This window comes from Prevotella sp. P5-108, assembly GCF_002251385.1.
Lineage (GTDB): Bacteria > Bacteroidota > Bacteroidia > Bacteroidales > Bacteroidaceae > Prevotella.
The window spans coordinates 115343-164185 of record NZ_NPJJ01000038.1 but is presented as its reverse complement, the minus strand read 5'-3'; the positions used below and the strand labels follow the sequence as shown (position 1 = coordinate 164185).

General features: G+C 51.5%; 36 protein-coding genes, 2 tRNA genes, 1 other RNA gene and 1 pseudogene (1 of these 40 running past the window's edge). 8 read left to right on the top strand and 32 right to left on the bottom strand.

The window, feature by feature from the left end:
- Positions 1-82 precede the first annotated feature (82 nt).
- The 13 genes and pseudogenes from CIK95_RS07970 to CIK95_RS07900 form a co-directional block, all read right to left on the bottom strand.
- Positions 83-1108: a polysaccharide pyruvyl transferase family protein gene (locus CIK95_RS07970; RefSeq protein WP_094466726.1), complete on the bottom strand. Its 1026-nt coding sequence runs from the start codon at positions 1106-1108 to the stop codon at positions 83-85.
- On the bottom strand, positions 1108-1659 hold the full coding sequence (locus tag CIK95_RS07965; RefSeq protein WP_094466725.1) for a DapH/DapD/GlmU-related protein: 552 nt from the start codon (positions 1657-1659) through the stop codon (positions 1108-1110). Before CIK95_RS07965 ends, CIK95_RS07970 begins: the two co-directional genes overlap by 1 nt.
- 1 nt (position 1660) lies before the next feature.
- Entirely contained in the window at positions 1661-2632 is a 972-nt protein-coding gene (locus tag CIK95_RS07960) for an FAD-binding protein (protein WP_094466724.1), read from the bottom strand.
- Positions 2626-4152: a lipopolysaccharide biosynthesis protein gene (locus CIK95_RS07955; protein ID WP_173849867.1), complete on the bottom strand. Its 1527-nt coding sequence runs from the start codon at positions 4150-4152 to the stop codon at positions 2626-2628. Before CIK95_RS07955 ends, CIK95_RS07960 begins: the two co-directional genes overlap by 7 nt.
- Before the next feature lie 267 nt (positions 4153-4419).
- Positions 4420-5424 (bottom strand): hypothetical protein, encoded by a 1005-nt coding sequence (locus tag CIK95_RS07950; protein ID WP_094466723.1) that lies wholly within the window; start codon positions 5422-5424, stop codon positions 4420-4422.
- A 1094-nt stretch (positions 5425-6518) separates the two neighbouring features.
- Entirely contained in the window at positions 6519-7385 is an 867-nt protein-coding gene (locus CIK95_RS07940) for an AraC family transcriptional regulator (RefSeq protein ID WP_094466721.1), read from the bottom strand.
- A 135-nt stretch (positions 7386-7520) separates the two neighbouring features.
- Positions 7521-9218, bottom strand: coding sequence for an MFS transporter (locus tag CIK95_RS07935; RefSeq protein ID WP_094466720.1), 1698 nt, complete (start codon positions 9216-9218; stop codon positions 7521-7523).
- On the bottom strand, positions 9215-10339 hold the full coding sequence (locus tag CIK95_RS07930) for an HlyD family secretion protein (RefSeq protein WP_094466719.1): 1125 nt from the start codon (positions 10337-10339) through the stop codon (positions 9215-9217). The genes CIK95_RS07935 and CIK95_RS07930 overlap by 4 nt, the downstream gene beginning before the upstream one ends.
- Before the next feature lie 27 nt (positions 10340-10366).
- Positions 10367-11689 (bottom strand): TolC family protein, encoded by a 1323-nt coding sequence (locus CIK95_RS07925; RefSeq protein ID WP_094388765.1) that lies wholly within the window; start codon positions 11687-11689, stop codon positions 10367-10369.
- 137 nt (positions 11690-11826) lie between these two features.
- Complete coding sequence (locus CIK95_RS07920) at positions 11827-14091, bottom strand: tetratricopeptide repeat protein (RefSeq protein ID WP_158215113.1); 2265 nt, start codon at positions 14089-14091, stop codon at positions 11827-11829.
- A 408-nt stretch (positions 14092-14499) separates the two neighbouring features.
- Positions 14500-14910 (bottom strand): annotated as a pseudogene (locus CIK95_RS13645) (murein L,D-transpeptidase catalytic domain-containing protein); the annotation flags it as partial.
- Between the two features lie 429 nt (positions 14911-15339).
- Complete coding sequence (locus tag CIK95_RS07905) at positions 15340-16659, bottom strand: hypothetical protein (RefSeq protein ID WP_144007777.1); 1320 nt, start codon at positions 16657-16659, stop codon at positions 15340-15342.
- Between the two features lie 237 nt (positions 16660-16896).
- A tRNA-Ser gene (locus tag CIK95_RS07900) sits at positions 16897-16981 on the bottom strand.
- A gap of 151 nt (positions 16982-17132) precedes the next feature.
- Between CIK95_RS07900 and CIK95_RS07895 the strand changes: the two genes are divergently transcribed.
- From CIK95_RS07895 to CIK95_RS07885, 3 genes are all read left to right on the top strand, one after another.
- On the top strand, positions 17133-19706 hold the full coding sequence (locus tag CIK95_RS07895) for an endonuclease MutS2 (RefSeq protein ID WP_094388007.1): 2574 nt from the start codon (positions 17133-17135) through the stop codon (positions 19704-19706).
- A 128-nt stretch (positions 19707-19834) separates the two neighbouring features.
- An RNA gene (ffs, locus tag CIK95_RS07890) (signal recognition particle sRNA small type) lies at positions 19835-19933 on the top strand.
- Between the two features lies 1 nt (position 19934).
- Positions 19935-20008: transfer RNA gene (locus tag CIK95_RS07885), tRNA-Thr, on the top strand.
- A gap of 131 nt (positions 20009-20139) precedes the next feature.
- Here CIK95_RS07885 and CIK95_RS07880 read toward each other — a convergent pair.
- The 14 genes from CIK95_RS07880 to CIK95_RS07815 all read right to left on the bottom strand — a co-directional run bounded on the left by CIK95_RS07880 (position 20140) and on the right by CIK95_RS07815 (position 36777).
- On the bottom strand, positions 20140-20640 hold the full coding sequence (locus CIK95_RS07880; protein ID WP_094388008.1) for a very short patch repair endonuclease: 501 nt from the start codon (positions 20638-20640) through the stop codon (positions 20140-20142).
- 64 nt (positions 20641-20704) lie between these two features.
- Entirely contained in the window at positions 20705-21118 is a 414-nt protein-coding gene (locus CIK95_RS07875) for a (deoxy)nucleoside triphosphate pyrophosphohydrolase (RefSeq protein WP_094466729.1), read from the bottom strand.
- A gap of 8 nt (positions 21119-21126) precedes the next feature.
- Positions 21127-24294, bottom strand: coding sequence for a DUF3427 domain-containing protein (locus CIK95_RS07870; protein WP_158215111.1), 3168 nt, complete (start codon positions 24292-24294; stop codon positions 21127-21129).
- A 425-nt stretch (positions 24295-24719) separates the two neighbouring features.
- A complete protein-coding gene (locus tag CIK95_RS07865) occupies positions 24720-25022 on the bottom strand; it encodes a hypothetical protein (RefSeq protein ID WP_094466714.1) in 303 nt (100 codons plus the stop codon).
- Positions 25006-25932: a LysR family transcriptional regulator gene (locus CIK95_RS07860; RefSeq protein ID WP_094466713.1), complete on the bottom strand. Its 927-nt coding sequence runs from the start codon at positions 25930-25932 to the stop codon at positions 25006-25008. The genes CIK95_RS07865 and CIK95_RS07860 overlap by 17 nt, the downstream gene beginning before the upstream one ends.
- 4 nt (positions 25933-25936) lie before the next feature.
- Positions 25937-28399 (bottom strand): FAD-dependent oxidoreductase, encoded by a 2463-nt coding sequence (locus tag CIK95_RS07855; RefSeq protein WP_094466712.1) that lies wholly within the window; start codon positions 28397-28399, stop codon positions 25937-25939.
- 27 nt (positions 28400-28426) lie between these two features.
- Complete coding sequence (trxA, locus tag CIK95_RS07850) at positions 28427-28723, bottom strand: thioredoxin (protein ID WP_022311533.1); 297 nt, start codon at positions 28721-28723, stop codon at positions 28427-28429.
- 273 nt (positions 28724-28996) lie between these two features.
- Positions 28997-30043, bottom strand: a complete 1047-nt coding sequence (locus tag CIK95_RS07845) for a 4Fe-4S binding protein (RefSeq protein WP_094466711.1) — start codon at positions 30041-30043, stop codon at positions 28997-28999.
- A 66-nt stretch (positions 30044-30109) separates the two neighbouring features.
- Positions 30110-30607: a hypothetical protein gene (locus tag CIK95_RS07840; RefSeq protein ID WP_094422817.1), complete on the bottom strand. Its 498-nt coding sequence runs from the start codon at positions 30605-30607 to the stop codon at positions 30110-30112.
- Positions 30608-30644: 37 nt separating this feature from the next.
- A complete protein-coding gene (locus CIK95_RS07835) occupies positions 30645-32669 on the bottom strand; it encodes a YgiQ family radical SAM protein (protein WP_094466710.1) in 2025 nt (674 codons plus the stop codon).
- Positions 32670-32680: 11 nt separating this feature from the next.
- The gene (locus CIK95_RS07830; RefSeq protein WP_094466709.1) at positions 32681-33001 is read right to left on the bottom strand and encodes a hypothetical protein; all 321 of its coding nucleotides are present in this window, start codon (positions 32999-33001) and stop codon (positions 32681-32683) included.
- Between the two features lie 26 nt (positions 33002-33027).
- Positions 33028-35913 carry a fibronectin type III domain-containing protein gene (locus CIK95_RS07825; RefSeq protein WP_094466708.1) on the bottom strand — a complete coding sequence of 962 codons (2886 nt, stop codon included), beginning with the start codon at positions 35911-35913 and terminating at the stop codon, positions 33028-33030.
- A gap of 26 nt (positions 35914-35939) precedes the next feature.
- The gene (locus CIK95_RS07820; RefSeq protein ID WP_022311539.1) at positions 35940-36497 is read right to left on the bottom strand and encodes a 1-acyl-sn-glycerol-3-phosphate acyltransferase; all 558 of its coding nucleotides are present in this window, start codon (positions 36495-36497) and stop codon (positions 35940-35942) included.
- A gap of 7 nt (positions 36498-36504) precedes the next feature.
- Positions 36505-36777 (bottom strand): hypothetical protein, encoded by a 273-nt coding sequence (locus tag CIK95_RS07815; RefSeq protein WP_022311540.1) that lies wholly within the window; start codon positions 36775-36777, stop codon positions 36505-36507.
- Positions 36778-37066: 289 nt separating this feature from the next.
- Here CIK95_RS07815 and CIK95_RS07810 point away from each other — a divergent pair, with 289 nt between their 5' ends.
- Both CIK95_RS07810 and CIK95_RS07805 read left to right on the top strand, forming a co-directional pair.
- The gene (locus CIK95_RS07810; RefSeq protein ID WP_094385144.1) at positions 37067-38713 is read left to right on the top strand and encodes a diphosphate--fructose-6-phosphate 1-phosphotransferase; all 1647 of its coding nucleotides are present in this window, start codon (positions 37067-37069) and stop codon (positions 38711-38713) included.
- A gap of 77 nt (positions 38714-38790) precedes the next feature.
- Entirely contained in the window at positions 38791-39663 is an 873-nt protein-coding gene (locus CIK95_RS07805; RefSeq protein WP_094466707.1) for a glycoside hydrolase family 25 protein, read from the top strand.
- A gap of 483 nt (positions 39664-40146) precedes the next feature.
- Here CIK95_RS07805 and prmA read toward each other — a convergent pair whose 3' ends face one another.
- The gene (gene prmA / locus CIK95_RS07800; RefSeq protein ID WP_094466706.1) at positions 40147-41004 is read right to left on the bottom strand and encodes a 50S ribosomal protein L11 methyltransferase; all 858 of its coding nucleotides are present in this window, start codon (positions 41002-41004) and stop codon (positions 40147-40149) included.
- Positions 41005-41166: 162 nt separating this feature from the next.
- On the opposite strand from prmA, the gene CIK95_RS07795 reads away from it, so the two are divergent.
- The 3 genes from CIK95_RS07795 to CIK95_RS07785 all read left to right on the top strand — a co-directional run bounded on the left by CIK95_RS07795 (position 41167) and on the right by CIK95_RS07785 (position 45420).
- Entirely contained in the window at positions 41167-42078 is a 912-nt protein-coding gene (locus CIK95_RS07795; RefSeq protein WP_094466705.1) for a hypothetical protein, read from the top strand.
- A gap of 47 nt (positions 42079-42125) precedes the next feature.
- On the top strand, positions 42126-43682 hold the full coding sequence (locus tag CIK95_RS07790) for an OmpP1/FadL family transporter (RefSeq protein WP_094466704.1): 1557 nt from the start codon (positions 42126-42128) through the stop codon (positions 43680-43682).
- A 241-nt stretch (positions 43683-43923) separates the two neighbouring features.
- Positions 43924-45420 carry a glycoside hydrolase family 10 protein gene (locus CIK95_RS07785; RefSeq protein ID WP_094466703.1) on the top strand — a complete coding sequence of 499 codons (1497 nt, stop codon included), beginning with the start codon at positions 43924-43926 and terminating at the stop codon, positions 45418-45420.
- A 98-nt stretch (positions 45421-45518) separates the two neighbouring features.
- On the opposite strand, the gene CIK95_RS07780 is transcribed toward CIK95_RS07785, so the two are convergent.
- The 4 genes in view from CIK95_RS07780 to trpA are tightly spaced (at most 21 nt apart) and all read right to left on the bottom strand, a layout consistent with a single transcriptional unit that may run on beyond the window.
- Entirely contained in the window at positions 45519-46118 is a 600-nt protein-coding gene (locus CIK95_RS07780) for an aminodeoxychorismate/anthranilate synthase component II (protein WP_022311548.1), read from the bottom strand.
- Positions 46115-47554 carry an anthranilate synthase component I family protein gene (locus tag CIK95_RS07775; RefSeq protein ID WP_094466702.1) on the bottom strand — a complete coding sequence of 480 codons (1440 nt, stop codon included), beginning with the start codon at positions 47552-47554 and terminating at the stop codon, positions 46115-46117. Before CIK95_RS07775 ends, CIK95_RS07780 begins: the two co-directional genes overlap by 4 nt.
- A 21-nt stretch (positions 47555-47575) precedes the next feature.
- Positions 47576-48778, bottom strand: coding sequence for a tryptophan synthase subunit beta (trpB, locus tag CIK95_RS07770; RefSeq protein WP_094466701.1), 1203 nt, complete (start codon positions 48776-48778; stop codon positions 47576-47578).
- On the bottom strand, positions 48775-48843 hold the final stretch of the coding sequence (trpA, locus tag CIK95_RS07765) for a tryptophan synthase subunit alpha (protein WP_094466700.1). It continues 708 nt past the right edge of the window; 69 of the gene's 777 nt are visible here — the last part of the coding sequence; its start codon lies beyond the right edge, outside the window — the gene reads right to left on this strand; it ends in the stop codon at positions 48775-48777. Before trpA ends, trpB begins: the two co-directional genes overlap by 4 nt.

Below are 48843 nucleotides of genomic sequence, written 5' to 3'. Positions count from 1 at the left end.
CAAAAAGCCGGGCTACCGACTACTATTAATATTATGTTAGATAAAAAGGATATCGCTATTTGATTTTTATGTAGCGGCCATATTATTTGATATTTTTATCAATATACAACTGATACCTTCTTCTTTCTGATTCCAATATCTTATTTACCATTGAATAATCAATATGCTTCAACAGTTCAAACTTGCGATTTTCAAAATCAGAAAATGATTTAACAAATCTATTTTCTAATTTTACCAACCGCAATAAAGAACTTAGTCTTGTAAACTTTTTTTCATCAGCACAAAGTACAATGAACTGTTTGTTAAACAACAGACTTAAAGCTAATCCATGAAATGAATCTGTTATTACAAAATCAGAATTTGCGATATTCGAAAGCCAATCAATAGGACCGTTCCTAAAGTAACTATTAAGCCTATTATTTTTATACACTGGTATATGAAGTTGCGACACACAACCTTCAACAATTGCTTTACTCTCAAGTGTATTCTTAAACAAAAAAGTAAATAGTTGATGTTTTGGATTTCTGTTTGGTAGAAGTTTATCAAAAGAACCATAACCAATGGTTGGATCTGGCAATTGAATGCTACTTATATTAAATATGTCATGGAGTAATTCAACTCCACTATCTTCACGTACAGAAACTGCAACGAATTTGTTTAGCTCATTCTTAACCTCATTTGTTAGTGTTTCTTCTTGATTCCATTCCGTTTTACCGAAACTTGATGATAAAGATATTCTTTTTATTCCATTAGGAACAAAATGAAGAAAATAATCTAAATAGAAGGGAGCTGTTATATCCTTGTTCCAAACTTGATCACTACCAACAGCATAATAATCAGCAGATGGAAGTTTATTATATAGTATTTCGTATGATTTGCTTGTTAAATTCGAAAAATATTTTTTCTTAAACAAATAAAATTGAAATTCCCTAAACAAGTCTACCCACTTTCGTAAACGTTTGTATGTTTTTTTTGTAGAAGGGTGAATAAGATTGATTACGTGAACCTCATGACCAGATTCTTCCAATAATTTACATGTGGCATAAGTTTGCATTATCGCACCATAACACTTGCCCCAATGAATTGTTAATAAGTTTATTTTTGCCATTATCTTTGATTTTCTAATAAACGTTCATGTTCTTTTATTTCTTCTTCGGAGAACACAGGTTTTATAAATTTTGCAGGTACACCTCCTATTACAGAATAAGGAGAACATGATTTTGTAACCACAGCACCTGCTGCCACTATTGACCCTCTACCTATTGTAACACCTTTTAAGATTGTAACATTACATCCTATCCACACATTGGATTCTATAATTACATCTTGATCGTATTCTGACTTTTTTTCACCAGCTGTTACAGTATCAATGTAACGTCCAACAATAGGCATGTGGTCACCTGTTATAATCGTTAGATTAGGACCTATTATAACATGTTCTTTAATTATCAACTTTGCAGCTGTAGAATATATAGTTGCTCCAGGTCCTATACTAACATTATCTGAGAAAACGAAATTTTCAACTCCCCTAATTACGTAAGGCCAAGCAATACCACTTTTACCCCCCCCGAATCTTTTATTAAGAGAGGAAACAGATTTTTTAACGTACGACTTAAACAATATCTCGTACAGTTTACCTATAATATTATATATTATCATACTATCGAACTATTTGTATCTCTATTTTATTGGTCCTATAAACTTTTTCCATAAATAATAAATATCTATCGAAGACTTTATCAGCGTTTTCATCCAACCACATGAATACAATCGGATTCTTGTCAGAAACGTATGGCTCAACATCTTTAAAACCAGAAATAGCAAATAACTGACGTTTGAGAATTAATCTTCTTTTTATTTTATCTATACCAAATAACTTCATTGCTACATTTAAAAAAGTTTGATGAACCCGATACAATATCGGCATAGAACCTAATGACCAACAACGATTAACAGTACAACCGAGGTTCTTTGAATGTCCTTCAAGAAGAACAGCCCTTTCTTTATCATTTTTCTTAGCTGTTTCTATAAGTTCTGCAACATTTGAAAAATCTGCTTTGAGAGTTGCAGACAAAATAATGCCTTTTATTCTTTTCTCCTTAAAAATAGAAGTGCGGAATTGAAACTCAAAATCATTTGGATACATAGTGATTATTTCTCCGTCAGAAGTGAGAACTGTAGCACTTAACAATAATTCTGATATACTATTATCCTTGCAAGAACTATTATTGCATATTGCTGCACCAATAGTACCAGGAAGTCCAGTTAAATATTCAAAACCTTTTACCCCTTGAGCAACCATAGCTTTTGCTAATTTTATTACTCCAGCACCCGCCTCACAATATATCCGGTCACCCTTTAGCTCAAACTTATTACAACGAAGAGTAGAAACTACTACTGGGATATTTGCAGTATTGAGAATGTATAGATTAGAAGTATGACCAATCAAAAGAAATTCATGATGCCCTTGATAAAGGAACTTAACTACATCTGCAAGTTGGTTTGAATCAGACGGAATTATGAATAAACTTGCGACCCCTCCTCTATGTATCCATGTTCTTTTCTTTAAATCTACATCACGTTCGTATTTTATTTGATGTTGATCAAGATATTCTATAATAGTATTTACCATTTTATTTTTTTATTTATAATATTTTTCACATATATTTTTTCATGTTTATTCAACATTGCAAGATAAGCGACAATCAGAGATATTACTACACTTACCATCCCAACAATTATCAAGCGAATGAAACTTTGTTCTATTACCGATTGTAAAACTATTGGTATTATTGGCACAATAACAGTAAAAATCACACAAGGAATAATCACAGAAGAGATATATTCTGTAAAACTATATGGAAATACCTTTTTCAAAAAGATATTGCACACTATTTGATTTAATATTGTCATTGCCAAACTTACTATATATACAGAATTTGGATTATATCCTATTTTTAAGAAAACCCAAGATATTGGAAGAATAAGACAAACAATAAAACTAGTTGCAATTTGATAATTTTTCATTTTTCCTGTAGCATGAACAACTTGAGAAACAGGTGTATTCAACGAACTAACTACCATGTTAACAAGAACTAATATTGTAAAAGACTTTGTGTAGTCTGGTACTATATCTCCCAACCACAAGTGTAAGATATAATCAAGTTCGAGAATAATAGGTATAGACATCATTGCCAACATCACAAAAGAAACTTTTGACAAACTATAAAACAATCCTCTAACTCGAGCATAATCGCCATAAGAATACGATTGAACTATCTGTGGACGGAAAGCAATAACTATATTACCTTGAAATCCCTGTATTGCAGACATTATCATCCCAGAGATACCTCTTGCAGCATTGACAACAGGACCAAAAAATGCATTCAACAACATATTTAGACCTTGACCCTTCAACATGTAAGCAAAAGAACCAAAAACATTCCAACCAGAAAAGGAAAGCATTGGACGAAATAGCTCTCTATTATATTGCATTTTGAAATTAAGTTCTTTGAAATTCTTCTTGCAATAGCCATAATTTAAAAAGAAGCCAACAATCGTTACAACAAACAGTAAAGCACCATAAAGAATGAGTTTGTCTCCATTATATACAAATAATAAATAAGCAATACCTAATTTTGCTATTACGTCAAAAATACTAATGTATGCATAAAAATCCATCCTCTCAAATGCCATAATTGCTGCATTATAAGGTATTTGCATAACTATTAACAGCATAGAGGCCACTGAGAGCTGAAAAACCCACATTGCAGCTGTGAATCGCTCTGAAGGTATTATCATCTTGTTATACATATACCATACTCCTAAAGTTTCCAACAACAACAATAGAATTAGTGCTAATAGAAATTGTATTTGCCATGCTGTATTATAAACATTAGCTATATTGCCATCTTTCTTTCCAAGGGTAAAATTATAAAACCGTTGCACTCCATTTGACATAGATGTATTAAGAAATGCGAACATAGACACAAATCCTGCTACAACATTATTGATTCCGTAATCAACAACCCCAAGTGCGTTCAGTACAACTCTTGTAGTGAAAAGCGAAACTATCAACACTAAAAACATTCGGAAGTATAGAAATACAGTATTCTTTGCTATACGTTTATTATTTGAATGGTTATCTATCATAAAAGACCTAATACTTTATATTATACTAAATAAGTGGTATCGTAGTTTACGCCGTGAATACATTACTTATTACAGAATAAAATTGAATATAGATTTCTAGGAATGTAATATTAACAAATAGTAATTATACAATAATTGACATTTACACATCCAGGAGTTGGTCATATTATTAGAAATGCATAATGTGTCAAAATGTATATAGTTGCTTAATAATAGTTCAAGTCTGATTCTGTCAAACAGTTGATTACACATAATTACGCCCACACCTTAATCAAACACATAGCCATAGTTGGTGCGTAGCTCTTCGTACTCGGCTTCATAGCGCTGGCGCTGGTCTTCATCCTTGAAGGTGGAGGCGATACGGGCTATCTCCTGCATAACCGTGCGGCCAGCGTCGATGATGGGCTGGAGGTCGTCTTTGACGTAGTCGAGGAAGGGGGCGTAGTAGTAGCCAATCTCTTCAATCATGAAATAGAAGGTGGAAAAGGCGTCCTTGATGTCAAGGCGCTTGCTGAGCACGTCGGCATGGGTCTGACGGAGGAGCATCTTAATGTTCTCGGTCTGTGCTGCCACCTCTTGGGCGGTCTTCACCTGATGGAAGAAGGTGTCGATAAAGGCATGACGCTCATGGAGATTGCGTTTATAGAAGGTGGCACGGTTCTTGGCGTCACCGTTTTTATCGACTTCCTCAAAGCGCTCAGCGTGGACATTGGAGATGGCCACAGCCATGCCGCCGACATCCATCACCAGTCTGCGGTCGCGGGCAATGCGGATGACATAGCCCTCAAGGCCGGCATAGTCGCCAGAGACAATGCGCAGCAGGGTGCGGTTCTGGGCGTAATAGACAAAAGGACGGAGGAGGAAGCGCAGCCTGTCGGGCTCGGTCTCAGAGACACGCATGAAGGGCTCCATCTGGTTACAGGGGATGGTAGCCACGCGGCCAGTGCTGCAGTTCTTGCACAGCTTGTGCAGGGGCAGATGTTCGTCGAGATAGGCCTGGAGCTGGTGGGGAGAACCCTGGAGGAAAATCAGTCCGCTCACCGAGGGCGCCTCAACCTGACGCATACCGCCATGGTTGCTGCGACGGGGCAGATATTTGATAGTCTTGTGAACGAAATGAGGGATGCCGTCTTGCTGGAGCTGCTGTTCGATGGATTTGACCTTGCGGTTGTGAACAAAGAGGTAGCTCCACGACGTGCAAGTCGTGTCTGTCGCATCTTTCTTGCGACGCGAGCCAACGGTTGCTGGTTTCGATTCGGCGCATTTCTTCATTGCTGGGCCAGATGGTTTTTCTGGCTCAGAAAGGTGGATGCCCTCTGGAAACGCGTTGCTTTCAAGTGGTTGAAGGCGCTTGGTTTCGTCGGCTGTAGATGGAGAACTCGTGCAATCCTGCTTCATAAACTCTCTTCTACTTTATGTCTGCTTGGATGGTCATCATCACCTGGGATGAAAGGGCCAAATCTGCTAAGACATTGTGCATAAAATCATTCTGTAGATATATCGCCAGTGGAGATAAAGTTGGCTAATCGTCTTAAGTCTGCGGAACTTACCCGCACAGCATACTCACCTCTTTAGCGGCGTTGTATCTTTGTCTTCTTAGCTGGTCTTCTTATGGTAAGACCTGTCATTGTGTACAAAGTTACGGCTTTTATTGCATTTTTTATCATTTTCTTTAGAAAATTTTTGATTAATCTCATTTTATCTGCGCAAATGTTTAGCAAAAACCAAGTTAACCTTTAATCTCCGCATTGAGAATCATAATCTTACTCCAGAGTGTGGGTCTTACCATAAGAAGACCCACTATCAGCAAAAGCCGGCATCTGCTGGTTTTCTTCGTTTATACTCACATGTTTTTCTTTCAGCGACAGACGGATGCAGATGTCCGCCCTCTCCCTCACGACCATAGATACCACGACGCAAATACACCCCTCGCACATAACATCCCTGTCCTTCGGCCTGTCAAACGTCTCCCCTACTCTGCTGACCATCTTTACGGTGCTGGAGGGTACCTCGGCAATGCTGGAGGGTACCTCCACGCAGCTGCTGACCACCTTTGGCGACACGCGTCGAACGAAACGGAAGCACGTATCGGACGAAACGGGAGCGCGCGCCATACGAAGCGGAAGCACGTAACGGCCGTCACGCGCCAGCAAATGCAGTCTATAAGTCCATAAACTGGACTGCAAACAGGATCAAGATTATCATTAAGCGAATAAAGCGGCTATATAAAAAAGGTATAGCCGACACTGGTCGCCACCAGTAAGGATATAAAAATACGAAAACCCATGGCTACTTCTGAAGGCTTTGCCTTGGCACTGACAGCGGCGATGACTGTCGGAAAACAAGGTTCCCATTTTCTCGATATATCAGCCTCCCTTCTGCCGATAGTTGATGGGCGACATGCCCACCTGCTTCTTGAAGAAAGTGCCGAAGGCTGAGGCGTTGGGGAAGTTGAGAATGTCGGCGATTTCCTTGATGCTCTTGTCGGTGGTGGTTATCAGCGAAACCGCCTTCTTGGTGATCGCCTTGAACACGAGCTGCTGCACGGTATAGCCCGACACTGACTTGACGAGCATGGTAAGGTATTTGGGCGACAGACAGAGCCTATCGGCATAGTATCTTACTCCCCTCTCCTCGGCATAATGGCTGTCGATGAGCTGCATGAGGCGCATATAGGTCTCGAGCTTGCGACTGGGCTCGTTGTCGCCGTCGGTAGAAAGGGCGCGGAAGATGCTGCACAGCCTGTAGGTAAGCGAGAGCAGCAGCAGGCGACGCTCGTTGAGGGCAAACACGTTGGCATCGCCATTGCCCGCTGCCAGAAGTTGGGAGTAGTGGGTCAGCTCGTCTTCATGTCCGGTGTGCATCACGCGGCAAGCCTTGGGGTTGACAAACTCCATGAACTTCATACCCACCACCGTGTTGCCGAGAATGTCGCGGATAGAGTCGACGCGATAGAGGATGATGACCACGGAGCAGTCGGTACTGTGGCGGGTCACGGTGAAGCTGACGCCGTGGGAGAGGAAGGCCGTCTCGCCCGTAGCCACCTGGTACTCCACCCCTTCGCAAGTGAAGGAGAAGCTGCCCGAAGTACATACGATAATGCCCACATCGGTCACGTGGAAGCGGTCGAAGAAGGCTTGGGGGAAGGAAGTGATATTGCCACAGGAGCAACAGATGTCTTCATTGTTGGCCATCTGCTGTTCGAGGAGCGTGATGTTGTTGTCGTTCTGCATAGGTGTACGATTGTCGGCGACGAAGATAGCAAAAATATCCAACACGACAAAAGAGAAAGCAACATTTGTAACAAATCGCGCTACAAATATTGCTTTCACCGTGTCTTATGTATTGAAGCCAGAGTGGCTGACTGTCTAATAATTGACAAACCACTCACGCGTATCCTTGGATATGTCGCGCTTGGGCCAAGGCACCACGAGCATCAGTCCGGCAAAGATGATACAGGCATAGATGGTCCAACCCGATATCTCCTTGATGGCGGAGATGGTGGCCTGCACCTGCACCTTGCCCTTGGTAGAAATGGCTGCCATGTGTTGTGCCTCGGTTTCGCTCTTGCCCTGATACTGCATTCCGCGGGCTGTCTGGTCGTAGGTCATGGCTGTGGCTGCATCGGTGCGGTCGTAGTCATGGGCATAGCGGGTAATGTAATACTGCTGGCGATACTGAAAGAGGTTCTGGTAGAGAGCCGAACCTATGCCAGGGGCTATCACCATACGCACGGTGAGCATGATGCACACCCAGGTGGACAGCAGTTTGTAGGGCATGCGCTGGTTGGCGTAGACGGCAATGAGCGAATAGAGCAGCATCATACCCGTGGCACGGATGACGACGGGCCACTTCATGCGCTCGAGCATGCCGTCGGTCTGCACCTCAAAGTACATGAACAGCGAGGCTGCCCCAATCAGTATGAAGCCGAGGGCGAAGAACCACTTGAAGTGCACGCCCTTGTTGTTGAGCAGCAGGATAGAGACGAGGCCGATGAAATAGCCCAACAAAACCCAGTTGCCGAGGGCTGCCACCTGTATCTGGTCGGTCTTCATGCCCACGCCCACAAAGATGTTGACCAGCATGGAGCTGGAGTTGCATATCATCAGTGCGATGAAAAGCAGTATGCCGCCCTGGATGCTGCGCGAGCGAAACGCCTTGAGCATGAAGTACGGCGAGCGCCGCGTCTTCTCGAGATAGACAAAGAGCAGGGTCGACACCACGCAAATCACCGTGGCCCAGCAGATGGAGGCGTCGTCGTACCAGTCGTAGACCTTGCCATATACCATAATATATATAAAGGAGCAGCACATCAGACAGAACACCACCACATTGCCGAACTTGGAAAACGACAAGGGCGACCGCTTGGTGGGATAAGGGTTGTAGGGCATGCACACCAGAGTGATGAGCAACGCCACGAGGATGGAGCCCAACATGGCATAATAGACCATCTGCCAATGGTAATTGTAAGCAAACCACGCCGTAAGCCACGTACCTATCTGTCCGAGCAGCATGAAGAAGAAGTAGATGATGGGCTGGCTCGCTTTCTTCTCGGTGTCGAGCGCATCCCAGCCAGCCTCATCGCTCGGCTCGTTGCCTGGCGACACATTGCGCGTGGCCTCGATACCAAACCCATACTTGATGAGGGTGAAGAGGTTGCACATGAGCAGCGTCTGTCTCACAAATCCCATGATAAGGCTGTTGAGAGCCAGAATGAACAGGCTGTCGGTGTTGGCACAGATGTAGCTCTGCACCGCCAGAATCGAGAAGCCCACGAGGCTCATCATCTTCTGGCGTCGCACGCAGACCAGCTGGTAGAAGAACGGCGAGAACGCAGCCATGCCTATCGACGTGACAAAGCTGATGAAGGCGATGTGTTCTGACTGGATGCCAAGCCCACCCACCATCTCACTGCTATTGACGGAGTAGGCACCGCTGACCGTCATGATAGGTATGAAAAGTATGACGAGAAAGGCTATGCCAAGGGGCTTTGGCACCCAGTTGTAGAACGGGAAATTCTTCGGCAAATGCGCGGGTACTGCCGTGTATATCTCTGCTTGTGTCATTTCTTGAGTTGAGCCTTAACTACGACCATCATTCCCGCAGCCAGTTTGTCGTTGTCGGCCTTGGATATTCCCTCAAACTCTATCCTGACGGGCACACGCTGCTGAATCTTGACAAAGTTGCCGGCAGAGTTGTCGGTGGGCACGAGAGAGTACTTGGAACCTGTGGCACCGGATATGGCGGTGATGCGGCCCTCAAACTCCTTGCCATCAAAGGCGTCGACGGTCATGGTGACCTTCTGGCCCACATAGAGCTTCTCCACCTGGGTCTCCTTGTAGTTGGCGATGACCCACTTCTGGGTGTCGGGCATGATGTAGGTGATGGTTTGACCGGCGTTGACAGCCTGTCCGTCTTCGAGCGAACGACGGCCGAGTTTGCCATCGCAGGGAGCGGTCACCACGCAATAAGAGAGGTTGAGCTTGGCCATCTCCAGGGCAGCCTCGGCACGCTCGATAGCTGCGGCGGTATTCTTCTTGCGTGTCTGCACCTCGTTCACACCCGAGTAGGCAGCCTTCTGCTGTCGGCGGGTCGCGTCGAGCTTCTTCTTGGTAGTATTGTATTCGGTCTCAATCTGCTCGAGCTGGATGGGGGTGGCGGCATTGCGGGCCACGAGGTTCTGATAGCGCTGGCGGTCCTTCTCCAGTTTGGCAAGACGTATCTCTATCTCGGCTATCGACGCCTCGTAGACGGTGGCAGAGGTCTGGGTGGTCTGAAGCGAAGCGTCAACCACATTGGCACCGGCCATGGCATCCTTGAGGGCAGCCTCGGCTTCCATCACGCGGATGCGGTATTCACGGTCGTCGAGCACCAGAAGGGTGTCACCCTTCTTAACATCCTGATGCTCCTTGAAATAAATCTTCTTGATATATCCCGAAGCGCGCAGATTGACGGGCGAGATATATTGCTCGACCTGTGCGTCATCGCTCTTCTCATTAGATTTGTAGTCCATAAACATACAGCCAATCTTCACGATGCCCCATACGAGGATGGCCACACCGATAAGGCTTACAAGCAGCTGGCGTATGCGCTGGCGCTTGAGCTGGGCGGCGGTAACTTCGTGGGTAGACTGGTTGGGGGTGTCGTTGCTGGTATTGTGGTTGGTGGGGTTATTGCTTGTTTCCATTTCTATGATATTGTTTGTAAGTTTCTATTATTTGATGAGTTTGTCCAGCTGGCCAGTGAGCTTGAGCAGGGTCAGGTTGGACACCTGGTAGTTGAAGTGGGCGGTGAGATAGTTGTTCTGGGCGTCGCTCATGCTCATCTCGTCCTGCAGCACCTCGGTCATCGAGGTTATGCCCTCACGGTATCTGTCGCTTGTGACCTTATATACCTCCTCGGCAAGCAGGTAGTTGTCGCGCTGTTTGCTGAAGTTGCGCTGGTTGTTGGCCAGGTCGTTGACAGCGTTGGCATACTGAGTCTGCATACCCTTCAGTGCATTCTCGTAGGAGAGTCGGGCATTGTCGATATCCACCTGGGCCTTACGTATCTTCGACCGCTTCTCAAAACCGTCGAACACGGGGATGCGCAGCGACACACCTATGCCGTTGGACTTGTACCAATGGTTGGACTCTCCGGCATGAAACCAATTCCTGATGTTGTCGGTAAAGGCTGCGTAGGTCCAGTTGCCCGTGAGGGCAACCGTGGGGAGGTATCCGTCTTTGGCAAGTTTCTTCTTCTGTTCGGCGAGGGTGCGCTGGGCCTGCAGCAGCTGGAGCTCATAGAGGTTCTCGTTGAGTCCTGTGAGCGACGCCATGTCTATCTGTTCGATGTCGGCTTTCTCTACGGCAATGGTCTTGTCGGCGGGATAGTCGATGACATATTTCAGCATGTTATACTGCTGGGTGAGCATGGCCTTGGCATTGTCATACTGCACGCTGAGGTTCTCGAGATTGACATTGACACGCTTCACGTCGACGCCGAGCGCCATGTCGTTGTCATGGAAGGCCTGGGTGATGTCGCGCAGTTCCTCCAGGCGCTTGATGTTGTCCTTGATAATGGCTATCTGCTCTTCGGTATTCTGGGCGAGATAGTACATCTTGCTAATTTGCACTATCAGGTCTTCCTTGGCCTTGGCGTAAGAGAGCGTGTTGAGGTGGTCGAGGGTCTTGGCGATGTCGAGGGCTGTAAGTGCCGTCTGGCTGTAGAGCGGCATCTGCAGCTGGATGCTTGCCGACGAATTGTACTGCAACGTCTTGGTAACATTGTAAGGCTTGCCATAAGCACTACCATCGGTCACCGATACTGGGGGAGTGAAATTGTCGTTGAGTCCGGCGCCAATATTAATCTGGGGCAACAGACGGGCACGGTTTTCACTGACATCGTGCTTGCCCTTAAGCACATTGCCTTCATAAGTCTTCAGATTTAGATTTCGCTCAATGCCCATCTTCAGGCATTGACCCAGAGACAGCGTCTCCTGTGCCATGGCATGGCACAAGAGAAGTGTCAAGGAAAATGTGAACAATATTCTTTTCATACCTAACTTTGATAATTCGGCTGCAAAGTTACTGATTAATTATCGCTTAGGCATATTCATAAAATATCACAAGTTGTTCACATTTTCCCTTTATCCATGTTTCTATGATGGTTGCTTGCAATTATGACTATAACAGCTCATCTATACCCATAATTGCGCAGGAACTGTCTGGCCATAGAGTCGCCGTTGGCTGCTGCCTTACGCATGAAATCGAGTCCGGTTGCCTTGATTTTCATACCGCCTCGCCCTTCATAGAGCATGTATCCAAACAGGGCGTCTGCGACGGTATGGTGGCTGTCGACCACTCTATCGAGCAACTGGCGTGCCTGATAGTCATCGGCGTTGGAGTGGTTTTGAAGCAACAGATGGGCAAGATTGCAGGAAGCCTGGGCAAAATCGGCCGACATGCAGCCTTCGCTTTCGACACGCTCTTCCTCCAAAGCAACGTATCGCTCGTAATAATCGCGTGCCGCATCTTTGTTTACTCGCCCATAGTCGGAGTAATAATACATATTGCCAAGCCAGTAGAGGGGTTCGGCGTCGCCACCCTCTTCGCTCTCCTTCAAGAGCATAAAGGCTTGGTTGAAGTCGCTTTCCACCACATCGCCATCAATGAGAAAACGGGCTTTGTAGTACATTCCCATCGGGAAGCCCTCGTCGGCAGCTTGGCTATAATATTCATACGCCTTGCGGACATACCATTTTCTGCTGCGGTGTCTCGGAACGTGCTTCAAGTCATAGTCATCATAGCAGGTATAGCAAGCATCGTAAAGCTCAGCCAGTTTCATATAACTGTCGTCACAATAGGCATCAAAGTCATCGCCAATATCTATCAGGTAATCGTGGGCAAGGCGGAAATTGTGGTGGGGAGACTGAGCGTCGCTGCCGTCGCCATCCTTGTAGCATACCCAAGCGAGATAGAGCAGCAGGTCTTCATGGCAAGAGGATGGCTGGGCGCCGCCGTCAATCTCCTGGAAATAGCCGTCCAGCAGTTCTCGTGCCAGTTCATAGTCCTCGTCGTTGACAAGGTCATGCGCCATAGCCTCAACATCATACTCTTCAGAAGAGAAGTCTTCATCTATGCAGGTCGGCATATTATCCAGCATAAACTGCACCTTGTCTTCACGCTCCACTTCGGGATAGAGTTCATAGAGTTTGCCCTTGGCTCTTGGCTCGCCCGTCTCATGGGCTTGGAGGAGCCATGCCTGGGCGCTGGCATCGTCGTGCTTGCATCCCTTGCCTTCGGCGTAACGGATGCCTACAGTAAACATGCACTTGGCGTTGCCCTGCTCAGCTCCACGGAGATAAGAGGCAAAGGCTTCGGAATGGAGTTTCTGCTCATCCAGAGCGACTCCACGACCGTACCATGCCAAGACAAGGCCATGAGAGGCTGCGGCATCAAACCACAAGACCGCCTTCTTGGCATCGTGCTCACAGTTGTCTACGCCTTTCAGGTAAGCCCATGCACGCTTGTTCATCTCCTCGGCGGTCATGCCAGCCGACTGTTCGCGCACTTCATCCTCGGGAAAATACTGAGCCATGCGCTTCTTGGCGCGCTCGTCTCCCGCATCGTGGGCCATACGCAGATAGCGACGCGCACCGGCATCGTCCTTGGGGGCGCCCAATCCTTTGTGCAGATTGGTGGCAATATTCAACATGGCTGTGGTGCAACCCTGGCTGGCACTCAGGATATAGCAATCGTTGGCAGACGCATAGTCACCTTGCTTCTCGAAACACCAGCCAAGATTACTGCGTGCCGCAGCATCGCCACGCTCGGCGGCAGCACGCAGGCATCGCATGGCGAGCGCAAGGTTCTGCTGAAATCCCTCTCTGCCACACAGCCAGTTGTAGCCACGCTGGGCCATACGGGCGGTGGTAAAGCCTTGCCACTCGTCATCCCTGATGGGGCCGAACCACTCGTCCAGTCTATTCTTTGCCCCCTCATGTCCTCGGTCGGCATACACCTTGGTCAATCGGTAACAGCGGTCGAGCAGCAGTGGATTGGTCTTGACTTCATCATACAACAGGGAGGCCAAGGCGTAGGCTGCGTCGGGATTGCCCTGTTCGGTAGATTTCTCCAGCCAGTGGCGCGACTCTGCCTTGTCCTCAACACATCCATGGCCAGTATCAAGGAAAAGTGCGTAACGGTACATGCTTTGCGAATTGCCCTTCTCGGCACCATGGCGGGCCAGTTCGCAACAACGCATCTCATTGCCGGATGCGTCGTTGTAATGGATATAACAAGCCAAAAGGCCGTAGAAATCACCCACATCAGGGTATTTGCTCCACGCCTTTTCATACAATCTCACGGCATCGTCATAGTTTCCAGCCTTATACAGCTGTTCGGCTTCGTCATAGACCCTCTTGGCTTCCATGCCAACATCCTCGCTACCGCGTTTCAAAAAGTCTAATAGGCCCATAGCAATAGTATATCTAATATCATTTGCACTATATATATAATAATAGGTGTCGGCCAGACGAGCGACCGTCAGCAGACTAATACACCAAATGCAAATGTAGGGATTTATCTCGGCATAACAAGCGTTCAGCCCCATTTTTTTACGAAATGATTTCTACCACAGGGAATTTGCATATAGAAGGCTCCGTAGTAACACCTTCATGGTTCTATAGCCAAGCCAAGTACCCTCTTACTATAAAAAGTCCTACAACTGTTTATACCTTTTGCGTAAAAAAGTTAATGTCAAAGGCTACAGACAAAGTCCTTTACCTTTGCTTGTTATTCTTCCTTGGTCATACCTCAATTCTTAATCATTGAATCAAGTACATCGCCATACTCTTCAAAGGCTATATCAGTTATATTTAGCATAAATTATCACAGGTCTTTGCTTTGAAGCGCCTTGATATATCTCCATCACTTTAGTCACGCAATCCCTCGATACCGTGAAGCAACCCAGGCTCTCTGAACCTAATGGAATATACTCCCTTTCACCAGAAAATCTCGTCACCTTTCCCGCCGAATGAATCAAGATATCACGAGTCTCAGCTAAATAGTTCGTCTTGTCAAGTCCTCTAAGGCGGATGTAATTCTTAAACTTACGCCCCTTTCCTACCATCACATACCGTACAAGGCTGGAGCAGCCACTTCCAAACTCATTGCTGAACTTAGGCTTGGCATCTGTATTTCCTTTGCCACTGCCATGCATACAATAGCTACTCATCAAGCGCTTGCCATTCTGCAAGTCATATATGAAGAACCGCTTCTTGCCCGAAGGAGGGCACTGAAAAACTAAAACCCACTATCAAATTGAAAGTTGATGACGGAGAAATAGCTGTTTTACCCTTTATTATCTATCTATTTTAGCCTTATTTAGGCGATTTGCAGAAAGAGAAGTTACAAATCGTAAGCATTTTCCGTTTTGGTCATAAAAAAAGGGGACTTTTTCAGTGTCCTCCCGAAGGTATGGAGAAATCGACCAAGATATAATAATCCGTGCTATACCCTCGTCTATCGCAATAGTCCCTTACTTGCGACAAATTCTCGCAATCCACCTTGCCATACCATTCCTTGGCATCGATGTAATTCTTATACAATGGTTTCGTATATCTTTGATATATTGGAGGGACGAAAGGAATGCAAGCCATCAACAGTAAGACCACTAACAATACGATATATTTCTTATTCATTGTCTTCATTCAATTTTATTTTTTTGTTTAGTGATAGCAAATAATATCCAGCTGATAAGAGCGCTTGCCAAGATTGGCGCACAATAGACGATGAAGTTCTTTGCGAAATATCCTATACCGATAAAGTTGGATAAGTTTTGGGTGTCTTTTATCAATATCTCTGCACACTCTTCCGCAGATATACCTATAAATCGTCCCCATACCAAAGCTGTTGCCAAGGCATTCATTATCAGACATGTCAGACAGGCGTAGTATTGGCGTCTGTATTTGGTTTTCTTGAACAACGGCGACCGCTCTTTAAGTTCGCCCATCCCCTTCCAGGACCTTACGAAAGCAGGCAGGGCAAAGATTACAGGAAGCAGCCATACCAAATAAACGAACAATAGTATAAACGCTGCATTGTACGATATGCCGAGCATAACCGCCAAGTCGGCATTGACGGCACACAACAAGACATACAGATAATACGAGTATGAGATGGGAATAGCGGGCGTCACGTCCATATGAACACCGTAACGTATTGCCTCAACGACCACTAAGATTAATATCGCGTAAATCACCAATGCATTTTTCTTCAAAAAAGGATATAAAGCAAGGCAAATATTTGTGACACATAGTATCACGATGCTACCCCACATGGTGTTTTCCGCATGCGATGGGGCAAGAAATATATTTCCTTCGTTTTTCACCACCATGTGGTAGGCCGGCATTTCCACTCCATCTATTCCTGCATTAAAAAGACCATAAAGAAACATTACAGCAAGACCAATGGCTATCGGAGCCAGCACATAATTGCGCCGCCATATCAGAATGACACTTGCCACAACGGACATTACGCCACATATAGCCATTTGGATTGGAAACGACCAATGAAGTAATAATGCAAATAGTATAAAAACGATTCCCCAAAAGATTATTCCCCAAAAAGGCAAGAAAATACTCAACTCCAGAGAAGATATCCAATCCTGCACCTTCCTAATAGCGTCATTGCCATCAACATCAGCATAATAATCGGTATTCTTTTCAAGATATTCCCTTATCATGCGACGTTTTAACATGTCCTTCTTCAGCCAATTGCCATTAATATTCTCCAATTCGGGCGCAATAGCCTCTTCAGCCTGTTGCTTCAACTGATTGCGATGCTCTTCTATTTTGCCAAGCATCTTATGTCGTTTCACATACAACATCGCATAACAAACAGCACTAATGCCAACAGCACCTATCAACCATCTCCAATCGATGTAATCGGAGCCTCTAAAGCGACACACCCAGATAATGAGCGCAAAGCAAGCCCAGGGCAAGACTATTCTAATAATTTTCTGCATATTGTTCATTGCTTTTATTATAGTTATTATCTGGTCGCAAAGATAGCCTTTTGTTTTATAATGGTAATGAGCACGAAGGTATGCTTGTATGAAATGGTGATGTTAGTGTATAAAACGACATAAACGAGTGTCCCACAACATAAGGCGGAATTCTGTTTACAATCAAAACCATAAAAGAAGCCTGCCCGCTCAGAGCATAAAAAAAGAGTTCAACGATGTTGCTCATTGAACTCTTTGCGGAGAGAGAGGGATTCGAACCCCCGGTACCTCTCGGTACGGCGGTTTTCAAGACCGCTGTAATCGACCACTCTACCATCTCTCCAATGCTTTCATCATTGCTGGCAGGTCGATGTGCCTTAAAAGCGAGTGCAAAGGTATTAAGTTTTTTTGGTTCCGCCAAACTTTTGTAGTTTTTTTTTCAAATTATTTCCGTTTTCCTTATCCTTATGCAGGAAAAGTGGTAACTTTGCAGTATGATTTACCCTGATAATTTCGAATTTAAGATAGGTTTTCATGAGATTCGCGACATGCTTCGTTCGCGTTGTCTCTCACCATTGGGCATCGTGCGCATCGACAACATGGCGTTTATGACCGATGCAGACGCCATCAATGCTTCTATGGAGCAGATTAGAGAGATGAAACGTATACGTTCGGGCGAAGAGGATTTCCCTCTAAATGCATTTTTCGATATTCGCGAAAGCATGAAGCGGCTCCGCATGACGGGCACATTCCTCGAAGAGACTGAGCTCTTTGAGCTGATGCGCACCCTTGCCACGATGAATGACGTCGTGGCTTTTCTCAAGCGCTATACCGACGACGAACATACCGCCTTCATCTTCCCCGCCCTTGCGGCACTCACCGAGGGCGTGATACCCATGCCCCAGATAGTGAAGGACATCGACCGCATATTAGACAAATTCGGACATATCAAGGACAATGCCTCTCCCAAATTAGCTGAAATCCGTCACGAACTGGCCCGAACCAAGGGTTCCATCTCGCGCATACTGGGTGGAATACTCCGCTCGGCACAGAGCGAAGGACTTGTAGACAAGGACGTAGCCCCCACCCTACGCGACGGCCGACTGGTATTGCCCGTGGCGCCAGGACTGAAGCGCAAGATAGGTGGTATCGTACACGACGAGTCGGCAAGCGGACGCACCGTGTATGTGGAGCCTGCCGAGGTGGTAGAGGCCAACAACCATATACGCGAGCTCGAGAGCGACGAGCGACATGAGATTATCCGCATACTCAAGCAGATGGCCGACGACATACGCCCCCATACCGAGGAGATACTGTTCTCCCAGGACTTTCTGGCCGACATCGACTTCGTACACGCCAAGGCTTCTCTCTCCGAGAGTATGCAGTGCGCCGAACCTCAGGTGACTGCCACCCCTATCATCGACTGGACCCGAGCCCGCCACCCCTTGCTCGAGCAGCGCCTCAAGCAGAACTCTGCCACTCCCTCCGCGCTCGTACCTCTTAATATAGAGCTCACCACCGACAACCGCATACTCATCATCTCGGGCCCCAATGCCGGCGGAAAGTCCGTCTGCCTCAAGACCACCGGACTCTTGCAGTATATGGTGCAGTGTGGTCTGGGCATCCCCGTAGACGAACGCTCGCGCGTGGGTATGTTCAAGGACATCATGATAGACATCGGCGATGAGCAGAGTCTCGAGAACGACCTGTCCACCTACTCCTCCCACCTGCTCAATATGAAGAACATGCTGAAGCAGGCCAATCCATCCACACTGATACTCATCGACGAGTTTGGCACCGGAACCGAGCCCAACATCGGCGGAGCCATAGCCGAGAGTGTACTGGGGCAATTTCTTGCCCACGGAGCCTGGGGCGTCATCACCACGCACTACCAGAACCTCAAGCACTTCGCCGACGAGCACGAGGGCGTGGCCAACGGCGCCATGCTCTACGACCGCCACGAGATGAAGCCTCTGTTCCAACTCTCCATAGGTCGCCCCGGCAGCTCGTTTGCCATCGAGATTGCGCGCAAGATAGGACTCCCCGAAGAGGTGATACGCCAAGCCAGCAACATCGTGGGCTCCGACTACATCCAGAGCGACAAGTATCTGCAGGATATCGTTCGCGACAAGCGTTACTGGGAAAACAAGCGCACCAATATCCATCAGCGCGAGAAGGAGCTGGAGCGCCAGATAGAACGCTATGAGCATGATATCGAGCAGATTGGCGTACAGCGCAAGGAGATACTGCGCCGAGCCAAGCAGGAGGCTGAAGAAATATTGAGCGAGAGCAACCGACGTATCGAAAACACCATACGCGAGATACGCGAGAGCCAGGCTGAACGCGAAAACACCAAGCGCATCCGCGAGGAACTGGAGCAGTTCAAGCAGGAGGTAAGCGACCTCGACACCCAAGCCAACGACGAGATGATAGCCCGCAAGATGGCACAGATTCAACAGCGCAAGGAGCGACGCCAGCAGCGCAAGGAGCAGCGCGCCAACGAACAGCAGCAACAGCAGAAGCGCCAGGAGCAAGCCCGGCAGCAGGCCCAAGCCAGCCAGCAGCCATTGGCAGCCGGCGACAGCGTGTGCATCAAGGGAGCATCGTCGGTGGGCACCATCGAGCGCATCGACGGCAAGATGGCCAGCGTCATCTTTGGCGACATGCGCACTCGTATGCGGGTTGACAGACTGCAGCGTGCCAACGCCCCACAGAGCGCCGCCACCACCGAAGCCCCCAAGACCCATGCCGACGAACGTATGGAGAACCTGCGCAGCTACAACATATCCCACCTCACCCAGCAGACCATCGACAGTCACCGCCAGAACTTCCACCAGGACCTCGACGTGCGAGGCATGCGTGGCGACGAAGCGCTCAATGCCGTGCAGCACTTCATCGACGATGCCATCCTCATGGGTATGCAACGCGTGCGCATCCTCCATGGCAAGGGCAACGGCATCTTGCGCCAGCTCATCCGTCAGTACCTCGGAGCTATCCCCAATGTCACCCACTATGCCGACGAGCATGTGCAGTTTGGCGGAGCCGGCATCACCGTAGTCGATTTCTGACCGACATTTGGCTGCCAAGAGCGTACCTCCGAGCCCCATAAAGCATGGCTTTTTAGTTAAAATCGAAAAAAATGTACCATTTCATGCTTGATTTAGCACGAAAAGTAGTACCTTTGCATCCGCTAAATGGGCAAGTCTCTTACGGCCAGCTCCCTGTGAATCCCCCAGGATGGGAACATAGCAAGGGTAATAGGTTGTAGCGGCGCGATAAGAATCGCTTGCCCACCCGCCTCTTTAGCTCAGTTGGCCAGAGCACGTGATTTGTAATCTCGGGGTCGTTGGTTCGAATCCGACAAGAGGCTCAAGACAGGGAACACAAACCCACTTCGACCGAGAAGTCCACACCATGGGCTTCTCGGTTTTTTCGTTTATGGGCACGGAGCTTATCGCCGCGCCGCCGCTCGGGGCCTATATCGCCTGCGTCACTATCTTCCTATTCAGGCTCGCCATCTTCGGCCACCATGCCCGGTGCCTTCTCATCCAATTCATACTTCCTTACGCTGTGGTCGTTGAGCCATATCCTGTTGAGAGTATACGCCAGCGACTCCAGTGTCTGTTCTCTCACCGCAGGTTTGAGCTGACACTCCCACACAGTGATACAATGCCATCCCATCGAGGCAAGACGGCGCTGCTCTTCGATGTCGCGGGCGCGGTTGCGCGCTATTTTCGCCTTCCAGAATTCGGTATTACTCTTGGGTACCACATAATAGCGACAGCCCTCATGACCATGCCAGAAGCAGCCGTTGACAAAGATGACCGAGCGATACTTGCGCAGCACGATGTCGGGGTGTCCGGGCAGCCACGGATGGTTGAGCCTGTAGCGGAAGCCACGGCCAAAGAGGAATTTCCTCACCACCATTTCTGGTTTGGTGCCCTTCCCCCGTATCTGTGCCATACAGTGATGGCGCTGCTCCTTTGTCAGTTTGTCTGCCATTGCCCCTGATTCACTTTCCCACTCTATTACAAGCCCTTGCCGCCAAGTTCGCTTTCGAAGTATCTCATCTTGTCTCGCCCTCCACAGCCCTCGCTTTCAGCCGTTCTATCACCAGTTCGTCGGCGGGCAACCACCTCACCGAGTCGAGTTCACCCAGCCCGAGCCACTTTGCCGCCTCGTGCTCCAGCAGCGTCAACTCGCCGCTCATCACTGTGCAGAGATAGCAGTGCATAGTCAGATGAAACTTTGGGTAATCATATTCGACCGTTGTGAGCCGTTCGCCGACGCTTATACTCGTTGCCAGTTCCTCCCTAATTTCTCTACACAGAGCCGCTTCAGGCGTTTCGCCCGGCTCCATCTTCCCGCCGGGAAACTCCCACCAGTCTTTCCATTCGCCATAACCACGCTGCGTGGCAAAGACCCTGCCGCCATCACAGATAATGGCTGCCACCACCTCAATATATTTTCTCTTATCCATACGCTGCATTATCCTATAGCTTTATATTGACTCGCAAAGGCGTAAGTCGATTCAGACATAGGCGTGGCGAGATGCCACACTATCTGCATGGGTTTAGAACCCTCGATGCTCTCCATTGTGACCTGACCAAGATAGGTAAATCCCATTCTGCAACCATAATCCGGATGTTCCACCTGTTGCCTTACAAACAGGAGCATGTTATTCTCGCCATTACGGTATGCCTCTGCCTCGCGACTCCCCTCACGCACACGATTCTGGGTTTCCCAATGGAAAAACTCACGGTTTTGGGCATAATCTTTATATGCAGTCAGAGAACCCTCTTCGCGCTTTTTGATAATATCCACATACATCGCCTCGAGTTTTATATCTTTCAGGCGCTCCATGCCTTCCCGCGAAGGCGACTTGCGGTCTATCGTTGATAGTCCGAGTGCCGCCTGTATCTGCGCTTTAGTGTATACCCCATGCAGATGCAGTGGATTCCATTCGTTATACACTGAATTGTCAACTTTTTCCGGTGCAGAGCATCTGTCACGCAGATAAGAGACGACCTCCTTGAATTCCTGAACAAACAGTTTATCGGAAGCCAGGTCGTCAAACATTGTACAGATACCGTCATAATTACCCGCCTTGTCATACAAGTCATAGTAGAGCATCACTGCGCAACGCTTTTCCTGTTCAGAGAATTCCTCTGTATTACATTTGAATCCACAATCGGCAAAGCGCAACAGCTGAGTGAAGTATGAGAACGAATCTGTAGCAAGCCATTTCTTGGTCACTGCATACTTAATCTGCCCTGCGTGCACAGACACCGATTCCTGCACACCCGCCAATTGGCACAATTCGCCCCACGTCAGGGCACCATACACCTTATGAAATGGCACATGGCTATAAGCCAGAAAGCCCTTGAGCGAGAAGTTACCCTTGCAGGTCTTGTGGTAGGCCAATATTTCCTTGACGACACGACTGCGGTTCAGACTGCGCAAGTAGCCATCAATATTAGCGATGATTTCCTCTTTGGCCTTTCCTTCCAGAATAATCTTGCAACCTATAGGAGCATTGGAGAATCCACCTTCAATCTCATCCTTTATATTCCGCGAGCGCCGGCCGATCAGGGCCTCAAAGCGCTCTTTATAACTGAACTCGGCACGCGAATGACCCACAAAGTCAAGGACCGTAAGATGGTCCTTGCCACTATGCAGACGAAGCCCGCGACCAAACTGCTGGATAAATACGGTAGCACTCTCGGTAGGACGCAGAAAGAGGATGGTGTCAATCTCAGGTATATCGACGCCCTCATTGAAGAGGTCAACCACAAAGAGGTAATTGATGCGACCTTGTTGAAGTTGCTTCCTCACAAGTTTGCGATGATAGTCATTGTCATCACTTGTAAGCACATTCGTTTTCAATCCTGCCAACGTAAACTTGGCATTCATGAACTTGGCATGGTTCTTATCCACACAGAAACATAGCGCCCGCACCTTGTTCAAGCGGCTGTTCCCGATATACTGCTGCATTTTCTTCAAGATAAGACCGGTGCGATAATCGTTCTGCGTATAAATGCGTGAAAGTTCGGCAACATCATAACCATGTCCACTCCATTTCACCTCCGAGAGGTCTACATTGTCAGGAATTCCATAATAATAGAAAGGTGCGAGCAGACCTGCATTGAGAGCGGCAGGCAGACGAATTTCCGCCGAGATGTGACCATCAAAGTATATGGTGATATCTTCCTGGTCGTTGGTTCGTTCGGGGGTCGCAGTCAAGCCAAGTAATATCTTGGGAGTGAAGTTGGTCATCAATTTGACGTATGTCGGTGCTATAATATGGTGCACCTCGTCGACGACCATATAGTCATAATAGTCTTTTGTGAGTTGCAGACTGTCCAAACGATTACGCAAGGTGTCCTTGCTCGCAAAGACATGCTGGTAGCTGGACGGTTCGTTGTTGCCATCCCACACACTGCCGAAGTTGGGATCTTCGAGCACAACGCGGAAAGTCTGCATAGCCTGTCGCAGTATCTCCTGCCGATGAGCGAGGAAAAGGAAATGACAATCGGGATGCTCCGCACGATAGCGTTTGAAGTCGAAGGCTGCTATCACCGTCTTTCCTGTACCCGTAGCAGCCACCACGAGATTGCGGTAATGCCCATGTACATGGCGTTCGACATCCAGTTTCTCCAGAATTTCCTGCTGATAGTCTTTCGCACGCATCAGGTCAAGAGCCGAGAAGTCGAGCAAAGGAGCATCCCAGTCTGCCCCTAAGGCTCTTTTCAGTCTTTCGTCGCTTACACCAGGCACGAAATCTTCAAATGTATCATCACGCCAATAACTTTCAAATGAATTGCGCACCTCTTCTACTACCTGAGGCAACTCAAACTGGGTGGCTTTGAAGTTCCATTCTTTACCGTCTTTCAAGGCGTAATGAGAGAGATTGCTCGAACCTATATAGGCAGTATGAAAGCCAGAATTCCGGAGGAATATATAAGACTTGGCATGAAGGCGGTCCTGCGTTCCATCATACGAAATCTTTATCTCGGTGTTACGCAGAGTGGCCAAACGGGCTATGGCATCGTAATCTGTAGCGCCCGTATATGTCGTCGTGATGATACGCAGCCGTTTCCCTGCACTGGTGAACTTCCTCAGACTGTTCCAAAGCAGGTTTAGACCACTTGTCTTGATAAAGGAAACCACCCAACATATCTCATCGGCACAGAGAATTTCGCGATTCAACTCACTCTCCATATCTACACGACCTCTGCCACCACCGAAGAAGAGGGCGCTACGGCTTATAGAAGTAATAGGCGTAATGGCCTTGAGATGCTTCTCGATATCAGGATATTCGCAGTTAGTCCGGTCTACGACGGCTGTAAGTATATTCTTCTGAGCATCAATCAGGTCAAGTTCGGAGTCATCTACATTGAACTCTCTACCCAAGGTTTTGATAACCGAATTGACGAAGTCGGTATATCTGTCCGTTCCAAGGTCTTCGGGGCATCCTATAAACGCGATTTCAATAAGGTGCTGCAAATACTTGCTGAGTATATTGACAGCATCATCTTTGCCTATCGGCTTCTTGCCAATGTAGAAACGGTGGGAATCTACCTCGTTCAGTTTCTGCTGAAAGAGGCGATTGATAATCTGGTCATAGACTCCAGTTGGGATATTCGTGTGTGGCATAGTTGTATGATAAAGATGATAGTGGCGTGATATGTATCGTGCGTCATTAGCCTTCGTAGCTTGGTGGCTCACCTTGGGGTATTGTGCCTCAAAGTTATAGCCTTTTTTGATAAAAAACGAAGAAGTGGGATGAAAAATGTAGTTTGGCGCATTATACTTATGACTGCAAAATGTCATTTCGGCCATTAGGCGACCATCGTGTGCTGCTCGAGGCGGAGGGACAAAGCGGAGGGAATGACGGGGAATATCGCGGAGATGGCGATAAAGGGGAAATCGGGGTTTGATTTAATCGTTTCGCGGCGTGATATGATTATTTCGCGGTTGTATTTTTCTGTTTCAGAGTTTGAAGTCTACTTGTAGAGGCACTCGGGGAAGATGGGTGAAATGACGGAAGACACCACTGCTACGCCCTCTTCAACAGCCGTTCAGCCGTCTACAACAGCCGCCCTACCCACTACATCATCCGCCTTGCACACTACAACATTCGTCCCGCCCTCGTCTACATCAACACGTCCCACGTCTACATCAGTCCTGCCCTCGTCAGCATCCGCCCTACCCCAATCCGCATCCGTCCAGCACTCGCCAGCCATCACCCCGCCCCTGTACACGACGCCCATAAACGGGAGCGCCGCAAGGGTGGTCTGCCGATTGGTGTCGGTCAGAGCCTCCCTTGCGGCGCGCTGAAAGACGGGATGGATGGTGGCGGCAAGCCTACAACTTGATGCCATACTTGACGATACCCTCGCCGAGCATGCCAGGGGGCATAAACTGCTTGAGAGCATCGGTCACGGTGTTGAGCATGCGCTGCCTGATGTAGTCGGCCCTAATGTAGAGCGACACGCGGCGCTGCGAGAGATAGTCGCCATCGATGGGCCGCACGTTCTGGCGCTGCTTGTCGCTGAGCAGGGGCAAGTGCATCTCGGGCACGATGGTGAACCCGCCGTTCTCGTCGACGATGTGCACCAGCGTGTCTATACTGCCAGCCTCGTAGATGTGGTTGCCCTTGGTGCGGGCTTTACAGAACGAGAACGCACTGTCGCGGAGACACTGCGCATCGCGCATCACCCACATGTTCTCGTGCTCCAGATTGGACGGCTTGAAAATGGGCAGCTTGCGCCAGCAGCTCTCTGCCAGATAGACATAGAACCGCTCGGTGTAGAGGGGTATCTCGAGCACTCCATCGCGCACGTTGCCCGAGATGGCGATGCCGGCGTCGATCTGACCGCGCAGCAGGGCGTCGACCATGTGGTCGGCCTTGAGATCCTGGATAGACAGCTGGACCGAGGGAAACATCTCGCGATAATGGCGGATAAACCGAGGCAGGATGTAGGGCGCTATGGTGGGGCCCACGGCGAGGGCAAACACTCCGCCTATGCGCCCCTTGTCCTCAGCCACTATTTCGGCAATGCGGTCTATCTCTGCCAGAGCGTTCTCTGCCTGGCGCACGATCTTCTCTCCTGCCGCCGTGGGCACAACGCTGCGATTGGTGCGCTCAAAGATGCGCGTGTCGAGTTCTTCCTCCAACTTCTGCAGCATGGCGCTGAGCGTGGGCTGAGAGACATGGCACGACTCAGCCGCCTTCGCAAAGTTGCGAAAGCGGTTGACGGCGATAATGTATCTTAACTGTTGCAAGTTCATAGGCTCAGATAAACAGATTGACATTGGCACGGTCGGCGCGCTCCATATAGGTGGCCACTCCGCCCACGGTGACATGGTCGAGCAGCTCTTCGCGCTTCACGCCCATCACATCCATCGACATCTGGCAGGCTATGAACTCCACACCATTGTCGATGGCCTGCTGCCGCAGCGACTCGAGCGAGTCTACGCCCTTGCGGGTCATGATATGGCGCATCATTCTGGCGCCGATGCCCATCATGTTCATCTTGGAGAGGGCGAGACGGGTGGAGTCGGAAGGCAGCATCCAACTGAACATACGCCCGAAGAGGTCTTTGCTGACCTTGGGTTTGTGCGCCTTCTTGATGGCGTTGAGTCCCCAGAAGGTGAAGAAGATGCTCACCTTCTGGCCCGTGGCTGCGGCTCCGTTGGCGAGGACAAAGGTGGCCAGCGCCTTGTCGAGGTCGTCGCTGAAGAGGATGAGGGTCTTGCCCTGACCGGTGGGCAGAGAGCGGACAGACTCTACGGCGCAGGCGGTAGACTTCTCTATCAGCGCGGTATAGACTCCGCCCTCGGCACGTCGGCCCAGGAAGCGGTGGCCCGTGGTGTGGCACCATGCCTCGGCATCGCGTGGGAACGCCGCATCGGTGGCCGTCACCTCGAGTCTGTCGCCGGGGGCGAGGGTGTCGATGGCCTGCTTGAGGCGGAGGATGGGGCCGGGACACTGGATGCCGCAGGCGTCGATGCGCACCACCGCCTTCTCGGCAGAGGCTGCCTCGGTGGGCGATGCGCTATCTCCAGCGGCAGCGAAGCCCTCGGGAGGGGCAATACGGGCGGTGGCGGCACGATAGGTCTTGAGTCCGCCTATCAGATTGCGCACCTCGGCGTAGCCATTGTCCTTGAGTATGTTGGACGCGAGATACCCGCGCAGTCCTATGCCGCAGAAGAGCCACACCGGACGGCCGGTTGGGATTTCGTCCATACGCTCTCTGAGGTCGTCGAGCGGTATATTGACGGCGCCGTCGATGGTGCCCAGCGCATACTCGTCGGGCGTACGCACATCGACGAGGGTCACGCCCGTGAGGTCGGCATCGCGCAAATCGCGCCAGTAGAGTGGCGACATCTTGCCACTGAGTATATTGCCAGCCACATAGCCCGTGATGGCCACGGGGTCCTTGGCCGACGAGAAGGGCGGCGCGTAGGCGTGCTCCAGACGGGTAAGGTCGGCGACGGTGGCTCCCTGCTTGATGGCGAGGGCATACTGGTCTATGCGCTTGTCGACGCCGTCGTAGCCCACTATCTGCGCGCCATAGATCTTGCCGTCGGTGGGCGAGAAGGTAATCTTGATGTCCATCTGCAGACTGCCGGGATAGTAGCCGGCATGGGCGCCGCTGTGGATGGTGGCAGAGAGGTAAGGGATGTCCATCATCTTGAGCCGCTTGGCAGGCAGTCCGGTCGAGGCTACGGTCAGGTCAAACACCTTGGCTATCGAGGTGCCTATGGAGCCTTCATACTTCACCTTGTTGCCCATCACCATATTGTCGGCCACGATGCGCGCCTGTCGGTTGGCGGGTCCGGCGAGGAAGTTGAGCCAGGGCTTGCCCGTGAGGGGATGGGGAAACTCGATGGCGTCGCCCACGGCGTAAACATCGGGGACCGAGGTCTGCAGATAATCATCGACCCAGATGCCACGCATCTCGCCCAGGCGTATGCCGGCTGTCTGGGCCAGTCGGGTCTCGGCTCTCACGCCGATGCTGAGCAGCACCATGTCGGCCTGGAGGCTGACGCCCGACTTGAAGTGTACGGTGAGCGAGCCGTCGTGGCGCGAAAAGGCGTCGACAGCCTGCTCCAGATAGAGTTGCACGCCCTGCTGCTGCAGATGCTCGTGGACGAGCGACGCCATCGAATAGTCGATGGGCGCCATCACCTGGTTGGCCATCTCGACCACCGCCACCTGGGCTCCGGCGTGCATGAGGTTTTCGGCCATCTCGAGTCCTATGAATCCTCCACCCACGATGACGGCACGCTTCACATCGTGGCCGGTCATATAGGACTTGATGCAGTCGGTGTCGGCCACATTGCGCAGCGTGAAGATGCCCTCGCTGTCGATGCCCGGCAGCGGCGGCACCACTGGCGAGGCTCCGGGAGAAAGCAGAAGCTTGTCGTAAGACTCGACATACTGGCTGCCGTCGGCGGTGCGCACGGTCACCTGGCGGCTGGAGGGGTCGATGGCGATGACCTCGCTCAGTGTGCGCACATCTATATTGAACCTGCGGCCGAACGACTCGGGCGTCTGCACAAACAGACGGTCACGGTCGGCGATGACACCGCCTATGTAATAAGGCAGTCCACAGTTGGCATAAGAGATATAGGCTCCTTTCTCGATGAGGATAATCTCTGCTTTCTCGGTCAGGCGACGTATACGCGCGGCGGCAGTGGCTCCTCCGGCCACTCCACCTATTATAATATATCTCGGGGGTTGGGTCGTCATAGCGGTAAGGGTTGGCGGGTGAATAGTCTATTGATACTTGGCGATGGTGGCTTTGAGGTCGGCGAGCGACATGGCTCCGCTCTGTCTCCACTTCATCTCTCCGCTCTGGAAGAGCATCAGCGTGGGTACCGACTGGATGCGCATCTGCATGGCGGTAGACTCGTTCTTGTCGATGTCGACCTTGATGACGCGGATGCTGTCGCCGAGTTCCTTCTTGAGTTGTTCCAACACTGGGTGCATCATCTTGCATGGTCCGCACCAGGTAGCGTAAAAGTCAACCAGCGTGAGCTGGCTGCCCTTGATAATGTCTGTTAAGTTCTCCATATCTTTATTGTTATTCGTTATTGTCAGATGGTGCAAAGATAGTGCAAACCGAACGCCATAAGCTCGCTTAATGGCTGAGGTGCAGCCTATCTTCTGCAAAGATAGATATATAATTATAGACAAACAAATGAATTTATCTATATTGTCATAGACAATAACTATAATGCTAACAATAATGATTGTAGAATGGGTGGGGAAACGCGTGGGGCTGGACAAAAAAAATCCACACCCAGCTCGACGCGTCGTGACGGTACAAGCTGGGTGTGGAGCGGCCTACTTCTGCTTGAGTAGTGTACCCGTGGGGCACATGAAGCGGCAATAGGGACGGGGCACGAAGACGGAGGTGAGCAGGATGACTACTGCAAAGACTATCACCACGACTCCGGCCGAACTGAGGACAAAGGCGGTGAATGGCTCATAGTCCATCCACTCGAAGCCTACGCCCAGGAGCATAAGGAGCATAAGCACGCTCCACAGGACGACCTTGAAGAGGGTCAGGCGATGGGCTGCCTTCTTGCTGAGGGTGAGCTTGCGGGCTGGGACCTTGAATGCCAGTTCCTGCGCGGCACCGAGAGGACACAGGTGGGTGCAGTAATAGGCTCGGCGTCCGAAGAGGGGATAGACAAAGGCTGCCACCACAAGGAGCATCGGAACGACGAGCGACCAGGAGGTGAGTCCGTTGGACATGAGGTTGACCAGCATCGTGTAGCTTACAAATGTTCCTGTCCAGAGTCCCAACAATACGATGTCGAGCACCAACTGGACGAGCCTCATCTTCTTGTTGCGTACCACGAGGGGCACCGTCATTCCGAGGATGATAACCAGGAGCGCCACAATGGTCTTGAGCGACCACGACATGGCGCCGTCGGCTGCGGATGCATTGTGGGCGGAGGCATAGGCCACACCTCTGCGCACATTGGAGATAAGCGACTGAGACGAGAAGGTGGCTCCGCTCACTCCATCGACTTTGGCAGACAGCGCCTCATTGACGGTCTTACCCTTATAGGCATCGAGCAGACCGACTGCCTCACCAAAGAAGTCGGGGCTCTCGACATTGGGCAAGGCGACAATCTTCACCACCACATTGTCCAGGACATAGATGTCGAGCGGCGTGGTTCCGGCATAGCCCTGCACATCCTGGGCAAGCATGGCGGTGTGCACCACCAGCGTGTCGCCCGCCATAGTGAGCGTATCAGTAGGGGCTGTGGTTGCCTTGTTTTCTAACTCATACCCCAAGAGCCGATGGTCGCGTCGTACGGACACCACGGCTATCACCGCCATACAGGCGATGAAGGTCAAAATGCGACGTAGTATTTTCATTTTACTTGTTATTTTTACAACGATAATGCGCAGCCCGCCAGGGGTCATCTCGGGCAGCGTATGGGTTTACGGGGTGGCCGCCAACTGATACGCCAGCCGCTCATCGCCCATCTCGGTATGGATGATACCACAGTAGATGAAGGCGTATTTGGCTATGAGATGGCGCATGATATGGTTATCGCGGTGGGTATCAATGCGGAGGTCGGTCTGCGCTGCCTGGCAGTGACGCATCACGGCATCGAAGATGCCATGGACATGAGGTCTGCCGGCGATACGATGAATGACGTGATAAGGGGCGTCATTGAGCCACGCGCCGTGATAGATGTGGCGATAGGTGGGGTCAGGGCCAGGACGGAAGACAAAGTAGCCCACGGCGTCGCCATTATCTCCAGTGACGAGCCAGGCATCGCCACGGGCAATGTCTTGACAGATAACGTCACGGGAGGGATAACCGTTGACCCACTGATGGGTATTGCCACTCTCCTGCATGATGGCACATGCCCCGTGGATGATGAGCATGATGGCATCGGTATCTGCAGGAGTGGCAGGTCTTATTTGCAACATATTTATTATGGTAAACGTATGAGCCGCGACCACACCATCAGGAGTCGCGACGATGGTTCCTACGCCCGTCGGCAGGTCTGTTCTTCCTGCTGCCGTTAGGACGCTGGCCGGAATGGTTGAAGTTGGGATTGAACGATGCTTTCTCGTTCGGTTTCTTCTTCCTGGACTTCTGGGGATAATCCAGGCGACTTCCGATGGCCTTGTCGTCATAGACGGCATGACGGTTGGCAAAGCCCGTGCCGCTGTACAACTTGCCGATGAGGTCTGCACGCCCAATACGACGCAGTTCGCGCTCAATATTGGCACGTTCGTCTTTTTTATACCAAAAGAAGAACTGGCGCTGGGCAAGTTTCTCACGCTGGGTACGGGCGCAGAAGACTGGTTCAAGCGTGTATGGGTCGTAGCCAGTATACCATGCTTCGGTGCTGACTGTCATGGGAGTTGGCGTGAAGTCCTGCACCTGCTCCAAGTGGAAGTCGAGGTCTTTGGTGATGACGGCAAGCTCAGCCATATCTTCTTCCTGGCAACCTGGATGACTGCTTATGAAGTAAGGGATTATCTGTTGCTTCAGATTTTCTTCCTTGTTGATGCGGTCAAAGATACGTTTGAACTCATAGAAGAGCTGGAACGACGGCTTGCGCATCTGATAGAGCACCTTGTCGGAAGTGTGCTCGGGCGCGACCTTGAGCCTGCCGCTCACATGGCGACAGATGAGCTCACGGGTATAATCGCGGGCAGCCTTGTCAGACTTCTCGTCGCCCGAGCGGTGCAGCAGCAGGTCGTAGCGCACACCGCTGCCGATGAAGCTCTTCTTGATACCGGGCAGTGCATCGACCGCATGGTAGATGTCGAGCAACTTGGAATGGTCGGTATTCAGATTGGGGCAGATACGAGGATGGATGCACGACGGACGCTTGCACTTGGCACAGGCGTTTTGGTTTTTGCCATGCATGCCATACATGTTGGCCGACGGGCCGCCGAGGTCTGAGAGATAGCCCTTGAACCCTGGCATCTCCATGACCTGCTTTACCTCACGCAGAATGCTCTCCTTGCTACGACAGGTGATAAACTTGCCCTGATGGGCAGAGATGGTACAGAAGGCGCAACCACCGAAACAACCACGGTGGATGTTGACAGAAAACTTAATCATCTCGTAGGCAGGAATAACCTTATCCTTATACTTGGGATGAGGCATTCGGGTGTAGGGCAAGTCAAACGAAGCGTCGAGTTCTTCGGTCGTCATCGGCGGGTAAGGCGGATTGACGACAGCGCAGGTATTGCCTACCGCCTGTATAAGCCGCTGGGCGTGCATCTTGTTTGACTCTTCCTCGATATGGCGGAAGTTCTCAGCCTGAGCCTTCTTGTTCTGCAGACACTCTTCATGACTGTGGAGCACGATATCGTCGTCGCCTACCCCACCGGGGATATCGCCCTCACGACAGAGATAGACGGTCTGGGGGATGGAGCGCAACTGGTCAAACGGGGTACCACCTTCGAGCTGGCGGCATATCTCCACAATAGGACGCTCGCCCATGCCATAGACGATAAGGTCGGCGCCCGAGTCGCAGAGGATGCATCGGCGCAGACTGTCTTGCCAGTAGTCATAGTGGGTGAGGCGTCGCAGCGAAGCCTCAATGCCACCCAGCACCACGGGTACATCGGGATAGAGCTGTTTGAGTATCTTGGTATACACTATCGAGGGATAGTCGGGGCGCATACCATGACGCCCGCCGGGAGTATAGGCATCGTCGCTACGCAGGCGACGGTTTGCCGTATAGCGGTTGACCATAGAGTCCATGGCACCGGGCGAGATGGCGAAGAAGAGACGCGGACGACCCAGCTTCTTGAAATCACGGTAATCACCATGCCAGTCGGGCTGGGGAACGAGGGCCACGCGATAGCCCTGCGACTCGAGCACACGACCGATGACAGCAGCGCCAAACGAGGGGTGGTCGACGTAGGCATCACCCGAGAAAAGGATTACGTCCAACTCATCCCAACCACGCAGCTCACATTCCTTCTTGGTAGTTGGGAGAAAATCAGTAAGTCGGTATTCTTTCAATGCGGCTTGTTTTAGGATTCAGTTTCTGTTTGCTGGTCTTGCTTGCTGACCCAGTCGATATAGAGCAGAGTGAGCTGGTGCAGACCGAAAGCCTTCATATTGTTATGGTATATCACGTCAAGACACAGGTCGAGCAGCGCCTTGTCCTTGCCGGCCTCAGATTCGAGCAGGGCACGCAAGGTGAACTTGAGTTTGTCGAGCACGGTTTCGTCGATGATACCCGTACTGTCGATGAGGTTCTTGAGCAGCGCATATTTACTGATGGTCTGCAGATGCTCTTCGCTCACTTCTATACTTCTTGTTCCCGTGGGGTTTGCTTGAATTTTATACATCATAATAAGGAGTCTTATAGGGTTGATTATTGTTTCTGTAGGAATTGCATTATCCCCTGCATCAGCAGGTTTCGCGTGGCTGGCAACTGTATGCACTCGAAGGGGAAGCCCATGACAAACGACTTGTAGGCCGCCCCATCGTAAGCCACAGCAGCCGAGGTGCCGTCGGCATACTGCATAGCGCAGTAGGCCTGACCTTGGGGGTGGAGTATTTCGACATGGGTGGCAGCGTAGTGATGACGGTTGAGACGGCGACCGATGTCAAACGTCATACCCAGTCCGTTGATGGCAGGCTCGGCTGTGACGCTGTCGGCGGGATGATACTCCAACTGCAGTACCGATGACAAGAACTGCTGTTCAGCGTCGTTCTGCATATCCGAGCCTATGTACGAGCCGCTCACAAGCAGCCGCCCTCCCTGTTGGGCATAGGCTCTGAACATCTCTTGCCATGCCGGGGTGAATGTCTTGTAGTACTGCACAGCATAGGGGGTATAGCGCTGCATGCCGAGGATAAGGTCTACACAGGAGTAGTCGGCGAGCGCCACCTTGCGGCCGTCGATGGAAGCACGGTCACAACTCACCACATTATATTTATGCCCCGAGGCTATCGCCGAGGTATGGGTAGCGACATAGGAGAAATCATTGCCAGCCACGAAGAGCCCAGCCATCTCTTCGCCGCCATATCCCAGTCCGGTGGGACTCTCGACACCCATACGGTTCACGTTGAAGCAGGTCTGCCGTCCGTTCCACGCCGTGAGTCCATAAGAGACGCCAGGGTCGGCATCGAGGTCAAAGCCCTGTCGGCGGCCGTCGTCGACGACCTGGGGTGCCGACAGGCGGTCAAAGCCGTTGACCACGAGCACTGTCTTGGCTTCTGCCGACTCGTAGAGGGCCGACACGATGGGCGAAGCAAAGCTCTCGCCGCCGTCGTTGATGGCTGTCACCTTGAAGTCGTATTGGGTTCCAGGTTGGGGCGTCATGGTGTAGGAGGTGCTGCTTACCACCGTGCCATTGTCAAACCCTCCCCCACCGCTGCGGGTATATACCACATAGGCAGAGGGCATCGCCGTGCTCTCCCGTGGGTCTGTCTGCGCCTCCCATGTCAGCGTGATTTTTCCCTGCCGGTCTATCGATGTGCGCAGGCTCCTTGGCGCCAGAGGCTGTACGGTATAGCGTGTGCCGTGCTGGGCGGCAGTATATTTCAGTATGGCCTTGTATATCGAGCGGGCAAGGGTAAACTTGAAATTGGGGTCCTGGGCGTAAGCCATATCAGGGAAGTTCTGGTGGGAGAGCGTCTCGAGTATGGCCGAGGGTATCTCGGGATTGCGGGTTTCAGAGTAGTTGCGGTCCCAGAGATAGCGCACCACCCAGCGTCCGTATTTGGCTTTGAGGTCGGCAGAGATACCGTCAAGCAGATTTTTGGCAAAGGTATTCGACACACTGCGGGGTATACCGGCATTGAGCACTCCCTCGTTGTTGCCTGTGGTGCAGATAGCCAGCGACCCCACGAGGTCTTTGCCGTTGTAGCTGTAGCCGGCATCACTGTGCACGGCGAGCGACAGTTCTATCGGCACATTCTTGCCCACCTTGTAGGGCATATACACCGAGCCTCCAGCCAGCCAGTTGGTGGTAAGCGGACGCACGTTGATGTCGTCGGCATAGTCGTCGGCACCGTCCTTGGTGCTATAGATGGCATAGGGCACTCCCGACCACTGGGCACAATAGCGGGCAGCCTCCATAGCGCGAGGCATGCCGCTCGTGGTGCCGTTGCGTTCGATGTTACCCATACCGCCGCCAAAGCGCACGGCATCGGCAGTGACCACACCCTTGCGCGAAGCATGGTTGGTCACGACCACACGGTTGTACTCGTTACAGCCTTTGTCAAAATCGAAGGTACCCAGATAGACCCATGTGCCGCCACCCATCTGCTGGTTGACGCGGAAACGTGTCTCCTGCCCCTTATGACAGACGATATACTCGGCATCGTCCACGCTCTTCTCTACCGTCTGGTAGCTCACATAGACTGCATATCTTCCCGCCTCGGGGATGTCGGGCGTATAGGATATGATGCTTATCTTAGACTTGCTCTTCGTGGTTTTCACCTGTCGGGCTGTACCCTGGATGAAGGGATTTTCGTGGTCGGAGTAGAGGCCGTCATGGAAACTGAACCCCGGCTTCTCCGTGTCCTTCCACTGACGGCTGCCCGTGCCCACCTCTTCATATTTGGCTCCCAGCGACGAGCGGTTGTTGTCGACGATTACCTCATTGGGCTGCCAGTCGCGCTCTCGGGGAGTAAACACGTTGGCGCCCGCATTCTCAAGCATTGGTATGAGATAGGGCACCACGATGGTGGGAGTAAACAGGTCTTCGGTCGTAGCAAAGAGACTGGGTCTCTGCCAGCGCCACCGCCCCTTCTTCTGGTCGTAGAAACGGCCATGGCTGGCATAGACCGTGAGATGACGGTTGCCCAGACCGCGGCTGATGTCAAAGGGACGCGACACATTGCGCACCCAGGCATTGCCCTTATAATCGATATTGCCCCACGCTCTGACAATAGAGTTGGGGTCTGCCATATCACCATCCACCATCAGGTCGATGGTAACGCCATTGACGGCTATACGTATCTTATATGTATCGTAAGGTGAGGGAAGAATACGGCTCACCTTACGATAGATTTTGGAGACCATCTTGGCCGTAAAATCCTGTGCCGCAAAGGCATCGTTGGCGGTGATGGTCACTATGCGCTGGCGGTTGTCTATCCTGTAGCTCTTCATGCGCGCCTGGGCATATCCTGTGGCAGCATCGAACTTATAGTTGAGGAAATAGTCCTTCAACCGACGCTCGGTAGCAGCGTCCAGCAAATTGTCCTGTGCATATACACTGACGGCGCAGCATAACGCCAGCGCCACCATGACCAACCATCTGTGAAAGTTAACTGTCAATCTATCTCTCCTATACTAAACTGTTCTGGTTTCTTGCCTTTTACATCCTTGAAATATAGCTTTATCTCACGCATATCAGCGTCTATATCTCCCGAGGGCATGATGCTGCGCGTACAGCGTATCTCTTTATGCTCGAAATCGAGCGCATATAGCAGTATGGGAATACCTGCCTTGAGGGCAATATAGTAGAAGCCCTTCTTCCAGTCGGGGTTGAGCGAGCGCGTACCTTCGGGAGTGATGCAGAGGCAGAAGTCTTTGCGCCCCTTCGCAGCCTGCGCCAGCGTATCGGTCATGCTCGTATTGCGGTCGCGATATACGGGTATGCCGCCCAAGCGTCTGAACAGCGGACCCAGAGGCCAGAAGAACCACTCTTTCTTCATCAGAAAGTTGGTCGTACGACGCTCTGCCAGACCGAAGAGCTGACCGATGACAAAATCCCAGTTACTGGTGTGGGGAGCCAGACATATAATATATTTGGAGGGATGTTCGACAGTAATTATTGTCTTCCATCCCATCCTTTTATACAGTATCCAGCGTGCTAATTGCTGTAACATTGTCTCCTTATTGTAGCGCGTTGAGCTGGTCGACTATCTCAGCCACTTGCTTGTTGAACTCATCAATGATAAACTTGTAGTACTTCTTCGGTTTGATGCCCGGTTCAGGGAAAGACACACGACGAGTGAAGTCAGAATGTATCTCCAGAATAGACGCGAAGATAGGGTCAATCACTTCCTTGTTTTTCTCAGGGCCGTAAAGAGAAGCTGCTACTCCTTCGGCGAAAAGAGCTGTGCATACATTGTGTATCGCACGCTTTAAGTCTCGTTTGCTACTCATTGTTGTTGTAATATTTGAGCCAAAGATAATGCAAATCGCAGAGAAAACAAAATATTCGGTCACTTTTTTTCATTTTTCTGTCTTTATCGCCACCATTGCCGTCGTTGAGCCAGATTAAGAAAAAGACAGCCCGAGGTCATTTTCTTGCTCTTTTGCTTTAATATCTAATGGAAAATGAGTAACTTTGCAACGATTTTTGAGGACGCCATTCTTTTTGGCATTATCATAAGGACAACCGGGCGCCTCACAGAAATTGAATAAGGTAACTATTCTAACAAATAAACGTAAAATGAAAAAAAGTCTTTTGCAGAGAGAACGCGCTGCTTACCAGCCTAAACTGCCAAAAGGTCTTCAGGGTGCCGTTAAGGTACAGGAAGGCGAGCCTACCCAGAGCGTAGGCGATCAGGAAGAAATCAAGAAACTGTTCCCCAACACTTATGGCATGCCCCTCGTGGAGTTTGTTCCCGGCGATGAGGCAATGAGCCAGAAAATCAATGTAGGTGTAATCCTTTCAGGCGGCCAGGCTCCTGGCGGCCACAACGTCATCAGCGGTATCTTCGACGCTGTCAAGAAGCTCAACCCCGAGAACAAGCTCTACGGCTTCCTCATGGGTCCCGGCGGTCTCGTTGACCACAACTACAAGGAGCTGACAGCCGAAATCATCGACGACTACCGCAATACCGGTGGCTTTGACATGATCGGTTCGGGCCGTACTAAGCTGGAGAAGGAAGACCAGTTTGAGAAGGGTCTCGAGATTATCCGCGAGCTCGGCATCAACGCCATCGTAATCATCGGTGGTGACGACTCCAACACCAACGCCTGCGTTCTGGCCGAATACTATGCTGCCAAGAACTACGGTGTACAGGTTATCGGTGCGCCCAAGACCATCGACGGCGACTTGAAGAACGACCAGATTGAGACTTCTTTCGGTTTCGATACCGCTACCAAGACTTACTCAGAGGTTATCGGCAACATTGAGCGTGATGCCAACTCTGCCCGTAAGTACTGGCACTTCATCAAGCTGATGGGACGCTCGGCTTCACACATCGCACTCGAGTGCGCACTGCAGACACAGCCCAATATCTGCCTCATCTCAGAGGAAATAGAGCAGAAGGACATGACCCTCAACCAGATTGTAGAAGGCATCGCCCAGTCTGTAGCCGACCGTGCCGCTGCCGGCAACAACTTCGGTGTTGTCCTCATCCCCGAGGGCCTCATCGAGTTTATCCCCTCTATCGGCCGTCTCATCGACGAACTCAACGACCTGCTCGCTGCCCACGGTGAGGAGTACAAGAACCTCGAGGCCAATGAGCAGAAGAAGTATATCCTCGCCCATCTCTCTGCCGAGAATGCCGAAACCTTCAAGACACTGCCCGGCGACGTAGCCCGCCAGCTCTCACTCGACCGCGACCCCCACGGAAACGTACAGGTATCGCTCATCGAGACCGAGAAGCTCATCTCTGACATGGTAGCCGACAAGTTGGCTGAGTGGAAGAACGAGGGCAAGTTTGTTGGCAAATTTGCAGCTATCCACCACTTCTTTGGTTATGAAGGACGCTGCGCTGCTCCATCAAACTTCGACGCAGACTATTGCTATGCACTCGGCGTAAGCGCCGTTCAGCTGATTGCCAACGGCAAGACTGGCTACATGGCCATCGTCAAGAACACTACCGCTCCCACCGATGAGTGGAAGGCAGGAGGTGTGCCAATCACCATGATGATGAACATGGAGCGCCGCAACGGCGAGATGAAGCCCGTAATCCGCAAGGCTCTCGTAGAGCTCGACGGTGCGCCCTTCAAGAAGTTCGCCGAGAAGCGCGACGAGTGGGCCAAGGAGACCTGCTATGTCTATCCCGGTCCTATCCAGTACTGGGGTCCCGCTTCAGTTTGCGACCGCACCACACGCACACTGTCGCTCGAACAGCTTGGTAAATAATTAGAATGATATTCATGCACCGGATTGTCCTGAAGCAGCCACTGCGCTGAACCAGGGATATCCGGTGCATTTTTTACATGGATAAGAGAAAGATTACCCACAACATCACTACCCCCAAGTCACACCACAGCAAGACCAAGCGTGGTGCCACTCGGCGTGGTGCCCATCGTTGGCATCACCGCATGCCGCGTTGGACATTCTGGGTTGGTGGTCTCGCGGTAACCGTTCTCTATTGTTGGGCTTTCTACTATTTCTTCGTCGGTCCTACTGGCTTCAGATGGCGTGCCCTCTATGGCGAGTCCAGATATCCTAAGGGTTTCGAGATACACGGCATTGACATATCCCACTACCAGGGCAACATAGACTGGGACAAGCTGCAAGGAGGCATGATTTCAGGCTGCCCGCTGAGATTTGTCATCATCAAGTCGACCGAGGGAGCCAGCCGCATGGACGAAAACTTCAAGAGTAACTTCCACAATGCACTCGAATATGGTTTTATTCGTGGTGCCTACCACTTCTGGAGCAACAAATCGTCGGCCCGCCAGCAGGCTTATTACTTTCTTGAGAAGGTTAAGCTCGAAGAGGGAGACCTTCCACCCGTGCTGGATATAGAGCACGCGCCCAAGGACAAGTCGATAGAGGAGTTCCAGCGCGACATACTCACGTGGCTGCATATCGTGGAAGATCGTTATCATGTCAAGCCCATCCTCTACACCTATTACAAGTTCAAGGAGAAGTATCTCAGCGCTCCTGTCTTTGACGACTATCCATACTGGATAGCCCACTACTATGTGCCCAAGATAGAATACAAGGGTGCATGGAAATTCTGGCAACACACCGATGCTGGCCGTCTGCCTGGCATCAAGGGTCCCGTAGACTTCAATGTCTACAATGGTTCTTACTATGACCTCAAGAAACTCACAATAGGCAGTCACGAAGATACCTATTGATGGGCGCCATCCCCTATCCGCCTCCGGCACATCGCACCGCAGCGCCATCCCCACATCTTTATCATCTACATCCCTGCCGTCCGTGACCGTCATGGCCGCATGCCACTATGTCGGCGCCGAGACCATCACCAGCGGCGTAGAGGGTATCCCCACCAGCGTAGAGGGTATCCCCACCAGCGTAGAGGGCACCTTCAGCACATAGGAGGATAACGCCGACTCTGCCGCGACCATCTTCACGATGATTTCAAAGTTGGAATTTAGAAATTCCAAGTATGAAATGATGGTTGCAAGACTTGAATTACACGTTTCCCACCACGCATTGTGTTTAGAAAGCATCACGGCAGACTTTTGGCGATGCTGCTACGGGCTGACAGTGGTGGCACATATACCGACGACCGCCGCACAGAGACCAGTGGTCATCCGTGCGGCGGTCGTCTTATCGGTCGCTCTGCTGCCGGAACATCCGGTGCGGAGCATCTTAGTCTACTTGCTGAACATGAGGCACGCCCAGTCGCCATTGCTCTTCTGCTCGGTGAGCGTGAGACCCAAGGTGGCAGCCTTGTCGCTGAGCATGGCGGCATCGGAGGGATAAAATCCGCTCAATATGAGCGCCCCACCCTCCTTCATCACGCCGACAAAGGCAGGCATGTCTGCCAGCAGGATGTTGCGATTGATGTTGGCCAGAACCACATCGAACTTCTCATTGAGCGTGGCTGTGACCGACGCGTCGCCCAGCAGCACCTGCATATCCACACCATTGAGCTGCGCATTGTGGCGGCTGTTGTCCACACTCCATTCGTCGATGTCGTAGCCCACGCAGTGCGTGGCGCCACACTTGGCGGCGGCTATAGAGAGGATGCCGGTGCCACAGCCACAGTCGAGCACGCTCTTGCCCTCGAGCTGCATATCGAGCAGCGAGGCGATTATCATCTGCGTGGTCTCGTGGGTACCTGTGCCAAAAGCCTGACGCGCATCGATGCCTATCATCACGGCGCCGGCATCGTGCTGGGGCACCTCGCCCTTGGCGTCATAGACCACCACGCGATGGTCGATGTCGATAGGCTCAAAGCCCTGCTCTTCCCACACAGCGTTCCAGTCCTGGTCCTCCACCTTATTAATATTATATACAATGCTTACTCCATCGAGCGGAAAGGAAGCTATGCCATCTTCGAGCAACTGGCGGTCGAAGAGCTGTTCCTGCACATAACCGTCAACGCCACGCTCGGTGTCTTCAAAGGATTCAAAACCCGCTTCGCCGGCCACATCCATGAGCAGGTCGCGGGCAATCTGCATCATGTCGTCCATGCAAGCAATCTCGAAATGGGCTGCCAAATACTTCATATATATACTCCTATTGATTAAACTTTTATAATTGCGTTACAAATTTATAAATTAATAGGGAAAAACCTACCATCCTTTAGGGTTTTTCCTTAATTTTGCAGTGACAATGGTACTAATTTTGCAGTGTAAGATACTGAATAGCTATTAAAAGTAATAAGAGATATGAAACAATTGTATATTCTTGCAGTGCTTCTCTGTGCTCTACCGCTCTCGGCGATGGCACAGGATGACCTCTATTTCACCCCGAAGAAGAAGGCGCAGGCTTCGGCCGACACCGAGCCCGCATACTATGTGGGCAGCAACCGTGATGTGGATGAATATAACCGTCGTGGCAAATACTGGAGCCATTATCAGAAGTTGGGCAATGACAGTCTGGGCAACGACATCATCCAGTTTCAGCAGGGCAATGGTGTCTATCCCGACTCGGCGTATGTAGACACTACCTTTGTGGCCAAATACCGCAACAACGCTGTCGACGACGACTTTGCCTACAGCCGCCGCATGAGCCGATGGGACGGCTACTACGACCCATGGCTCTACAGCTACCGCTATAGTTATGGATATTCGCCCTACTATTGGCGTTGGGCGTGGTATGACCCATGGTATGGCGACCCGTTCTACGACCCCTGGTATCCCAGATATTATGGCTACTATGGCTGGTACAATCCCTACTACTATGCAGGTTGGGGATGGCCAGGCTACTACCATGGCTGGGGATGGCCGGGCTACTGGGGCGGCGTCTATGTCACCCACAGTGGCAGCCGTGGCGGTTATGCCGGCTACCGCTCTTGGGGCGGGACGCAGCGTCAGAGGTCGGGCCGCAGCGTGGCATACGGACAGAACGGCACGCGCTCATTTGGCGGGCGCAACAGTCGTACCTACGACAACCGCACCTTCGGCAACCGCAACAACCCTACCCGCCAGGACAACTATAACTTCGGTGGGCGTCCCAGCACGCCCTCGATGCCCTCTGGTTCGTTTGGCGGCGGATTTGGCGGTTCACGCGGGGGCGGCTTCGGCGGCGGACACACCGGTGGTGGTGGCGGCGGACGCTTTGGTGGCGGACACCGATAACACAAACCCCAACACACAGTTGAAAACTATAACAAACAGATAAGATTATGAACACCAAGAATTTGTTTTTTGCCCTGTTGGCTTCGATGACTGCCCTGACAGCCACCGCCCAGGAGACATATCAAGATACCAAGCTCATCGGCAACGACCTCAACGGTACCGCCCGCTACGTAGGTATGGGTGGCGCTATGGAGGCGCTGGGTGCCGACATCTCGACGATGACCAGCAACCCTGCCGGTACAGGCTTCTTCAGCCGTACCCAGGTGAGTGTCACCGGCGGACTGGTATGGCAGAACGGCGTGGAGAGCCACAGCGTGAGCGGCGGTCACAAGACCAATGACAGCTTTGACCAGATAGGTATCGTGGCTCCGCTCAAGATTAACGGCAAGCCCTGCATCAACGTGGGCTTCAACTACCACAAAAGCCGCAACTTCGACCAGATACTTACTGCCAGCGGTGCGCTCTCTATGGCTTCACAGAACAAGCTCTCGGCCATCAAGTACGACAAGGTGGGCGAATGGGGTTGGAACGCCATTGATGCCAACTACAAGAAGATACTCGAGAAGACCGACGACCAGGGCAATAAATACATGGACTACTACGACGGCCAGGCTTTTGACTTCGGCCAGTACCAGCATGGTTACATCGGCGTCTACGACTTCAACATCAGTGGCGCTGTGAGCAACAGCTTCTACCTCGGAGTCACCGCGGGCTTACATGATGTGAACTATCGCTCCAGCAGTACCTACTTTGAGCAGTTGGAGCAGAACACCAACGGTGCCTCTGCCGAACGGCTGAAGATAGACGGTACTGGCGTCGATGTCAAGGTGGGTGCCATCTTCCTGCCCATTGACGGCTCGCCTTTCCGCGTGGGTCTGTACATCAACAGCCCTGTCTTCTATGACCTGAAACTGAGGGGCGACGCCGGCAGCGGCTTTGTACAGTACAGCGGAAACCTGTCGGATAACAACAGCAGCGCTTACATCCGCAACTACTGCAACTACGAGTACAAGATATATACTCCATGGAAATTTGGCGTGAGTCTCGGTCACACCGTGGGCAGCTACCTCGCCCTGGGTGCCACCTATGAGTATTCTGACTATGGCAGCATAGACAACCGCGTGATAGACGGCACATACTACGACCCATGGTACGGCGACGCCTATGACACCAGCAGCAGCGACGACGTGATGAACGCCCATACCGAGCGCACGCTCAAGGGTGTGCATACCCTCAAGTTGGGTGCCGAGTTCAAGCCACTGCCTACACTGGCTCTGCGCGCAGGCTACAACTGGGTTTCTGCCGTCTTCGACGAGAACGGCTTCCGCGACGGTTCGCTCGAGTCTCCCGGTTCGGGCTACGCTACCTCTACCGACTACACCAACTGGAAAGCCACCAACCGCTTCACTCTGGGTCTGGGATTCCAAGCCAGCAAGAACATCAACCTCGACCTGGCTTACCAGTACAGCCATACCAATGGCGACTTCTACCCCTTCATGAGCTACTACGGTGACACCAACCCCGAAAACAACTGCATCGTAAGAGCCACCAAGGTGAGCCACGACCGCAACCAGGTGATGGCTACGCTGAGCTACCGCTTCTAAGCTGTCGGTCACGAAAACCAGCCAATCCGCCACGACAAGGGCATCTGTCTCTGTCATGGCGGATTTGTCGTTTGTGCCCGACAGAGACGCAATCGACACGCCCATAGCGCCACAGCATGGTGCTGAAGAGGGAAAAGTGAAGGAAGATAAAGGCTTTTTTACAATTTGTTCGTCGATTATTTTGATATCCTCAACAATCATCGTATTTTTGTAGTAGAAAACAGAGGAACAAAACCAAATAATGAAAAAACTACTGATTGTAATGGTGGCAGCCCTATGGCTGCTCGCTCCTACCAGCATGTATGCCGACGGGGGCAAACGTGAGTTCAGAGGCGCTTGGATGCAGTTTGTCAACGGCATGTATCTGGGTAAATCGACAGCAGAAATACAGCAGATGCTCACCCATCAGCTCGACGAGTTGGAAAAGGATGGCGCCAACGCCATCATCTTCCAGGTGCGCGGCGAATGTGACGCCCTCTATGAGAGCAAGATTGAGCCGTGGAGCCGTTACCTCACCGGAGTGCAGGGCAAGGCACCATCTCCCTACTGGGACCCAATGGCATGGATGATACAGCAGTGTCACCGCCGCGGAATGGAGTTTCATGCGTGGATAAACCCCTATCGCGCCCGCATGAAGAGCCCTACCCGTCTGGCCGACAACCACATCCTCAAGACTCACCCTGAGCGTGCGTTCGAGTATGGCGGTCTCTATGTGCTCAACCCGGGACTCAAGGAGAACCGCGACTATATCCTCTCGGTGGTCGACGACATCGTGAGCCGCTATGACATCGACGGCATACACATCGACGACTATTTCTACCCCTACCCCGAAGGCGGTCGCCCCATCCCCGATGACCGTGAGTATGCCCTATATAATAATGGTATAGCTGACCGTGGCGACTGGCGCCGCTACAATGTCAATCTCTTTGTCAAGGAGATGGGCGAGCACGTGCACAAGCTCAAGCCTTGGGTCAAGTTTGGCGTGTCGCCCTTTGGTATCTACCGAAACAAGAAAAGTTCGCCCATAGGTAGCGACACCAACGGTCTGCAGAACTACGACCAACTCTATGCCGACGTGCTGCTGTGGGTCAACAACGGATGGATAGACTACTGCGTGCCACAGCTCTATTGGCACATCGGTCATCCATTGGCAGACTATGAAAAGCTCATCAAATGGTGGGCTAAACACATGGCCAACCGTCCGCTCTACATCGGCGAGAGCATCGAGAACACCGTGCAGAACAGCGACCCTGCCAACCCCAACACCCATCAGATGGCTGCCAAGTTCAGTCTGCACCGCCAGCTGCGCAACGTGAGCGGCACCGTGCTCTGGTATGCCAAGGTGGCTGCCGAAGACATAGGTAGCTACGGCACCATGCTGCGCAACGTATACTGGAAGTCAAAGGCTCTGCCTCCATACATGCCTTTCCTGGACAGCAAGGCACCCAAGAAGCCAGCCAAGGTGGGTGACGCGTGGACGGAAGACGGTCTGATGCTCTACTGGTCGGCTCCCAAAGCGAAGAAATGGGGCGACGAGGCGCGCCGCTATGTCATTTACCGCTTCGCCAAGGGCGAGAAAGTAAACCTGGCAGACGCTTCCAAAATCGTAGAGATAACCTATGACACCTACTACCGGCTGCCCTACGACGGCGGTACAAAGAAATATAAATATGTGGTGACTGCCCTCGACCGCGTAGGCAATGAAAGCAAGGGCGCCAAGCGCAAGGTGAAGTTGTAAACAGCATCCCCAAGATAACAGAAAATCCGCATAGTGAGTCTATGCGGATTTTTTGTTATGCCGAAGGGGTCGCCATCGGTCGGATGACTGTCACGGGCTTAGCCTTTCAGCCAGTTGCTGACGATAGTGGCGCCTTGGGGCGTGAGCACACTCTCTGGATGGAACTGGATGCCATGGACGTCGTAGTCGCGATGGCGTAGTGCCATGACAAAGCCCTCATCGCTCTCGGCAGTGACCTCCAGACAGGCAGGCAGAGACGACCTCTCGACCACCCAAGAGTGGTAACGGCCCATGGTAATGCGCGGAGGAAGGTCGCGGAAGATGTAGTCGCGCTGCAGATTGGTACCCTCGGTCGCCACGCCGTGAAAGACCTCGGCAAGATTGGTAAGCCGGGCGCCAAAGACCTCGCCGATGGCCTGATGGCCAAGGCACACGCCGAGGATAGGTTTGGTGGCGGCGTAGGTGCGGATGACATCGAGCAGCAGCCCAGCCTCTGACGGGATGCCTGGACCGGGCGAAAGCAAGAGCTTGTCATAGTCGGCAAGGTCGGGCAAGTCAAACTGGTCGTTGCGGAAGACGGTGACCTGTGCGCCAAGACTACGCACGAGGTGAACGAGATTATAGGTGAAGGAGTCGTAATTGTCTATCACAGCCACCGACACCTGCGGGGTGTGGCTATTGTCTGTCTGTTTCATCATGATTCAGCCTCTTTGATGGCACACGTGAGCGCACCGAGTTTGTTATTACATTCCTGGAGCTCGTATTCATCATTGCTCTTTGCCACGACGCCACTGCCAGCCTGGAACCAGAGCTCTCCATTGCGACTGACGAAGGTGCGGATGACGATGGCTTGATTGAGGTCGCCGTCGAGACCGATGAAGCCGATGCAGCCACCATAGGCGCCACGATTGTGGGGCTCGAGCTCGCTGATAATCTGCATCGCTCTCACCTTGGGAGCCCCCGACAGCGTACCGGCAGGGAAGGTGTCGAAGAAGGCACGTATCTTGGCGCTCGGGGAGTGGGGCTGCAGAAGTCTGCCGCTAACCCGGCTCACCAGGTGGATGACATGGCTGTAGAACTGCATATCCTTGAAGAAATCGACCTTGACATCCTGACAGTTGCGGCTGAGGTCGTTGCGCGCCAAGTCGACCAGCATCACGTGCTCGGAATTCTCCTTGGCATCGTTACGCAAGAACTCGGCATGCCGACGATCCTCTGCAGGGTCGCCGGTACGACGGGTGGTGCCGGCAATGGGGTCGATATAGGCGTGATCGCCATCAATGCGGCAGTGGGTCTCAGGACTGGAACCGAAAATGCGGTAACCGCCGAAGTCGAAATAGAAGAGATAGGGCGAGGGATTGATGCTGCGCAGTGCACGGTAAAGGCGGAAGTCGTCGCCGCTATAACGCTGGCAGAAACGACGAGAGACCACAATCTGGAAGACATCGCCACGCAGACAGTGGGCTACACAGCGACGGATATTGGCACGATGGGCTTCGTCGGAGAGAGTACTGAAGACGGGTCCTTCGGTGTGGAAATCGTAGCACTGGCCAGGGCGGCGCAACTGCTGCTCTATGTCGGTGAGCACCTTACCGCCAGCAGCCACAGAGTCGCCTTCGTGAACGAGGGTAACCAGTCGGATGCGGTTGGAATAATGGTCAAAGACTATCAGGTCGCGATACATGACATAGAGCATATCGGGGGCGTCGTTGGCGGGCTGTGTGTCGTCGACCACATCGATATTCTCAAAGTAGCGCACGGCATTGAAAGAGGTGAAGCCATAGACGCCGCAATACTCCCTACCCTCGCCTTCGACATGGAAGGCTGCGAGGAAATCACCCAGCGCCTGGGCCACCTGCTCTTTGGCTACGCCCTTGCGGTCGAGGTCGAGGGGCTGGCGGAGAACGGTACCGTCGGGCAAGGAGGTGATGGCGACGCCATGGGACACTGCAAACGATGCCATAGGATGGATAGCTATAAACGAGCGGGCTGTATCGTGGCTGTGGTAATCGCTGCTCTCCATGAGTGCAGACTGTGGATAGAGTCCGCGCAGACTCAGGTAAACACCCACGGGAGTATAGAGGTCGGCAAGAATGGTGCTCGACACGGTCTGGTAATTATAAGTATGACTCATAATGACTGTTCGGATAATGGGTTAGAAATCTCCGTACTCGCCTGCCATATCCTTATGGACGAGATATGTTTCTACATCTTTGTCGCCACGACCCGAGACGGTGAGAACGACCACATCCTCGGGACGAAAGCGGAGATGACTGAGCGCAGCCACGGCATGGGCGCTCTCGATGGCAGGGATGATGCCCTCGGTACGGGTAAGTTCGTAGCCGGCGCGGATAGCTTCGTCGTCGTTGATGGCTATCACCTGCTCGCGGCCACGCTCGGCAAGGTCGGCGTGCATGGGTCCGATGCCAGGATAGTCGAGTCCGGCGCTGATGGTGAACGCCTCCTTAATCTGGCCGTCGTCGGTCTGCATCACGAGCGTACGGGCACCGTGGATAATACCCTCGGTACCAGCCTGGATGGTGGCGGCGGTGTAATCGGTGTCTACCCCATGACCACCGGCTTCGGCGAGGACAATGCTCACACGCTCGTCGTCGATGTAGTGATAGATGGTGCCGGCGGCGTTGCTGCCTCCACCCACACAGGCAATGAGGAAGTCGGGATAGTCACGCCCCGTCTTCTCCTGGAGCTGCCACTTGATTTCTTCGGAGATGACGCTCTGCATCTTGGCGACGATATCGGGATAAGGATGAGGTCCCATTGTCGACCCGACGAGGTAATAGGTGTCGCGCGGATGGCTGCACCAGTCGCGGATGGCCTCGCTGCAGGCGTCACTGAGGGTCATGTTGCCGGTGGTGACGGGATGCACCGTGGCACCGAGCATACGCATACGCTCCACGTTGGTATGCTGGCGCTCCACATCGGTCTTGCCCATGAAGATTTCACACTGCATACCCATCAGCGCACACACCGTGGCTGTGGCGACGCCATGCTGGCCGGCACCGGTTTCGGCGATGATGCGCGTCTTGCCCATGTGGCGGGCAAGGAGTATCTGACCGATGGTGTTGTTGATTTTGTGAGCTCCGGTATGGTTGAGGTCTTCGCGCTTGAGGTAAAGGCGGCAACCATAGCGGCGACTCATACGGTCGGCATAATAGAGGGGAGAAGGACGCCCCACATAGTCGCGCAGCAGTTGATGGTACTCGCGCTTGAATTCATCGCTGCCGAGGATGTCGAGATAAGCATCCTGCAGGTCGTGCACACACTTGTATAATATTTCAGGAACATAGGCTCCGCCGTAACGACCGAAAAATCCGTTTTTGTCTACTGTGTATTTCATTGGGCTAATGCTTCATTAAGTTTGTCTATGGCCTTGTCGGCATCGCGTGTCTCGTTGAGCAGAGT

Coding starts and splice junctions, on each gene's coding strand:
- CIK95_RS07775 (WP_094466702.1), bottom strand. CDS start 47,554: ATGAGTCATACTTATAATTACCAGACCGTGTCGAGCACCATTCTTGCC.
- CIK95_RS07820 (WP_022311539.1), bottom strand. CDS start 36,497: ATGTTACAGCAATTAGCACGCTGGATACTGTATAAAAGGATGGGATGG.
- CIK95_RS07880 (WP_094388008.1), bottom strand. CDS start 20,640: ATGGCAGACAAACTGACAAAGGAGCAGCGCCATCACTGTATGGCACAG.
- CIK95_RS07875 (WP_094466729.1), bottom strand. CDS start 21,118: ATGGATAAGAGAAAATATATTGAGGTGGTGGCAGCCATTATCTGTGAT.
- CIK95_RS07810 (WP_094385144.1), top strand. CDS start 37,067: ATGAAAAAAAGTCTTTTGCAGAGAGAACGCGCTGCTTACCAGCCTAAA.
- CIK95_RS07965 (WP_094466725.1), bottom strand. CDS start 1,659: ATGATAATATATAATATTATAGGTAAACTGTACGAGATATTGTTTAAG.
- CIK95_RS07790 (WP_094466704.1), top strand. CDS start 42,126: ATGAACACCAAGAATTTGTTTTTTGCCCTGTTGGCTTCGATGACTGCC.
- CIK95_RS07955 (WP_173849867.1), bottom strand. CDS start 4,152: ATGATAGATAACCATTCAAATAATAAACGTATAGCAAAGAATACTGTA.
- CIK95_RS07925 (WP_094388765.1), bottom strand. CDS start 11,689: ATGAAAAGAATATTGTTCACATTTTCCTTGACACTTCTCTTGTGCCAT.
- trxA (WP_022311533.1), bottom strand. CDS start 28,723: ATGGAGAACTTAACAGACATTATCAAGGGCAGCCAGCTCACGCTGGTT.
- CIK95_RS07860 (WP_094466713.1), bottom strand. CDS start 25,932: ATGAACTTGCAACAGTTAAGATACATTATCGCCGTCAACCGCTTTCGC.
- CIK95_RS07970 (WP_094466726.1), bottom strand. CDS start 1,108: ATGGCAAAAATAAACTTATTAACAATTCATTGGGGCAAGTGTTATGGT.
- CIK95_RS07780 (WP_022311548.1), bottom strand. CDS start 46,118: ATGATGAAACAGACAGACAATAGCCACACCCCGCAGGTGTCGGTGGCT.
- CIK95_RS07865 (WP_094466714.1), bottom strand. CDS start 25,022: ATGGCATCAAGTTGTAGGCTTGCCGCCACCATCCATCCCGTCTTTCAG.
- CIK95_RS07855 (WP_094466712.1), bottom strand. CDS start 28,399: ATGACGACCCAACCCCCGAGATATATTATAATAGGTGGAGTGGCCGGA.
- CIK95_RS07940 (WP_094466721.1), bottom strand. CDS start 7,385: ATGCAGAACGACAACAACATCACGCTCCTCGAACAGCAGATGGCCAAC.
- CIK95_RS07895 (WP_094388007.1), top strand. CDS start 17,133: ATGATTTACCCTGATAATTTCGAATTTAAGATAGGTTTTCATGAGATT.
- CIK95_RS07830 (WP_094466709.1), bottom strand. CDS start 33,001: ATGTATAAAATTCAAGCAAACCCCACGGGAACAAGAAGTATAGAAGTG.
- CIK95_RS07815 (WP_022311540.1), bottom strand. CDS start 36,777: ATGAGTAGCAAACGAGACTTAAAGCGTGCGATACACAATGTATGCACA.
- CIK95_RS07935 (WP_094466720.1), bottom strand. CDS start 9,218: ATGACACAAGCAGAGATATACACGGCAGTACCCGCGCATTTGCCGAAG.
- CIK95_RS07845 (WP_094466711.1), bottom strand. CDS start 30,043: ATGAAAATACTACGTCGCATTTTGACCTTCATCGCCTGTATGGCGGTG.
- prmA (WP_094466706.1), bottom strand. CDS start 41,004: ATGAAGTATTTGGCAGCCCATTTCGAGATTGCTTGCATGGACGACATG.
- CIK95_RS07950 (WP_094466723.1), bottom strand. CDS start 5,424: ATGAAGAAATGCGCCGAATCGAAACCAGCAACCGTTGGCTCGCGTCGC.
- CIK95_RS07905 (WP_144007777.1), bottom strand. CDS start 16,659: ATGCAGAAAATTATTAGAATAGTCTTGCCCTGGGCTTGCTTTGCGCTC.
- CIK95_RS07930 (WP_094466719.1), bottom strand. CDS start 10,339: ATGGAAACAAGCAATAACCCCACCAACCACAATACCAGCAACGACACC.
- CIK95_RS07795 (WP_094466705.1), top strand. CDS start 41,167: ATGAAACAATTGTATATTCTTGCAGTGCTTCTCTGTGCTCTACCGCTC.
- CIK95_RS07840 (WP_094422817.1), bottom strand. CDS start 30,607: ATGTTGCAAATAAGACCTGCCACTCCTGCAGATACCGATGCCATCATG.
- CIK95_RS07870 (WP_158215111.1), bottom strand. CDS start 24,294: ATGCCACACACGAATATCCCAACTGGAGTCTATGACCAGATTATCAAT.
- CIK95_RS07960 (WP_094466724.1), bottom strand. CDS start 2,632: ATGGTAAATACTATTATAGAATATCTTGATCAACATCAAATAAAATAC.
- CIK95_RS07785 (WP_094466703.1), top strand. CDS start 43,924: ATGAAAAAACTACTGATTGTAATGGTGGCAGCCCTATGGCTGCTCGCT.
- CIK95_RS07805 (WP_094466707.1), top strand. CDS start 38,791: ATGGATAAGAGAAAGATTACCCACAACATCACTACCCCCAAGTCACAC.
- trpB (WP_094466701.1), bottom strand. CDS start 48,778: ATGAAATACACAGTAGACAAAAACGGATTTTTCGGTCGTTACGGCGGA.
- CIK95_RS07825 (WP_094466708.1), bottom strand. CDS start 35,913: ATGGTGGCGCTGGCGTTATGCTGCGCCGTCAGTGTATATGCACAGGAC.